The following is a 57219-nucleotide window of genomic DNA, read 5'->3' on the forward strand; positions in this document are numbered from 1 at the left end:
GCTGGTCGATGTCTGGCGGCCGGGCGGCCGCATGGATGGCGAGCGGCCGCCGCGCCGCGACTTCCGCCGTGGCGGCGAGCGCCAGGGCGAGGCAGGCCAGCGCCGCGATTTCAGGCCGCGCCAGGGCCAGGGTCAGGGCCGCAGCGACCAGCCGCGCAATGGCGAGGCTGGCGGCGAGAAGCGCGAGGGCGGCCAGAACCGTCGTCCGTTCCCGCCGCGCGACGGCGAGCAGGCCGCCGGCGGCCGTCCGCCACGCCGCGACTTCTCCAAGTTCAAGGACATGCCGCGCAAGGGTGGGGATGGCGACCGGCGCGACCGGCCGCAGCGCGAGGACCGCGCCGACTATCGCGGCATTCGTCCCGAGCAGGTGTCGCGCAAGGAGCGCGAGCCGGATCCGAACTCGCCCTTCGCCAAGCTCCTGGCCTTGAAAGAGGCCATGCAGAAGAAGAACTGATACCGGAGTTGCCAGCGCTTGAGCGAAACCGACAAGCTGCGCATCGACAAATGGCTGTGGTTCGCCCGCGTCGTGAAGACGCGGACCGCCGCGGCCGGTCTGTGCGAGGACGGTTCGGTCCGGCTCAACGGCCAGCGTGTCGAGCAGGCGCACAAATCCGTGCGCATCGGCGATGTCCTGACCGTCGGCCTGAACGGCCGGGTCAAGGTGCTGAAGGTCCTGGCGCTCGCCGAGCGGCGCGGTCCCTATAGCGTCGCGCAGCATCTCTACGAGGATCAGTCACCCGAGCCGCCGCGCGTCGAGCTGCCTTCGCCGGTCGCCGAGCGCGACGAGGGGGCTGGGCGGCCGACAAAGGCGGAGCGGCGCGCGATCGACCGGTTCAGGGACGGCGAGGGCTAAGCCGAAGGACGTGTCTGGCGTTCCCGTGCGATGGTTGCTATTGTTCGGAATAACGAACGAAATGACCGTCGTTCGGAACGCTAGCCGCCATCCGAGAATCGATCGCCCGCCATGGCCCGTGCCGCCCTGCGCTTTCCTTCCGACATTCTGGCGCGCCGTCAGGCCAACGAACCGGCAGGGCTCGTTGCCCTGTTCGGGTCGGACGAGCCGCTGCGCCTCGATTCGGGCCTCACTCTCAGCCCGTTCCAGATCGGCTACCAGACCTATGGCACGCTGAATGCCGAGCGCTCGAACGCCATCCTGGTCTGTCACGCCCTGACCGCCGACCAGCACGTGGCCAGCGAAAGCCCGGTGACCGGCAAGCCGGGCTGGTGGGACATCATGGTCGGTCCGGGCCTGCCGATCGACACCGACCGCTATTTCGTCATCTGCTCGAACGTGCTCGGCGGCTGCATGGGCACGACCGGCCCCGCCTCGACCAATCCGGCGACGGGCGCGCCCTATGGGCTCGACCTGCCGCTGATCACCATTCCGGACATGGTGCGCGCGCAGGCCATGCTGGTCGAAAGGCTCGGTATCGACAGCCTGTTCTGCGTGATCGGCGGCTCGATGGGCGGCATGCAGGTGCTGCAATGGGCGGCCGCCTACAAGGACCGGGTGTTCGCGGCCATGCCGATCGCGACGGCCGCCAAGCACTCGGCGCAGAACATCGCCTTCCACGAGGTGGGCCGGCAGGCGATCATGGCCGATCCGGAATGGCGCGGCGGCCATTATCTCGCCGCCGGCACGCGGCCCTCTTCAGGCCTCGCGGTGGCCCGCATGGCCGCTCACATCACCTATCTCTCCGACGCGGCGCTGCACCGCAAGTTCGGCCGCCGCCTGCAGGATCGCGCCGCGCCGACCTTCTCGTTCGACGCCGACTTCCAGGTCGAGAGCTACCTGCGCTACCAGGGCGAGGCCTTCGTCGAACGGTTCGATGCCAACAGCTATCTCTATGTCACCCGCGCGATGGACTATTTCGACATTGCCGGCGACCATGGCGGCTCGCTGGCCAAGGCCTTCGCCGGCACCAGGACGCGGTTCTGCGTGGTGTCCTTCACCTCCGACTGGCTGTTTCCGACAGCGGATTCGCGCCAGGTCGTGCATGCGCTGAACGCCGCCGGCGCATCGGTGTCCTTCGCCGAGATCGTCACCGACAAGGGGCACGACGCCTTTCTGCTCGACGAACCCGAGCTCTTCGCCATCACGCGCGGGTTCCTCGAGGCGGCCGCTCGCGCCCGCGGGCTCGCGGGGCGGCGCGCGGAATGAAGACCGACCTGACCATGACCGTGGCGTCCGGCGGCGTCCGGCCGGACTATCTGCATGTCGCAGGGATGATCGAGCCCGGCTCGAAGGTGCTCGATGTCGGCTGCGGCGACGGCGAGCTCCTGAAGCTGCTGCGCGACGAGAAGGGCGTCGACGGCCGCGGCATCGAATTGTCGCGCGAGGGTGTCAACGATTGCGTTGCGGCGGGCCTTGCGGTCATCCAGGGCGACGCCGACACCGACCTTGCCTTCTATCCCGACGATTCCTTCGACGTGGTGATCCTGTCACAGACGATCCAGGCGACGCGGGCGCCGCGCGTGGTGCTGGAACACATGCTGCGCATTGGCAGGCGCGCCATCGTCTCGTTCCCGAATTTCGGCCATTGGCGACTGCGCATGCAGCTGCTGACCCGCGGCCGCATGCCGGCGAGCGAGAACCTGCCCTATCGCTGGTACGACACGCCCAACATCCACTTCTGCACGATCCGCGATTTCGTCGACCTGGTGCGCGAGGTGGATGCGGTGATCGAGCGCTCGACCGCGCTGGATCTCGGCGGCCGCGAGGTCCGGGTCAACGCGCCCTGGTGGTTCTGGAACCTGTTCGGCGAACAGGGGGTGTTCAAGCTCAGCCGCAAGGGGCGAGCCGGCGGCGCGGAGGGCTCTTTCGGGTGAAGCGGACGCCGTTCGCGTCAAGAAAACGCGCAGGAACGGGTCCCTAAAGCGACCGGCAGAAGCTGATGAGCCGGTCGACCTCCTCGTCGGTGTTGTAATAGTGCGGCGAGGCGCGGACGAGCGGCGGCAGATGGCGCGCCTCGGCGTCGAGGCGGGTGCTCGACGGGGTGGAGGCGCCAATGGTGATGCCGGCCGCCTCGGCGGCGCGAACCACATCGGCCGCGTCCCGGCCATCGACGGTGAAGCTGACGATCGCCGAGGGATGGCGGCCGAGATCGCGCACGGTGACGCCGGCAATGGCGTCGAGGCCGGCGCGCAGCCGGCCGGCCAGCATGCGGCTGCGCGCCGCAATCCGGTCGAGGCCCAGCTCCAGCGCATAGTCGACGGCGACGCCGAGGCCCATGCGCGCCGCGTAGTTGTTTTCCCAGCTTTCGAAGCGGCGCGCGTCGGCGCGCAGCTCGTAGCGGTCGCGGGCCACCCAGACGGCGCCGAAATGGTCGATCATCGGCGGCTCGAGCCGGGTCAGCAGCGGCCGGCGCACATAGAGAAAGCCGGTGCCGCGCGGCCCGCGCAGGAACTTGCGGCCGGTGGCGGCCAGCATGTCGCAGCCGATCGCCTCGACGTCGACAGGCATCTGGCCGACGGCCTGGCAGGCGTCCAGCAGATAGGGAATGCCATGCGCCCGGGCGATGCGCCCGACTGCCGCGGCGGGATTGGTCAGGCCGCCATTGGTCGGCACCCAGGTGATGGCGATCAGCTTGACGCGCTTGTCGATCATCCGTTCGAGCGCGGCAATGTCGAGCTCGCCGGTCGGATCGCTCGGCACGACGTCGATGACGGCGCCGGTGCGGCGGGCGACCTGGAGATAGGCGACATAGTTGGCGCCATATTCGGCCTCGGCCGTCAGGATCCGGTCGCCCGGCCCGAATTGCTGCGCGTAGAAGGCCATCTGCCAGGCGATGGTGGCGTTCTCCATCAGCGCGATCTCGTCGGGTGCGGCATTGAGCAGCCGCGCGACCGAGCCGTAGACGCCGTCCAGCCTCGGCGCCTCCCGCTCGGCGGCGGCATAGCCGCCGATCTCGGCCTCGAGATCGAGATGCCGCTTCTGGGCCTCCAGCACGGCCCGCGGCATCAGCCCGGCGCCGGCATTGTGCAGATAGGTGCGGCCGGCGGCCGCGCCCGGCGTCGCGGCGCGGATGCGATCGATATCCAGCGGCGGCTTGTCCGAGGGTCGGTCTGACATGGGCGCCTCCGGTCCGTAAGTCTGTCAGTAGGTGCCGGGATATTGCCCGCCGTCGACGAGCAGGCTCTGGCCGGTGATGAAACCGGCCTGGGCGGAGCAGAGGAAGGCGATGGTGGCGCCGATCTCGGCAGCCTCGCCGAAGCGGCCGGCAGGATTCTGCGCGGCGCGCTCGGCCCAGATCTCGTCGAACGGCCGGCCGCTCATGTCGGCCAGCTTCTCGACGTGGTGGCGCTGGGCATCGGTCGCGACGATGCCGGGCAGGACATTGTTGATGGTGACGCCGCGCCTCACCGTCTGGCGGGCGAGGCCGGCCACGAAACCGACGAGACCGGAGCGCGCGCCGTTGGAGAGGCCCATTTCGAGCTGCGGGATCTTGACCGAACGCGAGACAATATTGACGATCCGGCCGAAGCTGCGGTCCATCATGCCGTCGACGGTCGCCCGCATCAGCGCGATCGGCGCGAGCATCATCGCATCGAGAGCCGCTATCCAGTCGGCGCGCGACCAGTCGCGGAAATCGCCCGGCGGCATGCCGTCGGCATTGTTGATGAGAATGTCGGGCGCCGGGCAGGCCTCGAGCAGCGCGGCCCGGCCGGCCTCGGTCGTCACGTCGCCCGAAACGGCGGCGACGGCGACGCCGAACCGGTCGCGGATGGCCGCCGCCGCCGCTTCCAGCCGCACCGGATCACGCGCCAGAATGGTCAGCGCCACGCCTTCGGCGGCGAGGCATTCCGCCGCCGCGCGGCCCATGCCGCGGCTGCCGCCGCAGACGATCGCCGATTTGCCATGCAATCCAAGGTCCATGGCCTGAAGTCATAAGGCCATGGCGCGCACTTGTCTCGTTCCGCGGGCGCGGATCAGGCCGGCTCCGCCGTTGCGCACGGCGCCGCGCCGATCAGCCGCCGGAGCTCCGGCCGGCAGGAGCCGCAATTGGTGCCGGCCTTGAGCGCCCGTCCGACCGCCTCGACGTCGGCGGCGCCGGCGGCGATCGCCGCCTTGATGGTTTCGAGGCCGACCGCAAAACAGGCGCAGATGACCGGCCCCCCATGCGCCGCGGCACCCGCCGGCCTGCCGGCCAGCAGCATCCTGCGCGCCGCGGGCGACAGAACCGCGGCGCCGAACTGGGTCTCGAGCCAATGCCATGACGGCCGGCCGGAGCCGGAGGCGAACATCACCGCGTCCAGCCGGGGCCCGTCGAAGATCGCCGCCCGGTAGAGCCCGCGGCCGGCGTCGATCACCTCGCTGATCGTGCCGCCGGGCGGCTTCAGGCCTTGCATAAAGACGGCGGCATCGAATGCGCCCTGTGCCGCGAAGACCGTGCCGACGCCGCCCGCTATCGCCGCGCGCGCCCAGCTCAGGCCGGCCGGCAGTCCGACCGGTCGGCGGGAGAGGATGAAGCCCTCCAGCCCCTGCGCCACGCGCCGGATCGCCGCCGGCGTCGACTTCAGCTCGGGCTGGCCCGAATGCGGGTCGGTCGCCGGCTGAACGAGCGCGCCGATGCGCGCCGTGCCCGCGGTCTCGCCGCTCCAGTGGATCGGCGCGAACAGCAGGCCTGGCGGCTGGCCCGCGTCGATCGCGACGCGCAGGGTCGCCCGGCCGTGCGCCGTCGCGATCTCGGCATAGTCGCCATCGGCGAGGCCCTCGACGGCGGCATCCGCGGGTGCCATGGCGACGACGGGTTCGACGGCATGGCGGCCGAGGGTCGGCGCCTTGGCCGTGCGCGTCATGCTGTGCCAGTGGTCGCGCAGTCGGCCGGTATTGAGCCGGTAGGGATGATCGCTGTCGGTCGCGGCGGCGAGAGCTGCCGGTTCGATCGCGACGAAACGGGCCCGTCCGTCCGGCGTGAAGAAGCCGCCCCGGGCGAAGAAGCGCTTGTCGGCATCATCGCCGACGGTCCGTACCGGCCATTGCACCGGCGTGAGCGCGGCATAACCGGCGGCCGAAACGGTGCTCAGCCCGCCGAGATCGAAATCGCGCGTACCGGCGTTCTCGAAGGCCGACAGGGCGGCATGCTCGCGGAACACCGCGGCCGCGTCCGGCCAGGAAAAGGCGGGCGCAAAGCCGAGGCGCTTGCCGACCTCGGCGACAATCCACCAGTCCGGCCGCGCCTCGCCCGGCAGGTCCAGAAAGGCGCGCTGGCGCGAGATGCGGCGTTCGGAATTGGTGACGGTGCCGTCCTTCTCGCCCCAGGCTGCGGCGGGCAGAAGGATCTTCGCGCCGGATCGGATCGTGTCGTTGGAGAGGACGTTGTCCGAGACGACGAAATGATCGAGGCCGCCGAGCGCCTGCCGGACGGCATCGGCGCGCGGCAGGCTGACCGCCGGATTGGTCGCCATCACCCACAGGGCCCTGACCTTGTGCGCCGCGATGGCGTCGAACAGCGCCACTGCCTTGAGGCCCTCGCGCCGGGCCATGCGCGGCGCCTGCCAGAACCGGCCGACACGGTCGACCTCGTCCGGCCCGAAGCCCATATGGGCGGCGAGCATGTTGGCGAGGCCGCCGACCTCGCGTCCGCCCATGGCGTTGGGCTGGCCGGTCAGCGAGAAGGGGCCCATGCCGGGCCGGCCGATGCGGCCGGTCGCGAGATGGCAGTTGACGATGGCATTGACCTTGTCGGTACCCTGCGCCGACTGGTTGACGCCCTGGCTGTAGAGCGTGACCGTCCGCTCGGTCGTGGCGAACCAGGAAAACAGCCGGTTGACGCCGTCGATCGGCAGGCCGCAGGCCGCGGCGGTCGCGGCAGCGTCGGGCGCGATCTGCCGCGCACGTTCGAGCGCAGCGCCGAAGCCGGCCGTATGGGCTTCGATATAGGCCCGGTCGAGCCCGCCGGCATCGGCGAGATGCACGAACAGGCCGGCAAAAAGAACCGAATCCATACCGGGGCGGATCGGCAGGGCAAGATCGGCTTCGCTCGCCGTTGCCGTCATCCGGGGGTCGACGACGACGATGCGCGCGCCGCGCCGCTCGCGGTTGGCGACCATCCGCTGCCAGAGGATCGGATGGCACCAGGCGGCATTGGAGCCGGTGAGCACCAGGAGATCGGCCTCGTCGAGATCGGCATAGCTGCCCGGCACGGTATCGGTGCCGAAGGCGCGCCGGTGGCCGGCGACCGACGAGGCCATGCAGAGCCGCGAATTGGTGTCGACATTGGCGCTGCCGAGAAAGCCCTTCATCAGCTTGTTGGCGACGTAATAGTCCTCGGTCAGGAGCTGTCCGGAAAGATAGAAGGCGATGGCGTCCGGGCCATTCTCGGCGAGCACGCGCGCGAAACCCTCGGCCACGGCATCGACCGCGGTCGGCCAGCCGACACGTGCGAAGGCGCCCGAGCGGCCGCGGATCATCGGATGCAGCAGGCGATCCTCGGTCGACAGCGTCTCGCCGAGGGCCGAGCCCTTGACGCAGAGCCGGCCCCGGTTGGCGGGATGGTCGGGGTCGCCCGCAATCTCGGTCCGGTCGCGACCAGGCGTCGCCAGGATGCCGCAGCCGACGCCGCAATAGGGGCAGGTCGTGGCGACCGGCCTTGCAGGGGACGAAGCGAGGCCCATCAGGCGGCCTCGGCGAGGTGCCGGCCGAAGATGCAGGTCTCGCGCCGGGGCCCAAGCCTTTCGCCGCGCCGGATCAGCTCGTGATACCAGAGGCCGTCGCTGGTCTCGCCGAACAGGACGGCGCCGGTCAGCACGTCGTCCTTGAGCACCAGCTTGCGATAGTGCGCGAGGCCCGGGTCGCGCCAGACGACGACCTCGCTGCCCCCGGCGCCGTCGATGTCGCCCGTGGAGAAGACGGGAATGCCCGAGACCTTGAGATTGGTGGCGGTGACCGTGCCCGAATAGGCGTCCGGCCGGCCGGCCAGGTGGCGCGCCAGCGTGCGGGCCTGCTCGTAGGCCGGCTCGACCAGGCCGTAGCAGAGACCGCGATGTTCGGCACATTCGCCGATGGCGTGGATATCGGGATCGGAGGTCGTCAGCCGGTCGTCGACCACGATGCCGCGGCCGGTCGCGAGGCCCGCGGCCTTTGCCAGCGCGACATTGGGCGTGATGCCGACCGCGGCGACGACGAGGTCGGCGACGAGGCGCCGGCCGTCGGCGAGCCGCACGGCCCTGACGGCCTGCTCGCCCTCGACCGCCTGGGTATCGGCGCCGAGCAGCACCGCGATGCCCCGCGCGCGCAGGGCTTCGGCCAGCAGGCCTGCCGCCTCGGCGTCGAGCTGGCGCTCCATCAGCCGGTCCATCAGATGGACCAGGGTGACTCTGGCGCCGGCGCTGGCGAGGCCGTGAGCGGCCTCGATGCCGAGAAGGCCGCCGCCGATCACCACGACCCGCGCCGCGGCGGTGACCGACGCCAGCATGGCGGCGACATCGCCGCGGTCGCGGAAGGTGAGCACGCCCGGAAGATCCATGCCGGGCTTCGGCAGGCGGATCGGCGCGGAGCCGGTCGCCAGCACCAGCTTGGCAAAAGGCACCGAGTCGCCGCCGGCCATCGCGACGCGCCGCCGGGCGACATCGATTGCCAGGGCCTGCCGGCCATAGACCAGCGTGACTCCCTGCGCCTGCCACCAGGCGCGCGGCTTCAGCTCGATGTCGTCGGGGCCGACCTCGCCGGCGAGCAGCGAGGAGAGCAGCACCCGGTTATAGGCGAGCACCGGTTCGGCGCCGATGACCAGCACCGAATAGCGTCCGAGGGCGTGGCGGCCGAGCTCCTCGACGAAGCGGGCGGCGGCCATGCCATTGCCGATCACCACCAGCGGTTCGGACATGACGGCGGCCTCACGCGGCGTCGATGAAGGCGTGGCGCTCGTAGAGGAACTTGAGCACCGCCTCGCGCGCCCGGATATAGGCGGGGTCGGCGACCAGCTCGAGGCGCCGCCTGGGCCGCGCCAGCGGCACGGCGAGGATCTCGCCGATGGTGGCGGACGGGCCGTTCGTCATCATCACGATCCGGTCGGAGAGCAGCACCGCCTCGTCGACGTCATGGGTGATCATGATCATGGTGTTGCCGAGCGCGGCATGGATCTGCATGACCTGATCCTGCAGATGCGCGCGGGTGAGCGCGTCGAGCGCGCCGAACGGCTCGTCGAGCAGCAGGATCTTCGGCTCCATGGCGAGCGCCCGGGCGATGCCGACGCGCTGTTTCATGCCCCCCGAAATCTCGGCCGGCCGGCGGTCGCGGGCATGCGCCATGTGCACGAGCTCCAGCACGTGCAGCGTCCAGTCGTGCCGCTCGCCGCGCGATTTGCGCGCCGCGAAGACCTTGTCCACGGCGAGGCGGACATTGTCGTAGACAGTGAGCCAGGGCAGCAGCGAGTGGTTCTGGAAGACCACGGCGCGCTCGGGGCCGGGGGCATTGACCTCGCGGTCCTCGAGCAGCACGGCACCGGTCGTCGCCGGGGTCAGGCCGGCGATGATGTTGAGCAGGGTCGATTTCCCGCAGCCGGAATGGCCGATGATCGAGACATATTCGCCCTTGTCGATGGAGAGCGAGACGTCGCGCAGCACATTGTTGCCGGCGCCGCCGCGGGCAAAGGTCTTGTCGACCGCTTCGATCGACAGATAGGGGAGCTGTCGCGCCATGACCTCGTCCTCAATTGGCGGCGGTGCCGCGGGTGACGATGGTGGCGAGGCCGGCGATCAGGCGGTCGAGGACGAAACCCACGAGGCCGATATAGACCAGCGCCACGATGATGTCGGGCAGGCGCGAGGAGTTCCAGGCGTCCCAGATGAAGAAGCCGATGCCGACGCCGCCGGTCAGCATTTCCGCGGCGACGATGGCGAGCCAGGCGAGGCCGACGCCGATCCGCAGGCCGGTGAAGATGTAGGGCGCCGCCGAGGGCAGCATGATCTTCCAGAAGAATTCGAGATGATTGAGCCGGAGCACGGCGGCGACGTTCCGATAGTCCTGCGGGATGTTGCGGATGCCGACGGCGGTGTTGATCAGCACCGGCCAGATGGCGGTGATGAAGATCACGAAGATCGCGCTCGGATTGGCGTCGCGGAAGGCGGCGAGCGAGATCGGCAGCCAGGCGAGCGGCGGCACCGTGCGCAGCACCTGGAAGATCGGATCGAGCCCGCGCATGGCCCAGGTGGACTGGCCGATGATGGCGCCGATGACGATGCCGGCCGCTGCGGCGAGGCCGAAGCCGATCGCCACCCGCTGCAGCGAGGTCAGCACCCGCCAGCCGAGGCCGATATCCTGGCTGCCGTTGACGAAGAACGGATCGAGGATCAGTTCACCGGCTTCCTTCCAGACCTGCGAGGGCGGCGGCAAGGTGGCGCCGCGCCCCGAGCAGAGGATCTCCCAGACGAGCAGGATGACGAGGAGGGTGACCAGCGGCGGCACGACGGTGGCGAGCAGGGCCGTCATTTTCGGCTTCAGCCGCGCGGCGAGGCTCGGACGGGCGGCGGCGGGCAGGGCGATGACGGTTGCACGCGTCGGCGCGGCAGCTGGCGTGATGGCTGGCGGCATGACCGGGATCTCGACGGCTTTCAGGGCGGCACGCGGCATGGAGGGCATCTCCGGAACGGCCGCCGGCAGGGCGGCGGCATGAGGGACGGGCCGCTCAGACCTGGGCGCGCTTGATCTTCAGGGCGCGCAGGTAGTCCGCGGGATTGGCCGGATCGAAGCGCATGCCGTCGAAGAAGGTCTCGACGCCGCGGGAATCGGTGGCCGGCGCATTGGCGATGCCGAGCGTCTTCGCCGCCTCGCGCCAGAGATCGGCCCGATTGGTGCGGTCGACCAGGGCCCGGATATCGAGGCCGGGCTCGAAGCGGCCCCACCGGATGTTCTCGGTGACGAACCAGGCGTCGAGGCTTTTCCAGGGATAGGAGACCTCGCCGGCCTCGCCCCAGAACTTCATGCGCAGGTTGGAGCCGGTGACGGTGCGGCCGCGGCCGTAGTTGATGTCGCCGCGCAGCCGGCCGTTGATGTCGTTGACCGGCACGTTGAACCACTGGCGACGGCCGACGATCTCGGCGAGCTCCTGCTTGTTGTCGAGCCGATCGCACCAGATCTGGGCCTCCATCACCGCCATCATGATGGCCTGCGTGGCCTTGGGATTGGCGTCGACCCAGTCGGCGCGCATGCCGAGGATCTTCTCGGGGTGCCTGAACCAGAGCTCGCCGGTGGTGAGCGCGCTGTAGCCGATATTCTGGTTGACCAGCTGCTCGTTCCACGGCTCGCCGACGCAGAAGCAATCCATGGTGCCGACCTTCATGTTCGCCACCATCTGGGGCGGCGGCACGGTGATCACCTTGATCTCGTTGTCGGGGTCGATGCCGCCGGCCGCCAGCCAGTAGCGGATCCACAGGTCGTGGGTGCCGCCCGGAAAGGTCATGGCGGCGGTCAGCTCCTTGCCCTGGGCCTTCTTGCGCTCGAAGGCGGCTTTCAGGGGCGAGGCGTCCTGGCCGACGGGTAGGTCGCGATATTCGTTCGAGACCGATATCGCCTGACCGTCCTCGTTGAGATTGATCAGCGTGTACATCGGCAGGGGCTGGCCGTTCTGCATCACCTTGCCGGTCGTGTAGAGATGCGTCTTCGGCCGCAGGATGTGCCCGCCGTCGATGCCGTTGGCCTTGGTGCCGAGTGCCATGTTGTCGCGCGTCGCGCCCCAGGATGCCTGCTTGGCAATCTCCATGTCCGGCACGCCGTGCTTGGCGTAGAAGCCCTTTTCCTTGGCGATGATCAGCGGCGCGGCGTCGGTCAGCGCGATATAGCCGAGCCGCGTGCCCTTGACCTCGGGTCCGGCGCCGGAGGCGAAGGCGCCGGCGGGCAGGGCCGCCTTTGCCGCGGCCAGAAGCGCGGCGGTCGCGGTGCCGCGCTGCAGGAAGGCGCGCCGGTCGAGCCCTTTGCTCGTGCCCGCTCTTTCGTGTCTTCCGGTCATTGCTGCTCGTCTCTCGGCTCGACTTCGGGTCCCGGGCATGAAAAAACCGCCGACCTCCGTCCGATGCCGCCGGCGGCGCCGAAGCGCCCAGGGCAAGGAAACGTCTGTCAGCGGCGTTGCTGTCGTGCCCGGCTTTGGGCGGCGCCCGTCCGGCGTCGGCCGGGCAAGGCCAGACGATACAAGGACCGTGCCAGCCCCGCAGCCCGTGGATTCGCCGGTTGATTCCAGGGCCTTGGCGGTGCCGTGTCGGCGCAAGACGTGCCAGGCGGGCTGGAAACGCGCTGCCTGAGGCTTTCGCAGCATGCCGATTCATTGTGCAGTGCAAAGTGCCGATGGCACCGAGCCTCGGCCTGAAGATCAGCCGCGGGATCCGATGGACCGCTCAGCCGAGCATGTCGAGGCCGGTGACGACGGCGGCCGCGATTTCGCCGATCTTGCGCTTTTCGTTCATGGCGCGGCGGCGCAACTGGGCATAGGCCTCCTCCTCGGAGATGCCCTTGTGCTTCATCAGCAGGCCCTTGGCCCGGTCGACCAGCTTGCGGGCCTCGAGCGCCGCGCGCGCCTCGGCGAGCTCGGCTTCCAGCCGTTGCTGAGCCTCGAAGCGGGCCATGGCGAGATCGAGGACCGGCCGGATGCGCTCCTTCCCCAGGCCATCGACCACATAGGCGGCGATGCCGGCGGCCACGGCCCTTTCGGTCATGCCGGGCGGCGACCGGTCGACGAACAGGACGACCGGCCGGCGGATCAGCTTCGCGACCTCGAAAAGCTGTTCCAGCAGGTCGCGCGCAGGATTGTCGAGCGCGATGACGACCCTGTCCGGGCGGATCTCGCGGAGCCGGGCGAAGAGGTTGGTGAACGTCTCGAGCCGCACGATCCGATTGTGGCCGGCCTCGCCGAGACCGGCCGCGATGGTCGCCGCATGCGTGCTGCTCTCGCTGACGATGGCGGTGGTGAGGATGTGGTCTGCCAGGGACGCCTCCCGCACGGCCGGCGGTGGTCGCAGCGCCGGTCGAGGCCGTCCCAAGCAGGTTTCGGGCCAGGCGGTCCGGCAGGCTCAGTAGACCGCGCGCCCGCCGGATATGTCGAACACCGCGCCGGTCGAGAAGGCGCAATCCTCCGAGGCGAGCCAGGCGATCATGGCCGCCGCCTCCTCGACCGCCAGGAAGCGGTTCATCGGGATCTTCGACAGCATGAAATCGATATGCTGCTGGCTCATCTGGTCGAAGATCTCGGTCTTGGCCGCCGCCGGGGTGATGCAATTGACCAGGATGCCCGCGGTCGCCAGCTCCTTGGCGAGCGATTTGGTGAGCCCGATCAGGCCGGCCTTGGAGGCCGAATAATGCGAGGCGTTCGGATTGCCCTCCTTGCCGGCGATGGAGGCGATGTTGACGATGCGGCCATAACCCTTGGCCAGCATCAGCGGCACGATCGCGCGGCAGGTGAGATAGGGTCCGATCAGGTTGACGTCGACGACGCGGCGCCAGGTGTCGGGGGCAAGCTCCCAGAGCTTGCCGTTGCCGCCGGTAATGCCGGCATTGTTGACGAGAATGTCGATGCCGCCATGGCGGGCGCGCGTCGCCTCGGTCGCCGCGGCGACCGAGGCTTCGTCGGTCAGCTCCACGGTATGGACGGAAAGGCCCGCGCCGGCCTTGGCGCCGAGCGCGGAGGCGGCCTCGTCGAGCCTTGCGGCATCGATGTCCCAGAGCGCCACCGCCGCGCCGGAGGCCAGCATGCGTTCGGCGCTGGCATAGCCGATGCCGCGCGCGCCGCCGGTGATGACCGCGGTGCGGCCGGCAAGATCGATGCGATTCATGGATGTTTCCTCGTGAAGGACCGGGCCCTCTCAGTGGGGCGCGGGCAGAGCTTGAGGCCAGGACCTCAGCGGGTCGCGACGATGAAGAGGCGCGGGAAGGCCAGAAGCACCTTGCCGTCGCTGGCCGGCGGATAGTGGGGGGTGATCGCCGTCCGGTAGGCGGCGAGATAGGCCTCGCGCTCGGCGGTCTCGAGCAGGGCCAGGAACGGCCTCAGTCCCGAGCCCTTGAACCATTCGACGATGCCGTCGACGCCGTCGAGCGGGTGGTGATAGACCGTGCGCCAGACGTCGACGCGCGCCACATGCGGCTTCAGCACGCTGTAGTACCAGGATGGCGAGCCGATCGGCGTGCGGCTCGCCTCGGCAGCGGCGAGCTTGGCCGCCCAGGACCCGGAACGGGCGACCTCGCGCATGGCGACGTGGCTCGGCTCCTCGAGATTGTCGGGCATCTGGATGGCGAAGCTGCCGCCTGCGGGCAGGAGATCGGCCAGCCGCGGCAGAATTGTTGCGTGGCCGCCGATCCATTGGAACACCGCATTGGAATAGATGATGTCGACGGGCGCTGCGGGATTGGGCCGCCATGTCGTGAGGTCGGCCACCTCGAAGCTGATATTGCGCAGTCGCGCGCGGGCATTGGTGACCATGTCGGGCGAGGAATCGATGCCGACGATCTCCGCCTTCGGGAAGCGCTGCAGCAGCAGCTCGGTGGTATTGCCCGGGCCGCAGCCGAGATCGACCACCCGGCGCGGGTCGTGGGTCGGCACCGCGGCCAGCAGGTCGCGCGCCGGCCGGGTGCGTTCGTCCTCGAATTTCACATATTGCTTGGCTGACCAGTCCATGGCGGGCCTCCTGGCCGGCAGTCGAGCACCGGCCGGTCGCTTTGCCAAGCCCGCAGGCCGTCCTCCGTCACGGGGCACGCATGCGCTGGCGCTGCGGCCGCGCTGCCGGTCAGGCCTTCAGTCCGGCGGCGGCGGCGAGGATAGCCGCGACGATCCGGTCGAGATGGCGCTCCGTCGCCGCGGCGACCTCGGTCGCGAAGGTCCAGGGCGGGCTCTCCAGCATGTAGGCGGACTGGGCGAGCTCCATCTGCACCGCGTGCACGCCCCGTTCCGGCGCGCCGTAGTGGCGGGTGATCCAGCCGCCCTTGAACCGGCCATTGGCGACGAAGCTGAGCCCGGAGGTCTTGGCCGCGCTCACTGCGGCGTCGGTGATCGCCGGATCGCAGGCGCGGCCGTCATTGGTGCCGATGTTGAACACCGGCAAGGTGCCGGGAAACAGGTTCGGCACGACCGAGCGGATCGAGTGGCAGTCGTAGAGCACGCAATAGCCGTGGCGGATGCGCGTCGCTTCGATGGCCGCCGCCATGGCGGCGTGGAACGGCTCGAAATAGACCCGGCGGCGACGGGCGATCTCGGCGGCATCCGGCTCGGCGCCGTGGCGGTAGATCGGCTCGGCGTCGAAGGTCGTGGTCGGGCAGAGCGTCGTGGTGTTCTGGCCCGGATAAAGCGAAACCCCCGAGGGATCCCGGTTCACGTCGATGACGAAACGCGAAATGTCCTGGCGCACGATGGTCGCGCCGGTGCGCTGCGCGATGCCGGCATAGAGCTCGCCGATCCACCAGTCGGTGTCGGGCACCGAGCGGCCGAGATCGTTGAGCGCGACCGAGACCTCGGGCGGAATCATGGTGCCGACATGCGGCTGGCCGAGGACGAGCGGGCCGTCGCCGGCAATGACGGTGACCGGGTTCATGGGTTGCGTATCTCCCGCTAATCGCGCCTCGGCCTTCGCCTTGAAACGCCCTGCAGACAAGCCGGCTGGATCGGCATCGTCAATGGAGCGGGTCACCCCGTGATCCGCAGACACCGTGCCGTGGGACCGGTGGTAGTTCTTTGCCAGCGTCGGGGCAACCCCGTCGGTTTCGAACGCGATCGCGGCTTCGCCACATCTTGGCGACGGTCGCTCGTGGTCTTGGAAATCCGCGCCTTCTGCGTGTCCGCTTCCGCACTGACCGATGCGACGATTCAGGCCGCGCGGGGGTTCGGCGGCTTCGGTCGTGTCTGGTCGTTTCGGCCTGCCTGACAGGAGACCCTCGATCGAGATGTCCTCGTCGAGATCGTCCCAATGAAGGCCTCGTGTGCCGATTCGGACGGCGTCGCGCTGCTGCGAGCTCGCATTCAGAAGACGGGGAAACCAGGCCAAAGCACTCCGAGGCGCCGGCCATCGGAGAGGTCGATCCACATGCTGTCGGCGTCGAATGCGACGCGTTCAGCCTTCACCAAAGGAATTCATTCCGGGCCTCCGCTATCGCATCGCGGCGCTGTTCGACAACGCCCAGCAGGCTTCGGAGCGTCTTGGCATTGAAGCCGTCATTGTAGGCGAGCTGGACCTCCGGCCATAGCCAGAATTTCGCTTCCACGCCGTCCCCGTCGACATGAATATGCATCGGTCCGCGCGGATTGCCTTCGTTCGAATAGAAGAAAAAGCGAATCGCGCTCAGCGCAAAACAACGGGCATATGTGCTTCCGCGTGCCGGCGCGGCTCACCGGCAACGATCTCGCATGATCAGCCGCTCAGTCGATCTGTTCGTTCGGATAGACGCCCCAGAGCCGGTTCTGCTCGATCCAGCCGTCGAAACCCTCGCCATAGAAGCGGCACCAGGTGCGGTTGCAGGAGCGCACCTGGCCCTGGACATTGGCCTCGAGCCGCGCGACGACACGGCTGCCGCCCGCGCGGTCCATCAGCGGCACCAGCTCCGTCTCATGGCCGCGCTGCGCCTGCACGATGCCGGTACGCTTGCCCGACAGCATCGAGTGGAACACCCAGGTCTCCGTGCCGTCGCGATCGCGAATGCGCCGCCAGTTCTCGAATTCGGCGGTCACCTCCACCGGCAGGCCGGCACGCTGGTAGATCCAGACGACCTCGTGGTCGCGCGTCGGGCCCATGCGGGCATTGACCCGCTCCGACTTCAGGCTGACGAAGCGCGGCACCGGCAGACGGGTCTGCGAACCCAGCGAACCCGTGATCTCCGCCGCTTCGAGGCGGGACGGTCCGGCGAACAGGCTCAGGGCGAGGGCGACGAGGGCCCAACCGGCAAAGGCATGACGCATACGCAACTCACACAAGCTATGCGCGACCGGCCCCGTCCAAAAGACAGGCCAACGGCACGGATCCGACCGCTTTGTCTCGGCCGGGCCTTCTGATAGAGAGAGCCCGACGGACCCCAAGTCTCGCCCAACAGGGTTAAAACTGATTTGACGCGGCGGCCGGAACAGGTGAATCGAGGACTTAAAGGATGGCGATCCGCAAGAAGCCGCTCGTCGTCGTGACGCGCAAGCTGCCGGAAACGGTCGAGGCGCGCATGCGCGAGCTCTTCGAGACCCGGTTGAATGTCGACGACTCCGCCATGAGCCAGGACGACCTGGCCACCGCGGTCAAGGTTGCCGACGTCATCGTACCGACCGTCACCGACCGGATCGACGCCGCCCTCCTGTCGCAGGCCGGTCCGCAGCTCCGGCTGATCGCCCAGTTTGGCAACGGCGTCGACAATATCGACGTGGCGACCGCCGTTCAGCGCGGCATCACGGTCACCAACACGCCGGGCGTCCTGACCGAGGACACCGCCGACATGACCATGGCGCTGATCCTCGCCGTGCCGCGCCGGCTTGCCGAGGGCCTGGAAGTGCTCGAGCACGGCGAGTGGCACGGCTGGTCGCCGACCTGGATGCTCGGCAAGCGCATCCATGGCAAGCGCCTGGGCATTATCGGCATGGGCCGCATCGGCCGGGCGCTTGCCAAGCGCGCCAGCGCCTTCGGCATGCAGATCCACTATCACAACCGTCGGCGTCTGCCGGAAAAGATCGAGCAGGAGCTGTCGGCGACCTATTGGGAGAGCCTCGACCAGATGCTCGCCCGCATGGACATCGTCTCGGTCAACTGCCCGCACACGCCGGCGACCTACCATCTCCTGTCGGCGCGGCGGCTGAAGCTGCTCAGCAAGGATGCCTTCATCGTCAACACCGCCCGCGGCGAGATCATCGACGAGGTGGCTTTGACGCGCATGATCGAGGCCGGCGATCTCGCCGGCGCCGGGCTCGACGTGTTCGAGCACGAGCCGGCGGTCAATCCGCGCCTGATCAAGCTTGCCAAGGCGGGCAAGGTGGTGCTGCTGCCGCATATGGGCTCGGCCACCGTCGAGGGCCGCATCGACATGGGCGAGAAGGTGATCGTCAACATCAAGGCCTTCATGGATGGCCACAAGCCGCCGGACCGCGTGCTGCCGAGCATGCTCTGACGCGGCCGTTTCGCGTCTTTGGCTCTGTGTGGACGGGCCCGGCATGCAAGTCGGCCGTGGTTCGAGGCTCGCTGCGCTCGCACCTCACCATGAGGTAGGCAGAGAACGGCAGAACACTTGCTCCGGCACGCAAAGGGCGGAGTTTTCGAACAAAGGACGCTGATACAATCCCCTCGGCGCGCGGGCCTCGAAGGACGGCCGACCTCCATGGAGGAGGCATGACCTGAGCCGCTCGAACACCAAGGTCGAGCGGCAACCGATCCGCGCGATGCATCACGCTGGCGCTTCGGCTTTTGCGCCGCTCAGCGGATTGTCGGGATCCCAGCGGTAGCGGATGGTCTCGAAGCGCATGTCGCGCATGTCGATCATCATCAGCCGGCCGACAAGGCCCTGGCCGAAGCCGACGATCTCGCGGATGACCTCCAGCGCCATCATCGCGCCGACCACGCCGGCGAGCGCGCCGATGACGCCGACTTCCGAGCAGGTCGGCACCATGCCGGGCGGCGGCGCATCGGGAAACAGGCAGCGATAGGTCGGATTGGGCGTACCGTCGGCACCCTTTTCATGGCCGCGGATGGTGGTGAGCGTCGCGTCGAACGTGCCGATGGCCGCCGTGATCAGCGGCTTGCCTTCGTGGAAGCAGGCGTCGGACACGGCATAACGCGTCGAGAAATTGTCCGAGCCGTCGGCGACGAGATCGTAGCCGCGCACCAGTTCGCGGGCATTGGCCGCGGTCAGCCGGGCGATATGGGCAACCACCTCGACGTGCGGATTGAGCCGGCGGATGGCACCGGCCGCGCTTTCCGTCTTGAGCAGGCCGAGGTCGGGGGTGGCGTGGATCACCTGGCGCTGCAGATTGGACAGCGACACCGCATCGTCGTCGACGATGCCGATCGTGCCGACCCCGGCCGCTGCGAGATAAAGCAGGAGCGGCGCGCCGAGGCCGCCGGCGCCGATGACCAGAACGCGGGCCCGGCCGAGCTTCTGCTGGCCCGGGCCGCCGATCTCGCGCAGCACGATGTGGCGGGCGTAGCGTTCCAGTTCCTGAGGCGACAGCATCAGCCGATCGGCAATCCCAGGGCCTGCCGCACCCTGACCCTGATGGCATGGCCGTCCCGCGTCGGCAGCACGCGTTCCGTCTCGGCTCGGTCGATCGCGACGACCGCGACCATGGGGCCTTCGCCGATGGCGCCGATGCGGCCGGCGAGCCGCCCGACCTCCTCCATATCGGTGATGCGCCGCGTATCGGCAATGCCGCAGGCCTGGGCGACCGCGGCAAGATCGGTGCGGACGGTATGGCTCGCCTGGCCGCCGGTTTCGCCGTAGAGGCCGTTGTCGAGCACGACGATGCTCAGGTTCTTCGGCTGCTGCAGCGCGATGGTGGCGAAGGAGCCCATGCCCATGAGCATTTCGCCGTCGCCGGTCACGGCAACCACCGGCGTCTTCGGGCGCGCCAGGGCGAGGCCCAGCGCCATGGCCGCCGTGCCTCCCATGGCGCCCCAGAGATAGACGTTGCGCGGGTGGTCGCCGGCGGCTGCGACGTCGTAGGTCGGCGACCCGAGGCCGGTTACGACCAGGAGATCGTCGCGATCGGCGAGCAGCCGGGCGACGACGGCGCGCCGGTCGAGCCGGCTCGAAGGGACTGCATCGCTCATTTCACGAAGACCTTGGCGCCGATCAGTTGCTGGGCGAGGAGGACGGCTACCGCATTGCCGCCCTCGAAGGCCATGCGCGCGGCGGCCGCGGCGGTCGGGCCGACCTCGGCCGGCGTTGCGGCGCGCAGGACGTGCACGCCCATCAGGCGGAAGGCGTCCGCTGTCGCCGTGCCCATCGGCACCTGCCAGGGATTGAACTCGCCCCATTCGCCGCGCATCGTCACGAAGGTGAGGAACGGCCCGCCCATATTGCGGACGAGCGAGAACATGTTGACGCAGTTGCCGACGCCGGAGGACTGCATCAGGAGGCAGGCGCGGTCACCGCCGAGCCAGGCGCCCGTCACCAGCGCGACGCCCTCTTCCTCAGTCGTCAGCGCTATGCCCGTCATGGCCGGGTCGGCATGGACGGCACGGATCAGCTCGGCATGGCCGCCGTCGGGCACATAGGCGACCTGCCTGACATCGGCCGCCTTCAGCGCGGCGAAGAGATCGGCGGGCCAGCCGTCGGGCGAGACATGCGCAGGCTGGGGATGCGGGGCGTTCATCGGCTCGTTAGGCTCTCTTGAGGCAAGGCTCGGGACAGCCACGATGGCGCCCGGCGCGACCCGAAACAAGAGTGGCAGCGGGAGGACAGGCATGACCGTCGGATTCATCGGGCTCGGACGCATGGGACGGGGCATGGCCTCGAACCTCCAGACCAAGGGCTTTCAGCTCGTCGTGCACGATGTCGCGGAAACGCCGATCGTCGCGCTCGAGGCGCTCGGCGCCCGGCGCGGCACACCGGCCGCGATCGCCGCGGAAGCCGATATCGTGGTCACCATGCTGCCGACCGGCCGCGAGGTCGGCGAGGTGGTGCTGGCGCCGGGCGGCGTCCTGGACCATGCTCGCCCGGGCACGCTGATCCTGGACATGTCGACCATCGATCCGGACACCACCGACCGGCTGCACGCCGAAACCCGCCGGCGCGGCATGACCGCCGTCGACGCCCCGGTCGGTCGCCTCGCCTGGCATGCCGACCGCGGCGAGAGCCTGTTCATGGTCGGCGCGGATGAGGCCGACTACCAGCGCGTTCTGCCGCTGCTGAAGGCCATGGGCACCACCATCCACCATTCCGGCGGCCCAGGCGCGGGCACGCGCATGAAGCTCGTCAACAACTATCTCGCGATCATCCTCTGCCAGCTCAATGCCGAGGCGCTGTCGCTGTCCCAGCGGTTCGGGCTCGACCTCGCCCGGACGCTGGACGTGCTCTACGGCACGACCGCGACCAATGGCCAGCTCAAGGTCAACTGGCCGAACAAGGTGCTGGCCGGCGACACCGAACCCGGCTTCACGATCGATCTCGCCCACAAGGATCTGTCGCTGATCGTGCAGGCGGCCAATGCGGCGCGGGTCCCGGTGCCGGTCGCGGCCGCCGCGCGCGAGGCCTTCTCCACGGCACGGGCGCGGGGCTACGGCCAGAACGACTTCTCCGCCATGGTCGACGTGCTCTGCGACATGGCGCAGATCGAGCGGGCGCGGCTGCCGGACGGTTACAAGCCGCCGGCCTGACGGGGGCTTGCGGGCGCGGCGGCAAGACGGCACGACTGGGACATGCCGACCCGTCCGCACGTCCTGACGATTCCCGCCTCCCGGCCGCACCTGAAGAGCCTCGCCGCAGCGATCCTCGATGGCCGGGTGGTGGCCGGCTGGCCCGATCCGGCCGATCCCCTGTCGCTCGCCGCGGGTACGGTGCTGCTGCCCAACCGGCGTGCCTGCCGGGCCATGCACGAGGCCTTCCTTGCCGTCGCCGGCGGCACGGCCATGCTCCTGCCGCGCATCGCGCCGATCGGCGACATCGACGAGGACGAGTGGGATTTCGCCGATCCCGACCCCCTGGAGACGCTCGGCATCGAAGCGATCGGCCCGGCCATGGGCGCGCTCGACCGGCGCCTGACGCTGGCCGGCCTGGTGCGCGCCTGGGCGGCGAGCGTCGACCGCGCGGTCCTGAAGCTCTCCGCCGCCGATCCGCTCATCGTCTCGGCCTCGACCGCCGACGCCCTGGCGCTCGCCGCCGACCTGATGCGCCTGATGGACCAGGTCGCGACCGAGCGTGTGCCCTGGTCCAATCTCGACCGGATCGTCGAGACCGGGCTCGACACGTTCTGGAGCATGACGCGCAGCTTCCTGGCCATCGCGACCGAGGCGTGGCCAGCGCATCTGGCCGCCAACGGCCTCGAGGAGCCGGCGGTCCGGCGCGACCGGCTGATCGCGGCAGAGACGGTCCGGCTCGCGGCCGCTCCCGGCCCGATCGTCGCCGCCGGCTCGACCGGCTCGATCCTTGCCACACGCGACCTCCTGAAGGCGATCGCCCATCATCCGCGCGGCGCGCTGGTCCTGCCGGGCCTTGATCAGACGCTCGATGCCGCCTCCTGGGAGGCGATCGGCGGCAGCGCCGGCCCGGTCGCGCACGGCCATCCGCAGTTCGGCCTCAAGCGGCTGATCGATCATGTCGGCATCGCGCGGGACGAGGTCGTGCCGCTGCTGCCACCCGATCGCCACGGCCGCGAAAGCCTGATGTCGGAAGTCATGCGGCCGGCGGTCACCACCGAATTGTGGGGCGAGAGCGATCTCCGCGCGACCGCCGACATGCTCGACGGGCTGACCGTGATCGACGCGGCCAACGAACGCGACGAGGCGCTCGCCATCGCGCTGACCTTGCGCGAGATCGCGGAGGACCCGAAGGCGAGCGCGGCCGTCGTGACGCCCGACCGGGCGCTCGCCCGCCGCGTGCTGGCCGAGCTGGCCCGCTGGAACGTGACCGTCGACGATTCCGGCGGCCAGCCGCTGGCCGGCTCGGCGGTGGCCACTGTCGCGCGGCTCGCCGCGGCGCTGGCCTTCGGCGACCCCGCTCCGGCGACGCTGCTCGCGCTGATCGGCCATCCCGCGCTCGATCACGATCTCGATCCGCCGCGCCGCGCCGCGGCCATCGCGGCGATCGAACTCCGCGCGCTCAGGGGCCTGCGGCCGTCAGGCGGTCTTGCCGGCTATGCCGCGCGCCTCGCCGCGGCCAAGCCTTCGGCCTCGCCGGCGGCGGCCGATGCGCCGAGCCGGGTCGGCGCGCAGGCGCTTGCCGACGGCCGCGCGCTGCTGGCACGCGTGATCGTCGCGCTCGCGCCGCTTGCTGCCCTGGCGGAACGGAGCGAAGCGCCCCTGGCGGAGTTTGCGGCGGCCCATGCCGCGAGCCTCGACGCCCTCGGCCTCGCGGCGGAGGCCGGCGGCGGCGAGGAGATCGCTGCCCTGCTCGCCAAGGCGAGCGGCGGCACGGCCGAAGGTTTCGCCATCGCGCCGCGCGACTATGGTGCCGCGTTCGATGCGCTCATCGCCACCGAGACGATCCGGATGCCGGCCCGGCCCGGCGCGCGCATCCGCGTGCTCGGCCTGCCGGAAGCGCGCCTGCTCGAGGCCGATACCGTCATCCTGTCCGGTCTGGTGGAGGGGTCCTGGCCGGGCGAGGCCAAGCTCGACCCGTGGCTCAACCGGGCGATGCGCGGCGCCTTCGGCATCGACCCGCCGGAGCGGCGCATCGGCCTCGCCGCGCACGACTTCTGCCAGCTCATCGGCAACCGCCGCGTCGTCATGACCCGCGCGGCCAAGAGCGGCGGCGTGCCGACGGTCAGGTCGCGCTGGCTGCAGCGCTTCGCCGCCGTCATCGGCGCCGAGGCCTGGCAGACGCTCGTCGGCCGGGGCGCGGCGGTGCTGGCGCTCGCCCAGCGGCTCGATCAGCCGGCGGCGATCCGCCCGATCGGCCGGCCGGCGCCGGCGCCGCCCCTGGAGCTGAGGCCGGCGCAGCTTTCGGTCACGGCGATCGAGACCTGGCTGCGCGATCCCTATGCCATCTATGCCCAGCACGTCCTGAAGCTCCGCGCGCTGGCCGCCCTCGACGAGGCGCCGGGGGCGGCGGAACGCGGCACGGTCATTCACGGGGTGCTGGCCGCCTATACCCAGGAGGTGGAGCGCGGCGCGCTCGTCGGCGATCCGGTGGCGCGGCTCGTCGCGCTCGGCCGCGCGCATTTCGCGCCCTATTGGGACGATCCGAGCGTCAGGGCGGTGTGGTGGCCGCGATTCCTGCGCATCGCCGCCTGGTTCGCCGCCGAGGACGCGGCCCGGCGCGCCGACCTCCAGGCGGTGCACGCCGAAATCAAGGGCCATGCCGAGTGGGAGACGCCGGCCGGCCGGCGCTTCCGGCTGACCACATCGGCCGACCGCATCGACATCCGCAAGGACGGCATGGCCGAGATCGTCGACTACAAGACCGGCCTGCCGCCGAGCGCCGCCCAGGTCCAGTCGGGCCTCGCGCCGCAGCTCGCGCTGGAGGCGGCGATCATGAAGGCCGGAGGCTTCCCTGGCATTCCGCCGGACCTGCCGGTCGGCGCGCTCGTCTATGCCCGGCTCGGCGGCCGTGACCCAGCCGGCGAATTCCTGCCCGTCAGGATCACCGAGCTGAGCCCGGACGAGCTCGTCGCCGAGACCATGGCGCGGCTGAAGGCGCTGGTCGCGGCCTTCGAAAATCCGCGCCAGGGCTATCTCTCCTGGGCCATCCCGCAATTCGTCGGCGGTCGCTCCAACGACTATGCCCATCTCGCGCGGGTCAAGGAATGGTCGGCCGCCTCCGGGGAGGCAGGCGAATGAGCCGCGTCGTCGTCGCCCCGCCGGACGCCTCCGCTGCCCAGCGCAAGGCGTCCGACCCGTCCCTTTCGGCCTGGGTCGCCGCCAATGCCGGATCGGGCAAGACCTATGTCCTCGCCCGGCGCGTGGTCCGGCTGATGCTCGAGGGAACGCCGCCCGGCGCGATCCTGTGCCTGACCTTCACCAAGGCGGCCGCGGCGACCATGGCGAACCGCGTCTTCGCCATGCTGGGCGAATGGACCGGCTTCGACGATACCCGGCTCGGCGCGGCGCTGGCCGAGCTGGACGGGCGGCGTCCCAGCCCGCAGCGGCTCGTCCGCGCGCGCCGGCTTTTCGCCGAAGCCCTGGAGACGCCCGGCGGCCTCAAGGTGCAGACCATTCACGCCTTCTGCGAACGGGTGCTGCACCAGTTCCCGTTCGAGGCGAACGTCGCTTCGCAGTTCACCGTCATGGACGACCGGGCCAAGGCCGACATGGTCGAACGGGCGAAGCTCGCGACCCTGCTGAAGGCGGCGGCCGAGCCGGAGGGGCGGCTCGGCCGGGCGCTGGCGCTCCTGTCGGTGGCCGCTGCCGACCAGACGGTCGGCGAGCTCCTGACCGAGGCTGTGGCGGCGCGCGACGGCGGGCTCGAGGCGCTCACCGATGATGTCGCGCTCGACCGGGCGATCGCGGCGCTGAGCGCGACGCTCGGCATCGGACCCGACGAGACGGAAGACAGCCTCCGGCGCCAGTTGACGGGTGCCGCGCTGCTGCCGCCCTCCGAATGGCCGTCGGTGGCCGCCCAGCTCGAAGCCGTATCGACCAAGGCGACCGAGCGCGACCTCGCCCAGCGCCTGCGGCTGGCCGCGCGGGACCCGGACCTGTTCTTCGACCATTACAAGGCGATCTTCTTCACCGAGGCCGGGACCCCGCGAAAGACCATCCTGACCAAGGCAGTCCGCGATGCGGAGCCGGCCCTGGCGGCCCGGCTCGATGCCGAGCAGCAGCGGCTGGGCGCGCTGATCGAGCGGCGCAAGGCGGCCGCCCTGCGCGATCGGACAGCGGCGCTGATGACGCTCGCCGGCGCGGTGCTGGCACGGGTCGATGCGGAAAAGGCCGCCCGCGGCGCGCTCGATTTCGACGACCTCGTGGGCAAGACACGAGCCCTGTTCGCGCGGGTCGACGCGCGCTGGATCCTCTACAAGCTGGACCAGGGCATCGACCATATCCTGGTCGACGAGGCGCAGGACACCAGCCCCGGCCAGTGGGAGCTGATCAGCGCACTGGTCGCCGAATTCACCGCCGGCGAAGGCGCGCGCGACAGCGGCGGCCGCACCCTGTTCGTGGTCGGCGACGAGAAGCAGTCGATCTATTCGTTCCAGGGCGCCGATCCCGCCTGGTTCACCGACATGCGGCTGAAATTTTCCGCCGCGTTCAACAATGCCGGCAAGCCCTTCGAGCAGGTGCGCCTCAACTTCTCGTTCCGCTCGACGCCGGCCGTCCTGTCGGCGGTGGACAAGGTTTTCGACGACCCGTTGGCGCGGCGCGGACTATCGGCCGACACAGGTCCTTTGCCGGCGCATGAAGCCGCTCGCCATCTCGCACCGGGGATCGTGGAGCTCTGGCCGGCGGTCGAAAAGCAGGATGCGGAAGAGCGCTCACCCTGGACCGCGCCGCTCGACGCGGTCGAGATCCACGATCCGGTGGCCCGGCTCGCCGGCCGGATCGCCGGCCATATCCGGCTGTGGCTGGACCGGCGCGACCGCCTGCCTGACAAGGACCGGCCGATCGCGCCGGGCGACATCCTGATCCTGGTCCGGCGGCGCGGCGCGCTGTTCGACCAGGTGATCCGCGCGCTGAAGAACCAGAACATCCCGGTGGCTGGAGCGGACCGGCTGGTGCTGGGCGAACATATCGCCGTCATGGACCTGATGGCGCTGGCCGATTGCCTGCTGACGCCGGACGACGACCTGGCGCTCGCGGCCGTGCTGAAGAGCCCGCTGATCGGCATCGGCGAGGACGAGCTGCTGGCGCTCGCGGCGCGCCGGTCCGGCTCGCTCTGGCGTGCGGTCGAAGCTTCGGGCAAGCCCTATGCCGATCAACTCGCGCGCTGGCGCACCGAAGCGCTGGCGCTGACGCCGGCAAGCTTCTACGCCCAGGTCCTGGCGCGCGACGGCGGCCGGCTGCGCCTGCTCTCGCGGCTCGGCTTCGAGGCGGCCGACGCGGTCGACGAATTCCTGTCGCTGGCGCTCGCCTTCGAGGCCTCCGAGATCCCGACCCTGCGCGGCTTCCTCACCGCCATGCGGGCGAGCGTCATCGAGGTGAAGCGCGACATGGATCTCGGCCGCGACGAGGTGCGGGTGATGACCGTGCACGGCGCGAAGGGCCTGGAAGCCGACATCGTCTTCCTCGCCGACACGATGAGCAAGCCGGGCGGCCAGTTCGATCCGAAGCTGTTCCGCATCGTGCCGGAGGGCGCGCCTGCCGGCACGCCGCCGCAGATCGTCTGGTCACCGTCGAAAAAGACCGACACCGCCGCCATCGCCGCGGCGCGCGAGCACCATCGCGACCGCCAGGCGGAGGAATACAGGCGGCTGCTCTATGTCGCGATGACGCGCGCCGCCGACAAGCTGATCGTCTGCGGCGCGCGGCCGACGCGTGGCGCGAGCGATGTCTGGTACGACCTGATCGCCGGAGCGCTCAGCGAGGCCGCCATCGATGCGCCGGCCGATGACGGCGAGGGCGTGGTCAAGCGCTGGCTGCATGGCGCAGCGGAGCCGATCGAGGCGCCGGCCGCGGCCGGCGTGCCGCCGGCGCCGCCGGTGGAACCGGAATGGCTCAGAAGGCCGGCGCCGGCCGTGCTGCCGCCGCCGCGGCCGGTGACGCCGTCCAGCCTTGGCGAAGCCAGGCACCAGCCCTTCGCCGCGGCTGCGGTCACCGCCCGGGAAGCCGCCCGGGCGCGCGGCACGCTCACCCACAGGCTGCTGCAGTCGCTGCCCGACGTCGCGCCGGACAAGCGCGCCGAGGCCGCAGCGCGCTTTCTTGCCCGGCAGGCTTCGCTCGATGCGGCCGACCGCGGGGCGATCGCCGAGCGGGTCGCCGCGATCCTCGCCGATCCACGCTTTCAGCCGCTGTTCGCCGCCACGAGCCGTGCCGAGGTGCCGATCGCCGGCCGCCTCGCGGGCCGGCCGGTCTCCGGCCAGATCGACCGGCTGGTGATCGAACGCGAGCGCATCGTCATAGCCGATTTCAAGACCAACGACCCCGCGCCGCAGACCCTCGGCGAAGTGCCGGAGGCCTATATCGCGCAGCTCGCGCTCTATCGGGCCTTGCTGGCCGAGATCCATCCCGACCGGCCGATCGAGGCCTGGCTCGTCTGGACCGCGATGCCCGGGATCATGCCCGTGCCGCCGGCGGCGCTCGATGCGGCTCTGGCGCGTGCGGGATTTGCCTGAGCCTCAGAGCGAGGCGAGCGGCGGCAGGCTGTCGTCCTTGCCGGTGAGCGCGGCCGCATGCAGGCTGCGCACCCGCGCCTCCAGATATTGGGCGATCGCCTTGCGGTCGGCATTGGGATCGAACGGCACGGGATTGCCGAAGATGACGTCGATGTCGACCGCACCATCCTTCAGCAGCCCCCAGGCATGGGGCACCATGGCGATATCGCCGACCCAGGACATGCGCGGGCGGTGCTGGCGGCCGGCGGGCAGGCCGTTGATGCGCCGGTAGGCGAGGGCGATCGGCTGGATCCAGACGTTCTCGCCGGTGGCGCGGGCCAGCGTTTCGGCCGCGCCGATGAGGGCACCGCGGAATTTCAGGATGCGGTTGCCGTCGGAAGACGTGCCTTCGGCGAAGAGCACCACCGGCTCGCCCTCGCGCATGCGCTCGACCATTTCGTCGGCGGTCTTCGAGGTCGTGTGCCGGCGCTCGCGGTCGACGAAGATGGAGCGCTGCAATTTGGCGAGATAGCCGAAGACCGGCCAGCCGGCGACTTCCGACTTGGCGACGAAGGATACAGGGGCCATCGAGCCGAGCACCATGATGTCGAGCCAGGAGACATGGTTCGGCACATAGAGCACCGGCCGGTGGGTGGTCGGTTCACCACGCACCGTCACCTTGGCGCCGACCGCATGCAGCACCACGCGGTGGAACAGCATGGGAATGGTCTGACGCGCCGGCAGCTTGAGGGCGTGGGCGAGCATCTGAAGCGGCAGCAGCACCGCGGCCGCGGCGACGACGATGCCGAGCCAGATGACCGCCCGCACGGTATCGAAGGGGCTCGACCCGTCCCGGCCGAACTTGTCGACCGGTGGCGGCACGGACGACAGGTCAGTGCTCGTCATCGAGAGGCACGCAATAGAGCTCGAGGCGATGGTCGACCAGCTTGTAGCCGAGCTTGCGCGCAATCTCGGATTGCAGGCGCTCGATCTCCTCGGACTGGAACTCGACGACCCGGCCGGTCCTGAGGTCGATCAGGTGATCGTGATGCTCCTCGGGAATGGTCTCGTAGCGCGCCCGGCCGTCGCCGAAGGCGTGGCGCGTGATGATGCCGGAATCTTCGAAAAGCTTGACCGTGCGATAGACCGTCGACAGCGAAATATTGGTGTCGATGGCGTTCGCCCGCCGGTGCAGTTCCTCCACGTCGGGATGGTCGGCGGCCGAGGCGATGACGCGTGCGATCACCCGCCGCTGGTCGGTCATCCGCATGCCCTTGGCAATGCAGGCCTCCTCGATCGCGGTCGGTGATTGATCAGTCTTCGCCAGTGCCACGGAGGCCCTCCTTCCTCAAGGCCCGAAGCTATAGCGCCGCCGGGTGGTCACGTCACCCCCGCGAGGCGAAGCTGCGGCTTTCGGCCGGCCCCGGATCCTGTTCCTCGCCATAGTCCGCCTGCATCGCGAGGGCTCGCCGGCGATCGGCGAGCGCTGCGTTCAGCCGGTCCAGCGCCAGCGTCAGCGTGGCGAATCGGCCCTCGTCGAAGTCCGGCTCCTTGGACCGCTCGATGGCCTCGACGAAGATGTCGTCGGCCCGCTGCGCGATGGCGTCGAGCTCGTCGGGATCGTCGGTGGCGCGGACGCCGCGCAGGAGATGCAGCACTTCGGGCAGCCGGCCGGGATCCGGCTCGCGGCGGCCGAAGCCGAAATAGCTGGCGAGCGCTGCCATGGCCGAGCCGCCGAGCGAGACGACGAAGATGGCGAGATAGAGCACCTCGCTGTAGCGTTCCAGGAAGGTCTTCTGCTCGCCGGTGAGATAGCCGAGCGCACCGGGATGGACCTGCACGGACGAGCCCTTGTCGGTCTCGGGCACCTCGATGCGGTAGGCGACCGGATGCTGGGTCGCGAGCGCCGGCCGCAAGGTGAAGAGCTGCTGGGTGAATTCGGCGACGATGGCGTCGGGCAGGCCGCGCCGGGCGACGAGATAGTGGACGACGCCGAGGGTCGGATAGCTTTCCGGCGGACGTGGCGGATTCGATCCGAACGAGCCGGCGACGACGTCGATCGATTCGAGGAAGAACACCCGTTCGGCCATGGCCTCGGCCTCGCGGATCGGCACCAGCGTCACCTGGCCGCCGGGGGCTTCGCGAAACAGGCCGGCCATCGCATCGGCTACCGGCTTGGCGGCGGCCGGCCCGACCGTCACGAGGGCCTGGATCCGCTGCTTCTTGAAGGCTTCGCCGGCCTCCCAAGGCTGGATGTCGACGAGGCGGACGCTGGCGATCTGGATGCCGTGCTCGCGCAGGATCGTCTCGACGAGGCGGATATTGGCGCCGGTGCCGCGCCCGACGACGCCGACGCTCCGGCCGGGCAGATCGGTCCAGCGTTCGATGCCGGAGCTGGACGGCGCCGCGAGAACGACGGGATTGCGCTGCCAGACGGCGACCGTCAGCGCCGAAGGCGGGAAGGCGATGTCGGCGCGGACGATGGCGAAATCGGCCTCCTCACGGTCGATCCGCGCCGCGCTGTCGCTCGGCGAGTCCGAAGGGGCGAGTTTCAGGCGAACGCTGGAGCGCTCGCGCTGCAGGGCAAGGCGCAGGGCATCGACCAGCCGCGCGGCCTCGGAGCCGGCCGGACCGACGGCAAAGGTCACCGTGGTCGGCCGGTTCAGCCAGTAGGTCGTGAGCGCGGTGCACGCGATCAGGGCGCTGGCAATGCCGAGAATGATGAGGCGCGTTCGTGTCATGCGGATCTCGCAAGTCCCGCATGCATGATGACTGGTTTACGACACGACAACCATCCCCGGCCGGGATCAACCTTTCGTTCGCGCCGCCAGCGGCTTAGCCGACGGGCCGGGAGATGACCCGGCAGCGCGAGCGGCGATCCTCGACGATGATGCCGTAATTCTCGCCGGGCGGATCGCAGACGCGGCATTCCTGCCGGCGCACGACCTCGCCGCGCTGGCGCCGCTCGACGACGCGGCAATCGCCGCGATCCTCGTCCGTCTGGCGGGGCGGCGGGCCGGGCGGGGGCTGGACGACGCGCGGGCCCTGGACCGGCTGCATCGCCGGCGGCGGGCGGACCATGCGCTCGCGCTGCTGCAATTGCTGGCTGCGCCGCCAGCGCTCGAGATCCTGGGTCTGCTGACGCTGGATCTGCTGCTGCTGTTGGAACTGCCGGTCGCGCTCGCGCTGCTGCTGCTGGAGCTGCAATTGCTGCTGCTGGATCTGCTGCTGCGGATCGCCGCTGCCCAGCGGCAGGCCGAGCGGGCCGCCGGGCGAGGCGGGGTCGCCGGGAATGCGCACCTGGGCGGCGGCGGGGCGGGGCGCCCCGGCGAGGGCCGCGAGGCCGATGCCCAGCGCCGATGCCAGCAGCAGAACCCGTGGGAAACGACAGGCGGACATGTCCTTCTCCTCAGCCTGCCCGCCGCAACGGGCAAGATTTCCTTGGAACGTCAACCGGCAAGGACGCCAGGCCGTTCCGGGCCTGGCGCCTCAATCAATCGTGACGACCACCCGGCCGCGCACGCGCCCCGAGAGGATCGCCTCGCCGGCCTCGATCACAGCTTCCAGCGGAATGGTGGTGGTCATGGCGGCCAGCTTGTCACGGTCGAGGTCGCGCGCGAGCTGCGCCCAGGCATCGAGCCGCAGCGCCTTCGGCGCCATGACAGAATCGATGCCGAGCAGCGAGACGCCGCGCAGGATGAAGGGCGCGACCGTGGTCGGCAGGTCCATGCCCTGGGCGAGCCCGCAGGCGGCCACGGCGCCGCCATAGCGGGTCATGGAGAGGACATTTGCGAGGGTGTGCGAGCCGACCGAATCGACGCCGCCGGCCCAGCGCTCCTTGGCGAGCGGCTTGGCCGGGCCGGACAGCTCGTCGCGGCTGATGATCTCGACGGCGCCGAGGCCTTTCAGATAGTCGGCCTCCTGGGACCGGCCGGTCGAGGCGATCACCTGGTAGCCGCGCTTGGCGAGCAGGGCGGTGGCCACCGAGCCGACGCCGCCGGACGCGCCGGTCACCACGACCGGGCCGCGCTCCGGACCGATGCCATGGCGCTGCAGCGCCATCACGCAGAGCATGGCGGTATAGCCGGCCGTGCCGATCGCCATGGCCTCGGCGGCGGACAGGCCGGCCGGCAGGGGCACCAGCCAATCGCCCTTGACCCGGGTGCGCTCGGCATAGGCGCCGAGATGAGTCTCGCCGGTGCCCCAGCCATTGAGCAGGACGGCGTCGCCCGGCTTGAAATCGCTGTGGCTCGACGTCTCGACGATGCCGGCGAAATCGATGCCGGGGATCATTGGAAAGCGCCTGACCACTGGCGCCTTGCCGGTCAGCGCCAGCCCGTCCTTGTAGTTCAGCGTGGAATGGGAGACGCGCACGGTCACGTCGCCGTCCATGAGATCGGCATCGTCGAAGGTCGACAGCGCGGCCGTCGTGCCGGCTTCGCCCTTGGTCACCACCACCGCCTTGAACGTCGCCATCGGCCGTCTCCTTCGCATTGCCGTGGCCAGGGTCGTCCGCCTGCGGCCGGAGAGCAAGGGCGTCTTTCGAGGCAGGGCGCATGCCGATGCGACAATTGGCCGTTGGCCGTTCGCGCGGCAGCGGGCGCCGGGGCCGGTATGATCGTGGCATCGGCAGCCATGGGAGACCTGATCATGGCCAAGGTGACCGGCATTGGCGGGCTGTTCTTCAGGGCCCGCGATCCGAAGGCGCTGGCGCAGTGGTACGAGACCCATCTCGGCATCGACGATATCGCCCGAAGCGCCTGGCATCAGGCCGCCGGACCCACCGTCTTCGCACCATTCGCCGTCGACACAGCCTATTTCGGCCGGGACAGCCAGCAGTGGATGGTCAATTTCCGGGTCGATGATCTCGACGCGATGATGGCCAGGCTCGCCGCCGCGGGCATCGCCGTGGAGACGCGGGCCGAATGGGATTCGGAGGTTGGCCGGTTCTGCCGCATCCACGACCCGGAGGGCAATCCGATCGAATTGTGGGAGCCCGTCCCGGGCCTCCCGGACACGGTCGGCTGAACATCCCCGTCGGTCCGGCCTGCAGTGGTTCGCCATTTTTGTTCCCAAATTTGGGAACATGACATGTCTGCTCCCAATAGCGGGAACAAGATAGCCGCCGGAATCCCGATGCGCCCTTTGCCGCGTTACGCCCTCCTGGCCGCCGTCTTCGGCGCGCTGGTCTATGCCAATAATACGAGCCTCCTTGCAGGCCGGGAGCCCGGCCGGCCCGTGCTGCTCGCCCATCGCGGCATCGCGCAGCGCTTTGCGCCGGAAGGCGTCGGGCGCGACACCTGCACGGCCCGGCGCATCTTCACGCCGACGCACGGATATCTCGAAAACACCATCGCCTCGCTGCGCGCCTCGTTCGATGCCGGCGCCGACATCAACGAGCTCGACATTCATCCGACCACGGATGGCGCCTTCGTCGTATTCCATGACTGGACACTCGATTGCCGCACCAATGGGCAAGGCGTGACGCGCGACCATTCGCTGGCCGAGCTGAAGGCGCTGGATATCGGCTACGGCTATACTGCCGACGGCGGGCGCAGCTTTCCCTTCCGCGGCAAGGCCGTCGGTCAGATGCCGAGCCTCGACGAGGTGCTCCAGGCCTTTCCGGACCGGCGCTTCCTGATCAACATCAAGAGCCGGGATGCCGGGGAGGGCAAGCAGCTGGCCGCCGTTCTGGGCCGGCTGCCGCCGGAGCGGCGCGACCTTCTGATGGTCTACGGCGACGGCGCGGTGATGGATGTCATCAAGCGGCTTTCGCCGACGACGCGCGTCATGTCCGAGCGCGACCTGCGGCAATGCCTGTTCCGTTACGTCGCCTATGGCTGGAGCGGACTGATGCCGCAGGCCTGCCGCGACACGATCGTGCTCGTCCCGATCAATGTAGCGCCCTGGCTCTGGGGCTGGCCGAACCGTTTTCTCAACCGGTTCGAGCGGGCCGGCAGCCAGGTCTACGTGCTGGGGCCGTTCCATGGTCGCGGTCATGGCGCCGCGGCCGGCCTCGACCTGCCTGAGGATGTGGAGCGCCTGCCGCGCGGCTATGGCGGCGGCATCTGGACCAATGAGATCGAGGCGGTGGCGCGCCGGGTCGGTGTTCGTCCCTGATCCGCCCCGGCCGCGGCTACCATCCGTATTCGCCCGGAACCGCCGGCGCGCGCCGACATCCCTACGATCGCCGTCGTTTCCGACGTCAGGGCCGCCATGATTCACCTGAACGATCCGCGCCACCGGCTGCTCGAGACGGCGACGCCGCTGCAGCGGCTGAACCGCCTGGAAGCCCGGACCGGGCGGGCCGGGCTCTATCTGAAGCGCGACGACCAGATGGACATGGCGCTCGGTGGCAACAAGCTGCGCAGCCTGGAATTCTGGCTCGGCGCAGCGTTCGCCGAGGGCGCCGACATGCTGCTGGTCGCCGGCGGCGCCATGTCCAATCTCTGCCGCCTGACGGCGGCGGTGGCGGCCATGGTCGGGCTCGACTGCGTGGTCTTCCACAACGCGCCGGCCGACGCGGCGAGCCGCGACCGGGCATTCCTCAACCGGCTGTTCGGCGCCGAGCTGCGTTTTCTCGGCCCGGTCGGCGAGGACGAGCGCGGCGCAGCGATGCGGCGGGCGGCGCAGGAGCTCAAGGCGGCCGGTCGCCGGCCCTATCTGGTCGGCGACGCCGTGGTCGGCGCGCTCGGCTATGTCCTTGCCGCCGAGGAGCTGTGGAACCAGACCCATGCCGCCGGCCTCGCCTTGCGGCACGTCTTTCTCGCCGGCTCGATGGGGCCGACCGAAGCGGGGTTCATCTTCGGCAATGCCCTGCTCGGCAATCCCTTCGCCGTGCATCTCGTCAGCGTCGAATACGAGGAGGCCGAGCTCGTCGCCCGCACGCAGTTGATCTATGACGGGCTCGCCCGCCACACCGGCTTCGCCGTGCCGGCCTTCGCGACGCTCGGCGTCACCTGTCACATGGACTGGCTGGGCGCGGGCTACGGCGAGCCGACCGCCGAAGCCGAGCGGGCGATCCTGACGCTCGCACGCACCGAGGGCATCCTGCTCGAGCATACCTACACGGCCAAGACCTTCGCCGCCTTTCTCGCGCTCTCGACCCAGGGCGCCCTGCCGGCCGGCGAAGCGGCCGCGATGATCCATACCGGCGGCCTCGCCGCGCTGTTCTCGCAGTTCGACCTGTTCCGCTCGCTCGGGCCCGGCGGTCAGGATCCGGCGAGCTGCGCCGCATTCCCGTGATGATCCGGCGGGTTCAAACGCACCGTGACCTGTTCGGGCCGGCCGTCGAGCCGCGGCGGCTCCAGCAGTTCCTCTTGCTCAAGGTTCCGTCTTTCATCATTGCGGAAAATTCCAACCCCCTGATCAATCCGCTCCATCCAGAGGCCGCCCAAATCTCGATCGTCCAGAAGCGGCCTTTCACATTCGACGAGCGCCTCTGGCAGCCGTACGGCGCGCTGCCCGAGGCACAAGCGGCGTGGTGCGGCGCTGTCGCGCTATCGCCAGCCACGGTGCCAAAAGCGGTCATCAGGGTGCTGGTCACGGGCCGGTGGCCGATGGCCGAGCGCCGCGGCCGGTCCCGCCGTCACGTCACATCACGGCTCCGGCCAGCTCCGCAGCCAGCCATTCCCGGAACGCCTTGATCTTGGGGATATGCGCCTTCGACCTGAGGAAGAGAAGGTGGTGGCAGACGAGACGCGGCCCCATCATGCCGAAGGGCAGGACGAGCCGCCCCGTCTCCAGCTCCCGCTGGATGAGCAGGCGGCTCTCCAGCCCGACGCCGATGCCGTCGACGGCGGCGCTGATCGCCATGAACGAGCGATCGAAGCGGGGCCCGCGATCGGTCGCGATGCCGCGCACCCCCATCCGATCCAGCCAGTCGCGCCAGGACACGAGGTTCACCTCGGAAAAGATCAATGTGTGGTCGCGCAGATCTTCCGGCACGCGGAGCGGCTTCTCGCCGCCCGCCAGCCCCGGCGCGCACAGCACCACGATCGTTTCTTCCGGAAAGGGGATCACCTCGACCCCCGATGCCGGAAAGACCGTGCCGTAGCGGATGGCGAAATCGGCTTCGCCGGCGGCGAGATCGACACGGTCCACCGATGCGTTCAGGCGCACGTCGACATCGGGGTGGAGCGCGCTGTAGCGCGACAGGCGCGGCATCAGCCATTGCGTCGCGAAGCTCGGCACCGAATGGATGGTCAGGATGTCGGCCTTGCCGGTACGGTCGATGCTGTGCGTCGCCGCCTCGATGATTCCGAAGGCTTCGGCCACCTGCTCGGCATAGCGGCGCCCGGCATCGGTCAGCACGATCGAGCGGTGGATGCGGTGGAACAGCGGCAGACCAACCTCCCGCTCCAGCGCGCGGATCTGATGACTCACGGCCGATGGCGTCACCAGCAGTTCCTCGGCCGCCGCCGCAAAGGAGCCGAGACGGGAGGCCGCCTCGAAACATTGGATCGACTTCAGCGCGGGCAGCCTTCGCATCGCAATTCTAGTCAGGTGAGCACAACTCATCGATAGGGCTCTTTTATTCGTTTGAGCTCTCGCTCTCAATGGATCAGCTTCCTGCCACCAGAGATCGCGCAAGCCACGGCGAAGCGGGACAGGGAGGAACGACCATGTTGCTCGAAGGCAAGATCTGCCTGATCACCGGCGCTGCGTCGGAGCGCGGACTTGGCCGCGCCACCGCCGGGCTTTTTGCCGAGCACGGCGCGAAGGTCGCGATCCTCGACCTCGACGAAGGCGCGGCCGCTGCCGCCGCGGCGGCCATTGGCCCCTGCCATCGGGGCTATGGCTGCAACGTCACCGACAAGACCGCATGCGAAGAGGCGGTCGAACGGGCGCTGGCGGATTTCGGCCGTATCGACGTCCTGGTGAACAATGCCGGCATTACCCAGCCGATCAAGACGCTCGACATCACCGCCGGCGACTACGAAGCCGTCACGGATGTCAGCCTGCGCGGGACGCTCTACATGAGCCAGGCCACCATCCCCGCCATGAAGGCGGGCGGCGGCGGCTCGATCATCTGCATGTCGTCGGTCTCGGCACAGCGCGGCGGCGGCGTCTTCGGCGGTCCGCACTACAGCGCGGCGAAGGCGGGCGTGCTCGGCCTTGCCCGTGCCATGGCACGCGAACTCGGACCCTTCGGCATTCGCGTGAATTCGATCGCGCCAGGCCTGATCCAGACGGACATCACCGCCGGCAAGCTCTCCGACGAGATGAAGCAGGACATCCTCAAGGGCATTCCGCTGAACCGCCTCGGCGATGCCCGGGATGTCGCGGGCATCGGCCTGTTCCTGGCTTCGGGCCTCTCGGCCTACGTCACCGGCGCGACCATCGATGTGAATGGCGGGATGCTGATCCATTGAGTCCTGCCGGGCGCTTCCCCTTCCGAGGGCGAGCGCTCCTCCAAGACGCCGGCCAACAGCGGCCGGTTCCGGCGGCGCCGCAGACCACGTGCGGTCCCACCGGCGGCATAGGCTGCCTCCGGCCCGACCGTGTGCCGGGGCGGCCAGCCGGTCGCAGCGCGATCCGCATCCGATCTGAGCAAGGGAGACTGAGACATGACCGACATCGGTCACAATGTGACCTTGGCCGAGCGGGCGCGGCGCATCCGGCGCCATGCCCTGCGCATGGGCGAGGTCCAGGGCCAGGGCTACATCGCGCAGGCGCTCGGTGTCGCCGACATCCTCGCGGTGTCGTATTTCCACGCCACCAGCTACCGGCCCGAAGACCCCGAATGGGAGGGGCGCGACCGCTTCCTGCTCTCGATCGGTCACTATGCCATCGCGCTCTACGCGGCGCTGATCGAGGCAAAGATCCTGCCCGAGGACGAGCTCGAGACCTACGGCGGCGACGACAGCCGCCTGCCAATGTCCGGCATGGCCGCCTATACGCCCGGGATGGAGATCACCGGCGGCTCGCTCGGCCACGGGCTCGGCATCGCGGTTGGGATGTGCCTCGCGCTGAAGCGCAAGAGCTCGCAAGCCTTCGTCTACACTCTCTTCTCGGACGGCGAACTCGACGAAGGCTCGACCTGGGAAGCGGCAATGTCGGCCGGCTCCCACAAGCTCGACAACCTGATCGGCATTGTCGACGTCAACCAGATGCAGGCGGACGGGCCTTCGACGGGCGTCATGAATTTCGAGCCGCTGGTGCCGAAATTCGAGGCCTTCGGCTGGTTCGCGCAGCGCGTCGACGGCAACGACATCGACGCCCTGGTCCGCGCTTTCGACGCGGCGCGGAATCACCGGGCCGCGCAGCCCCGGATCATCATCTGCGACACCAGGATGGCGAAGGGCGTCCCCTTCCTCGAGGCCCGCGAACGGAACCACTTCCTGCGCGTGGAGCCGGACGAGTGGGCCGAGGCCATCACCATCATCGACGCGGGAGTGGCACAATGAGGCGCTCGAAATATATCCGGCCGGCTCATCTTGGCGCCGGCGGCAGCGACAAGCCGCGGCTGACGACCTCGGCCATGATCGCGTCCATCGCCGGGGCCGGCCAGAAGACGAAGCCGGCGCCCTTCGGCCACGCGCTGGCGAAACTCGCGGAGACGAACAACCGCATCGTCGGGCTCTCGGCGGATCTCGCCAAATATACCGACCTGCACATCTTCCGCGATGCCCATCCGGATCGGTTCTACCAGATGGGCATGGCCGAGCAGCTGCTCATGATGGCCGCGGCCGGCATGGCGCGCGAGGGCTTCCAGGCCTGGGCGACGACCTATGCCGTCTTCGCCTCGCGCCGCGCCTACGATTTCATCTGCCTCGCGATCGCCGAGGAGATGCTGGACGTGAAGATCGTCTGCGCGCTGCCCGGGCTGACCACCGGCTACGGCCCGAGCCACCAGGCGACCGAGGACATCGCGATGTTCCGGGGCATGCCCAACCTGACCATCATCGATCCCTGCGACGCGCATGAGATCGAGCAGGCGGTGCCGGCCATGTCGGCGCACAAGGGGCCGGTCTACATGCGGCTTCTGCGCGGCAACGTGCCGTGCGTGCTCGACGACTACGGCTACAGGTTCGAGCTCGGCAAGGCAAAGCTCATCCGCGACGGGCGCGACACGCTGATCATCGCCTCCGGCCTGATGACCATGCGGGCGCTGGAGGCGGCCGAGGCACTCAGAAAGGACGGCGTCGAAGCCGCCGTGCTGCATGTCCCGACCATCAAGCCGCTGGATGAGGCGACGATCCTGGCCGAATGCGGCAAGGGCGGGCGGCTCGTCGTGGTCGCCGAGAACCACACGGTGATCGGCGGCCTGGGCGAAGCCGTGGCCGCCACGCTGATGCGCTCCAACGTCCGGCCGGCCGCCTTCCGCCAGATCGGCCTTCCCGACCAATTCCTCGAAGCCGGGGCGCTTCCGACGCTGCACGACCAGTACGGCCTCTCCACCGCGGCCGTGACGAGAGCGATCAAGGGCTGGCTCTAGGCGCCGCTGCCCGACCGGGACGAACTGCAATGAAAAACATCGCCTTCGTCGGGCTCGGCGCCATGGGGCGGCCGATGGCCCGAAACCTTGTCAAAGCCGGCCTGACGGTCCGGGGGTTCGATCTGAACCCGGCCGGCCTCGCCGACCTCGAGGCCGCAGGCGGCACGCCCTGCGGCTCCGTTCAGGACGCCTTCCGCGGCGCCGATGCCATCGTTCTGATGGTCGTCAACGCCCAGCAGGCCGAGGCCGTTCTCTTCGACGAAAACGCCATCGCGGCTGCGCCGCCGGAGGCGATCGTCTGCCTGATGGCGACCTGTCCGCCGAAACGGGTCCAGACGATCGCCGAGCGGGTCGCCCGGACCGGCAGGCGCTTCGTCGATTCCCCCGTCTCCGGCGGCGTCGTCGGAGCGATGGTGGGTTCGCTCACCGTCATGGCCGCGGCTCCGGCCGAAACCTTTGCGGCCGTGCGGCCGGTCCTCGAGGCCATGGGCAGCCGGACCCTGCAGGTCGGCGACAGGCCGGGGCAGGGCGCGACCGTCAAGACGGTCAACCAGCTGCTGTGCGGCGTGCATATCGCCGCCGCGGCCGAGGCGCTCGCCCTCGCCGAGCGCGTCGGCGTCGACACGAGGACGATGCTCGACATCCTGACCGGCACCGCGGCCGGCAGCTGGATGCTGAGGGATCGCGGCCCGCGCATGCTCGAGCCCGAGCCGGAGGTGACGAGCGCCGTCGACATCTTCGTCAAGGATCTCGACATCGTGCTCGAAGCGGGCCGCGAGACCAAGGCCGCGCTGCCCCTGGCCGCGCTTGCGCACCAGCTCTTCACCTCGACGTCGGGCCGCGGCGACGGGGCTGCCGACGACAGCCAGGTGATCCGCGCCTACCGCGCCCTCAACGGCACCGCCTGAGCCCTTTCCGGCGCAACACACTCAAGGAGGACATCGTGACAAGGATCCGCTTCGCTCCGACCCGCCGCAGCCTCGTGGCCGGCGCCGCCGCCGTCCCGCTCGTGACGATCCTGAAATGGCCGGCCGGCGCCGCGGAGTTCGAGCTCAAATATGCGACGGGCCAGGATCCGACCCATCCGGTCAACATCCGGGCCCAGGAGGCGCTGAACCGGATCCGCGAGGCCACGGCAGGCCGGGTCGAGATCAAGCTGTTCCCCGCGAACCAGCTCGGCTCCGACACCGATCTTCTGACTCAGGTCCGCAACGGCTCGGTCGATTTCTTCAATCTCTCGTCCCTGATCCTGGCGACCTTCGTGCCGCTGTCCGGGATCACCAGCCTCGGCTTCGCCTTCAAGAACTACGAGCAGGTCTGGGCAGCGATGGACGGCGAGCTCGGCGCGCATATCCGCGAGCAGATCGCCAAGACGCCGATCTTCACCGTCTCGCGCATCTGGGACAACGGCTTCCGGCACATCACCTCCTCGACCCGCGAGATCAAGGGTCCGGCGGACCTCAACGGCTTCAAGCTGCGCGTGCCGCCGGCGCCCGCCCTGACCTCGCTCTTCAAGGCGCTCGACGCCGCGCCTTCCCCGATCAACTTCAACGAACTCTATTCCTCGCTCCAGACCAAGGTCGTCGAGGGCCAGGAGAACCCGCTCGCCATCATCGCGACGACGCGGCTCTACGAGGTCCAGAAGACCTGCAGCCTCACCGGCCATGTCTGGGACGGCTATTGGGTGCTCGGCAACAAGCGGGCCTTCGCCAGGCTGCCCGGCGATCTCCAGGCCGTCATCACCCGCGAGCTCGACCGGTCCGCGCTCGACCAGCGTGCCGACATCGCCAGCCTCAGCGACAGCCTGAAGAGCGATCTGCAGGGCAAGGGCATCGCCTTCGTCGACGTTCAGCAGGACGCGTTCCGCAGGGCGCTCGCCGGCACCAGCTTCTACGCGGGGTGGAAGCAGAAATACGGCGCCCAGGCCTGGGACCTGCTCGAGAAGGTGTCCGGCAAGCTCGGCTGAGCCGCCGCTCCGGCCGATCGTCTGGGCGCGGCCGCCCCGCCCAGCAACCAGCATGTCCGAACCGTACCGCGAAAGGACGACAACCGGCCGGGCCGCTCCGGCCGGAAAGCAAAAACCGACAGGAGAGGAAATCCGGATGGCAAACGATCCGACAGCAGCCGGCGCCGCCCATGGTGCCGGTTCATTGCGTATTCCGCATCCAGGCTGGCCGGCGAAGCTCGACCGTAGCGTCGGCCTGCTCGTGGAGATACCGGCTGCGTTGCTCGTCCTCGCCGAGGTCGTCGTCCTGTTCATGGGCGTCGTCTGGCGCTACGTCCTGCACGAGCCGCTGATCTGGTCGGACGAACTCGCCTCGATCCTGTTCCTGTGGCTTGCCATGCTGGGGTCGGTGGTGGCGCTGCGGCGCGGCGAGCACATGCGCATGACCGCCGTCGTCGGCAAGCTGTCGCCCGGGATGCGCGGCGTCCTCGACCTCGTCGCCATCGCGGCGGCGGTCGCCTTCCTGGCGCTCGTCCTCCACCCGGCCATCGAATTTGCCGCCGACGAGGTCTACGTCACGACGCCCGCCCTCGAGATCGCCAATTCCTGGCGGGCAGCCGCCCTGCCGGTCGGAATCGGACTGATGCTGCTCGTCGCTCTCGTCCAGCTCTGCCGCGTCGGAGACCTGCGCGACGCCGGGCTCGCCGTCGGCATGACGGGCGTGGTCATCGCGCTGACGGCGTTGATCGGCCCCTCTCTCGGCGGGCTCGGCAACTGGAACCTGCTCGTCTTCTTCGTCGGCGGCGTCGGTGCGATGGTGCTGCTCGGGGTGCCGATCGCGTTCGCGTTCGGCCTCGCCACCTTCGCCTACCTCGCGCTCACCACGTCGACCCCGACGGTCGTGATCATCGGCCGGATGGACGAAGGCATGAGCCATCTGATCCTGCTCGCGGTGCCGCTGTTCGTCTTCCTCGGCCTGCTCATCGAGATGACGGGCATGGCGCGCGCCATGGTCGGTTTCCTCGCAAGCCTGCTCGGCCATGTTCGCGGCGGCCTCTCCTACGTGCTGATCGGCGCCATGTATCTCGTCTCGGGCATTTCGGGCTCGAAGGCGGCCGACATGGCGGCGGTCGCCCCCGTGCTCTTTCCCGAGATGAAGCAGCGGGGCGCCAAGCCCGGCGACCTCGTCGCCCTGCTGTCGGCGACCGGCGCTCAGACCGAGACGATCCCGCCTTCGCTGGTGCTCATCACGATCGGTTCGGTGACTGGTGTCTCGATCGCGGCGCTCTTCACCGGCGGCCTCCTGCCCGGTCTCGTGCTTGGCCTGACGCTCGCGGCGCTCGTCTGGTGGCGCTACCGTAACGAGGACCTCTCCGCGGTCCGCCGTGCGTCGGGCGCGGAGATCGGCAAGGCCTTCCTGATCGCGCTTCCAGCCATCGCCTTGCCCTTCATCATCCGGGCTGCGGTCATCGAGGGCGTCGCGACCGCGACCGAGGTCTCGACCATCGGCATCGCCTATGCCGCGATCGCAGGTCTCCTGGTCTATCGCCAGTTCGACTGGAAGCGGCTCTATCCGATGCTGCTCGACACGGCCTCGCTCTCCGGCGCGATCCTGCTGATCATCGGGGCCGCCACCGGCATGGCCTGGGCGCTGACGCAGTCCGGCTTCTCCACCGCCCTGGCCGAGATCATGAAGAGCCTGCCCGGCGGCGTGCCGACATTCCTCGCCGTCTCGATCATTGCCTTCATCGTGCTCGGCTCGGTTCTGGAGGGCATCCCGGCGATCGTGCTCTTCGGCCCTCTGCTGTTCCCGATCGCCCGGCAGGTCGGCGTCCACGAGGTGCACTATGCGATGGTCGTCATCCTGGCGATGGGCGTCGGCCTCTTCGCGCCGCCCTTCGGTGTCGGCTACTACGCGGCCTGCGCGATCAGCCGCATCCACCCCGACGAGGGCATGCGGCCGATCGTCGGCTACATGATCGCGCTCCTGGTCGGCCTCGTCATCGTGGCGGCCGTGCCGTGGATCTCGATCGGTTTCCTCTGAGAGCCGCAGTCGCAACATGCCTCCCGCCCTGTCGGTTGGGCGGGGGAATCGCGATGGCGCAGAGGCGCCTGCTGTGCGGCGGAAACGATGCATCGCGATCGTCACGGACGCTGCGGACCGTCGCTATTTCGTGGCAACGGCGCCGGGGCCTGACGCCTCCCGATCTTGCTCGAAAGCGCGACGGGCGCGCCGCCTCATCCGTATTCCACCGGAACCTGCATGCGCGGCGATGTCGATTAGCGTCGGTTTCGGAGAGCCGCGCGCCGATGACCGACAAGACCGTTTCGGGCCTGACCGAAGCCGCCGAGCCGCCGCATTATCACGGCCACCGCGAAAGGCTGCGCCAGCGCTTCCGGGAGGCGGGGGCGGAGGCGCTCGCCGACTACGAACTCATCGAACTCGTGCTGTTCCGCGCCATTCCCCGGCGCGACGTCAAGCCGCTGGCCAAGGATCTGCTGAAACGTTTCGGCTCCTTCGCCGAGGTGGTTGCGGCGCCGGCGGCCCGGCTCGCCGAGGTCGAGGGCATGACGCCCGCGGCGATCGTCGAGGTGAAGGTGGTCCAGGCGGCCGCGGTGCGCTTCGGGCGCGGCCGCATCGCGCGCCGGCCGGTGCTGTCGTCCTGGTCCGCCGTGCTCGATTATTGCCGCACGGCCATGGCCTTCGCCGAACGCGAGCAGTTCCGCGTCCTCTATCTCGACAAGAAGAATGCGCTGATTGCCGACGAGCTGCAGGGCGAGGGCACGGTCGACCACACGCCGGTCTATCCGCGCGAGGTGGTGAAGCGGGCGCTGGAACTCTCCTCCACCGCCCTCGTGCTCGTGCACAACCATCCGTCCGGCGATCCCACGCCGTCGCGCGCCGATATCGAGATGACGAAAGCGATCGCGGACATCGCGCGCCCGCTCGGCGTCGCCGTGCACGACCACATCATCGTCGGCCGCGACGGCCATGTCAGCTTCAAGGGTCTCAAGCTGATCTGACGCGGTCGGAATCCAGCTGGTCGTGCGCGCTGCAGCCAGAGGCTGCCGCGCGACCGAGCCGGTCCAGCGCCGCCGCTCAGGGCGAGGCCTGCGCCTGGCGGGTCGCGCGCAGCACCTCGGGCGGCAGCACGCCGGTCTGGCGCTCGACCATGCGGTGCACGACCGGCGGCTCGGGCCCGATATGCAGATCCCTGACCCGGTCGCCGATCTCGGCGTCGGCCTGGGTGACGCGCTGGGCCTGGCGGACATATTCGACCCAGGTCGGGCTGTCGTAGCGCTCGATCCAGAGCTCGGCATCGGTCAGGTCGCGCAGCAGCGCCCAGTGGCGCGCGCCGTCGCGGCGGCGGATGCGCCGGCGCTCCTCCATCGCCTTGAGGAACTCGACCACGTCCTCCTGCCGGATGCGCCATTCGATGGTGACGAAGACCGGGCCGCTGCGCGGCTCGATATCGACCGCGACCTCGGGCTCCCGCCACCGGCTGAGCGGATCGAGATTGAGCGCCTCGAGCGGCGGCAGCCGATAGCGCAGCCCGGCGGCGGCGCCGCAGACGAGGGCGACCGCCGCTGCCCACAGGCCGCCGGCCGGGCCGGAATGGAGCGTGACCCAGCCCCAGGCCCAGCTGCCCGCGGCCATGCCGCCGAAGGCCGCCATCTGGTAGAGCGCAAGCGCGCGCCCCACCACCCAGCGCGGCGCCGACAGCTGCACCGTCGAATTGAAGGTCGAGAGCGCCAGCACCCAGCAGGCACCGCCGACGCCAAGAGCCGGCATGGTGAGCCATAGAGTCGGGCTCAGCCCTACCACCAGGGCCGCGGCCGCATAGGCCAGGAAGGTCAGGCGCACGAGGGTCTCGGTGCTGAAGCGGCGGCGCAGCCTGGCGCTGACGAACGCTCCGGCAACCGCGCCAGCGCCGAAGGCTCCCAGCAGGATGCCGAATGTCAGCGGGCCGCCGCGCACGAGGTCGCGCGCGACCAGCGGCATCAGGGCGAGGCCGACAATGCCGCCGAAGCCGAAGAGGAAGGCACGCAGCAGGACGGCGCGGATATTGGGCGACATCGCGACATAGCGGAGACCCGCGCTCATCGCGAGCCAGAACGTCTCGCGCGGCAGCACGCGCTCGACATGCGGGGGCTGCCAGCGCGCGAGCACGGCAAGCAGGCCGATATAGCTGAAGGCATTGACGACGAAGGCAGCGACCGCGCCGAAGGCGGCGACGATGGCGCCGCCGATCGCCGGGCCGACGCTGCGGGCGATGTTGAAGGCGACGCTGTTCAGCGTCACCGCCGCCGGCAGCTCGGGCCGCGGCACCATGTCGCCGACCGAGGACTGCCAGGCCGGGTTGTTGAGCGCGTTGCCGCAGCCGATCAGGAAGGTGAAACCGAGCAGCAGCCAAGGCGAGAGCAGTCCGAACCAGGCGAAGACCGCCAGCATGGTCGAAACGACGAGCATGAAGCCCTGCGCCGTCAGCAGGATGCGGCGGCGGTCGTAATTGTCCGCGATCGCGCCGGCGGCCAGCGAGAACATCATCACCGGCAGCGTGGTCGAGGCCTGGACCAGCGCGACCATGTGCGGCGAATCGGAGAGCGAGGTCATCAGCCAGGCGGCGCCGACCATCTGGACGAGACCGCCGAAGTTCGAGGCAAGGCTGGCGATCCAGACCGCACGGAAGATCGGCTGGCGCAATGGCGCAAAGGCGGAATAGCGGCCGTCGTGAGGTTTCAGGCCCGCGGCGGCAAGGTCGGCTTCGGCGGTCTCGGCCGTGGTCTGTGTGGCAGGCTCGTGCGGCATATGACAGTTAGAGCATGCCGGCGGCCAATGGGAAGCCGCGCCTTGCGGCCTTCAACGCCGTCTTTTGATCCGCCTGCCGCTGATCGCTCCCCTTCGGAAGGGGAAGGCCGGGCTCGCCAACGGCTTCGCAGTTCAAGGCGGGCGGTGCGGGCAGGGCCCGGCAGCGATCCTCCCCGGGGGCAACACCGAAGATCACATCATCGTTGGCGCGACGGCCATGCCAGCTTCGAGGCTCTCAAGCTGATATGAGATCCGGCCTGACCCGCAACGCGTGGAGGGATTTGCCATGGCCCGCATCTTCGTCACCGGCAGCACGGAAGGCCTTGGTCGCGCGGCCGCGCAGACCCTTCTGCGCGAGGGCCATGAGGTCGTGCTGCATGCCCGCTCGGCTGCGCGTGCCGCGGCGCTCGCCGAACTCGCGCCGCGAGCGCTCGGCACCGTCGTCGGCGATCTTGCCAGCGCCGCCGAGACCCGCACCATCGCCGACCAGGTCAATGCCTTGGGCCGGATGGACGCCGTCATCCACAATGCCGGCCTCTATGCGACACCCGACCGGCAGCCGACCCCGGAAGGCCATGCCGGCATTGTCGCGGTCAACACGTTGGCGCCGTTCATGCTGACCGCGCTGATCGAGCGGCCCGGACGCCTCGTTTATCTCAGCAGCGGCATGCACCGGGGCGGCTCGCGGGCGCTCCACGATATCGACTGGCGGGAGCGGCGCTGGGATGCGACGCGCGCCTATTCGGACAGCAAGCTCCATGTCGCCACACTCGCCTTCGCGGTCGCCCGGCACTGGCCCGATGTGCTCAGCAACGCCGTCGATCCGGGCTGGGTGCCGACGCGCATGGGCGGGCCGGGCGCGCCCGATGATCTGGAAAAGGGCCACCTCACGCAGACCTGGCTCGCCGTGAGCGAGGATCCCGCCGCCAAGGTCAGCGGGCGCTATTGGCACCATCGCCGGCAGCAGGCTCCTGCGCCTGACGTATCCGATGCCGATTTTCAGGACGCGCTGGTGGAGCGGCTCACGCAGCTGACAGGCGTCTCACTCTTCTGAGCGCCCCGCAGCCGTCTCGCGGTTTCGCCTCAGGCCTCGGCGATGGCCGTGCCGCGCATCGCGCGCGCCACGGCGATGGTGAGGACGGCAAGGAGCGGCACGATGACGGCCGGAGCAGACCAGCCATAGGTTTCGATCGCCGCGCCGATGGCGATGGGGGCGAGAACCTGGCCGAGGCCGTTGCCCTGGGTGACGAGGCCGACCGCGATCGCGACGAGCGCGGCGGACGGCACGACCTTCGGCGTCGACGAGAGGATCGTCGCCGGGATCATGCCGCCGATGCCGGCGAACAGGACGCAGAGCGCGAAGGCCGCGGCTCCCGGCAGGGAGAAGGCGAAGATGCCGACGGCCGCAAGCCCCATCACCGTGCTGGCGATGCCGATGAGCGCCGGCCGGCTCGCGCCGCGGCCGAGCAGATGGCCGGCCCCGAGATTGCCGCCGACATTGGCGATCGACGCAACCGCGCTGAGGACGCCGGCAAGGCCGACGCCGGCGCCCATACGGTTCATCAGCAGAATCGGCAGAAAACTGAAGACCGCGAAAAACATCGCGCTGTAGAGCATCATCGCGCTTGCCAGCAGCACGGCGGCGCGCGACGTCACGATGAGCCTGGTGTCCGCCAGCAGGTTGCCGGACCGCGCATCGTCTCGCCCGCTGCCGGCTGGAATGAGAGCGAGCCCGCATGCGAGCGCGAGCAGCGTCGCAAGGGCGCTGGCCAGCCACATCTGCTGCCACGACGCGAAGAGCGGGCCGGAGAGCAGGGCGAGCGCCATGCCGGTCGGCATGAAGCAGCTCCAGAGGGCGAAGACGAAATTCTGGCGCGGCGCGGGCACGATCTGCCTGAGGATGGCGGGCGCCGCGACGGTGGTCATGAGAAAGCCAAGGCCTTCGAGGACGCGCGAGAACAGCAGGACCTGGTAGCTCGGCGCCTGGCTGCCGAGCCCGGCGCCGGCGAGTGTCGCGACCAGGCCGGCAAGCAGGATGCGCCGGTCGCCCCACCGGGCGGACAGCGCGCCCGCGGCAATGCCGCCGACGAGCCCCAGAATGGCGAAGACCGAGATGACCCATCCGACCATGGCAAGGTCGATCCGGAAGGCCGATTGGAGCAGCGGCGCGGCGATCGCGCCCTTGCCGACCTGCAGCGCGGAGACGAGGCCGGCGCCGACCGTCGCGAGCACCGCCCCCCAGGGCACGGCCGAATGCTCGACCGTCGGTGTTTCGGTGCTCAGGATGGCGGCCATGCTGCAGGGTCCCCGATGCCGGCGAGGCGATTCTTTTCGGGCTTTTTATTGATCTATGGCAGTGATAAAATATCCATCAGACTGTTCAAAATAATCGATCATGCTCGATGCGCTGACCCTCGACCAGATGCGCGCTCTGGTGGCGATTGCCGATACCGGCAGCTTTCGCATGGCGGCGCAACGGCTGTCGCGGGTGCAGTCGGCGGTGAGCCATGCCATCGCCAATCTGGAAGCCGAGCTCGGCGTCGTCCTGTTCGACCGCTCCGGGCACAGGCCCGTCCTCACGCCGGAAGGCAAGGCCCTGCTCGCCAATGCCCGGGACATTCTGCTGCGCGTGGACGCCATGCGGGCGCGGGCGAGGGGGCTCGGCCATGGTGTGGAGCTGGAACTCTCGGTCACCGTCGATACGCTGTTTCCGATGGGCCAGATCGGCGCGGCCTTGACCGCGCTGCGGCAGACCTATCCATCCGTCGCCCTGCGCGTGGCGGTCGAGCCGATGGGCGGCCCGCCGGCCGCGCTGCTCGAAGACCGGAGCCTGCTCGCCGTCATGGTCGGCGAGGATTTCCGCCATCCCCGCATCGCGCTCGAAGCCATCACGGCGGTGACGCAGGTGGCGGTCGCAGCGGCCGGCCACCCGCTCGCCCGGCGATCGGCCGAGGCGCCGGTCGAGATCGCCGAGCTCGCCGACCACCTGCAGATCGTGCTGTCCGATCCGACGCCCCTGTCGGAAGGCCGCGAGTTCAACGTGCTGTCGCCGCGCACCTGCCGGGTCAACACGCAGGACACCAAATATCGGCTCATTGCCGCCGGTCTCGGCTGGGGGCGGCTGCCCTCCTGGCTGATCCGGGACGATATCGCCGCGGGACGGCTCGTCCGGATCGCCACCACGTCGCTCGGCCGCGATGCGCAATATCCGCAGGAGGTCTATCTCGCGCATCGCCTGGACAAGCCGCTCGGTCCGGCGGCGCGGGCATTCCGCGAGCACCTGAAGGCGATCATCGCGCGCGGCGAATGAGGCCGGCGCCACGGGCTCTCAGAAGCCCCGGGCGACGCGCAGGCTGAGCCGCCAGCCCTCGGGCCGATCCCGCGCCAGCGTTTCCCAATAGGCCGCCGCGACCAGCGCGGTCCGGCCCGCCTGCCATTTGACCACGGGCCCGATGCCCAGCACCTGCTCGCGGCCGCCGACGCGGACTGCGTCGATGCGGTCGTCGCTGATCTGGCGCAGATAGTAGCCGGAGAGACCGATGCGCAGATTGTCGCCGAACGCCCGCGAGACGGAGGCATTGAGGTGGACGGCCTGGCCGGCCTGGATCCGCCGTGCCTTCAGCGCGGCGGGCGGATCGGCATTGGCGCTGGACCAGAGGTAGTGCAGGCGGCCGCTCACCTCCCAGTCGTCGGAGACCTCGTAGGTGAAGGCATAGTGCGGGTTGAGCACCCAGGCATTGGTGCCGATATTGAGCGGCGCGAGATTGTCATAGGCGCCGGTCGGCAGGGTGACGTTCAGATTGAGCCTCTGCCAGAAGGGCCGCCCCAACAGCATGGTCTTCGGCCATTGCAACATGAGCGGGCTGACGAAGATGTCTCCGATCGCGGTATCGTTTCGCGCCATGCCGCCGCCCTGCCGGAGCGCCGCATGGGCGACGGGGATGATGATCTCCGCGCCCCAATAGGCGCCGAAGAGCCTGTGCTCGGAGACGTAGATGAGCTGCGTGAGAACCGAGGCGGCGGTCAGCCCGGCCGGCCGGCCGGCCAGGCCGCCGCGGGCATCGCGAAAGCGTGCCGCGCGGTTGAAGCCGATGGTCTCCTGCATGGCGAAGCCGGGGCCGGCGATCGCGTCCTGGATGCTGCTGTCGCCAAGATTCATCGGCGGCAGGGAGACCTGCGCCACCGCAAGGCCCGGCGCCACGAGCGAAGCGGCGAGGGCGAGCAGCGCGCGGCCGGCGATGCCGCCCCGCAGGCCGGCGGCCGCCCCGCCGGTCGAGGCATTGTCCCTCTCGTGTCCTGGCATCGCGCTCCTCCGGCTCGCCCGAGCCGCCAGCAATGCGCGGACCCGTGTGCCGGGGGAACTGCGATAATTCTCATCGGATCGATCGGCCGAACCGATCAGACCTGTCCGCCGGCCGGCCGGGCCCGCGGGCCCGGGATCGCGATGCGGCGCGTCGGATCAGTTGACCGGCGACGAGGTCGGCTTGGGATAGGTATGGGTGACCTCCACCGCGGAGACGCGGTCGTCGAAGCCGAATTCGCTGAGATTGTAGAGGCCCGTGGAGCCGAAATATCTGCCGGCGCCCTCAGCGAAGCGCGGATCGCCGAAGTCGTGCGCGTGAAGTTTCACCGTGAGGGTGCCCGGCCGCTTGCGCGGGACATAGACGCTGCTGACCGTATCGTTGGCGACGCCGATTTGGGCGGTGCCGAAACGATAGACGTCCTGCACCATGCGCTTGAGCTGGCCCGGCCGGCCGGGAGTGCCGGTGAATGACAGGAACTCCCGGCGCGAAAAGCGGTTTTCGCCGGTGAGCTTGAGCGCCGCCTTGCGGCCGAGGCCGAGCCAATGCTCGAACACCATGACCTCGTCGCCCCAGGGGTAGGGATAGTTCGCGTCGTCGATGATCCGAGGCGGGCCGGGCTCGACGATCTCGTCCGTGTCGACATAGTCCAGCCAGTTGATCCTGAACGACGCCTCGACATTGAGATCGGTGTTGCGTGGATCGGCCGCGATGATCCGCCAGGTCGAAACCGGCGGGTCCTTGTCCATGTCGATGAAGAACTCGCCCTTGGCCCGGTCGTCCGGGTCGAGCCATTGCGGCCCGTCGCGCTCGATCGCGACCAGGCGCACCTCGAAACGATTGCCGACCACAAGCGGATAGATCGTCGGCCTGGTTTCGAGCCGGCCCGTGCGCGTGTCCCTGAAGGCTCCCGGCAGGGGAACGAGGTCGCTCGGGCCGCGGTCGAACAGGCTGTAGGCGAGGCGTCCCTCGAACCACAGATACCATTCCAGCTCATGATCGTGGTCGCGGCTCTCGGAATAGTCGTTCGGCTTCCATTCGGTCAATTGGACGTGAAGGCGCTTGGCCAGCATGGCGTTTTTCCTCGGTCTGGCGGCTTTCGGAATGCAGCCCCACCTCTTCGCTGCTGCGCGCCCACGATAGGCGGCACGCCCGCATGCGTTAGCCGGCATATGCCGGGTGGCGGCGCAATTTCTTCCGGAAGCCGCGGCGGCCGATGGCTGCGCCCGCGGACAAGAAGAAGGCCGCGACCCCTCGGGGTCGCGGCCTCCCATGTCGATCAGCGAGGGAGGTTCAGGCGGCCTTGGCGGCCGTCGCCTCGGGGATCTGGGCGCGGGCGACGACGCCGGCGCGCCAGGGCTTCAGCACCGCGATGGCGAGAACCGAAGCCAGGATGTTGGCGCCGGCGGCGATCAGGAACACGCCGTCCCAACTGCCGTGCGACTGCTGCAGGTAGTTCGCGAAGGGCACGAGCAGCGCCGCCGTGCCCTTGGCGGTGTAGAGAAGGCCCGCATTGGTCGCCGCGAACTTGGCGCCGAACGTGTCGGTGCAGGTCGAGGGGAACAGCGAGTAGATCTCACCCCAGGCGAAGAACACGAAGCCGGAGAGCAGCACGAACCAGACGGGGTCATGACCCCAGAGGTAGAGCATGTAGATGCCGATGCCTTCCATCGCGAAGGCGATGAACATGGTGTTCTCGCGGCCGATATTGTCCGAAACCCAGCCGAAGAACGGGCGCGTCAGGCCGTTCAGCACGCGGTCGATGGTGGCCGCGAAGGTGACCACCGTCATGGTCACGCCCATCAGCGTCACCGGCACGTTGTCGATCTTGAAGTCGGCGGCGATCGGCTTGAGGTTGGCGGTGATCATCAGGCCGCCGGCGCCGACGATGACGAACATGAAATACATCAGCCAGAAGATCGGCTGGCGCAGCACTTCCGTCGGTTTGTAGTTGCGACGGGTCTGGATGATGTTGGCATTGGCCACCACCGCCGGGACCTGGCCGGCCAACGGCGCCGCCAGGAAGAAGGCCATGATCACGATGATGATGCCCTGGCCGATGCCGAAATTGATGAAGGCCGCCTGGAAGCCCGAATTCTGGATCATCGCCTGGATCGGCGCGACCGTCAGCGCCGAGCCCGCGCCGAAGCCGGCGGCGGTGATGCCGGCGGCAAGGCCGCGCTTGTCCGGAAACCATTTCAGGGCGTTGCCGACGCAGGTGCCGTAGACGGCGCCGGCGCCGATGCCCGCGATCACCTGGCCGAGATAGAAGCCGCTGAGCGTATCGGCATAGCCGTTGATGACCCAGCCGACGGCGCACAGGACGCCGCCGAAGATGATGACGACACGCGGTCCGTACTTGTCGACGAACCAGCCTTCGATCGGCACGAGCCAGGTTTCGAAGAGCACGAACAGGGTAAAGGCCCACTGGATCGCAGCGCGATCCCAGCCGAACTTCTTCTGGATGTCCGGGACGAAGAACGTCCAGCCATATTGCAGGTTGGCGATCATCACCATGCAGATGACGCCAATGACGAGCTGCGTCCAACGATAGCGATCGCTGACGCGCGGAGCTGACGCTCCTCCTTGCGCAGTATCAGTCATTTCCTACCCCTGATTTTAGTTTGTCAATGCGACCTACTGTCACTCACTTGTGGGTAGTCTGGTATATGTTATGCCAGTACGCAAGGAGAAAGAGCGCTGAAAAATGTGGCCGGGCCGTGATCGGGCCAAACAAAAGGAGAGGGCGCGAGCCCCAATGCGGTTCACTGCAGGGGTTTGACGGTACGCGTTTTCGTATCGGTGAGGTGGCCTTTTGACGAGACGGGCGGCTTGCCCGCCCCTGGTTTCGAGGGAGCAGGAGATCGGCGAGCCGATTGCGCAGGCGGATCAGGCGCGCGGAAAGTTGCCTCGGCGCCTCCATCGCCATCCATCCCCACGCGTGGCGCAGATAGGGGAGCGCGGCAGTGAAGCCGTGCTGGCCTCGCAGGCGTTCTCGGTCATTTCGAGCCGACCAGAGGACAGCAAGGCCGCCAGATCTCCTGATGGACGGTTTCCGCTGTGCCGGAGCGCAAGGTCGGTTCGCGGCCGGGCATGTCCCGCTTGATCTGGCGATAGTTCGTTTCGATGCGCCGGCGCTTCTCAAATTGCTGCCGGATCTCGCGGGCCGGATAGGCCATGGCAGCGATCAGCGCGGCCAGGAGAATGCGCATCTTGCCGTGACGGCTGGAGGTCTCGATCGCCCGCGCCCCTGGGAGGCGGGCAAGGTGGATCGGCCCGGGCGCGCCTGCGGGGAGACCTTCATCCGAACCAGAGAGCGGTCGGCAGCTGGATCAGGGCGCCCGCAGATCAGAGATGGCTCGGCTGGGATCGGCCAATGACGCCGTCGGCCCTCGCGTCGAGGCTGCGGGAGCGGCCTGGTCACAGCGGCAAGCGGGTCCTCGGGCAGAGCATCGCGTTCTGGCCATGGACCCCGAACGCTGCGTCCCAAACCAGATGGTTCGCCACGACCGTCAAGGTCAGAAGCCGAGCCTGCCGATAGCTCGCCACCACGCCATCGGGGCAAGCCTCGGCGCCGAACCGGGGACGGTTCGCCACACTGGCGCGGGTGCGCTGCGTGCGGCCCTCCACGGCATGGCGGGCAAGACCCGTGTCAATCTCGCCTGCCTGATTGCGTTCGCCCCGGCAACGGGCGCTCATCGCGAACAGCCGTGGGAGGAGCGCCCGGCCAGGAGCCTGACGCGCCTGGGTCAGCTAACGACCAGTGTTCCCGGCCATCGCAAAAACCAAGCAGTGGTGGGAAACTGGTCCCGCCCTGCCGGACAAGTCCCGCTTTCGCGCACAGTTCACCTGAAGTGAACCGTACCGGGGCGGGCGCTCTCTGCCGCCGATATGAAAAGCCTGGTCGTAGGACTGACTGCGCGGTTCAGAGGCCGAACGGGCCGACTGCGCCGCGACGGGCATTGATCTCGCCGACGTGGTCGAGGAAAGCGGCGATCGGGGCCCAGAGGCGCTCGGCAAGGCCCTGGCGGCGGCGATACTGAGTGAGAAGCTGGGTGGTCATGTCCGTCTCCGGTTCGTCTGATGAGCGCTATCTGGCATGCCAGACGCCAGTGCGGCAGAGCCTGTGCTGCAATGCAGCTAAGATGATATTGCATTGCAAAAAAGCGTGCGCCTGCGGAGACACGGCCGTCGAAACTCTAGCGCCGAGATTGCCGGGGCGGGCGGAGCCGGAATATGTCCTGCGCCTTGGGCCGCGCGACCGTCGGCGAAATCGTGATGATAGAGCGTCGGCGTGACATTGTCCGGCGCCATCGCCGGCACGCCGCTGGTCGCATCGTTGGGCAGACCGTCGCGACCGGCCGCTCCACCTGTCCTCCGCCGCACCCGGCAGGTCGTATTGTTGCTGCTGAGAGAATAGGCGGCTCTCGTCCGGCGGACAACTGGCGCTCAATTAGAATAGCCTGGACTAAATCCTGCTACAATTTTCGATATATACGATATATAAGCTTTGATATGTTCCCGTTAATGCTCTAAATAATGAAAATTATTACACAAATTACATTCACGCAGCAAGCTGCGGCGATCTGACGCGGGATGTATACGAATCAATCATAAATCTTCCACGTCGAAGTATAGGGCCGGGCTTTTTGGAAAACGCCTCCAATATCTCGCGCTGCAATATCGAGAGCCTGCAGGCATACTTTCTGCTTAGATTTAACAGCTTGTGACCAAGCATCTCCTGAAAAGCAAGTCTGTCTCATAGTTAAAACGAAATTGTATCGTCACTTTATTGCGGCATGCGAAACTCAGTTCTGATGAATTGAGCAGATTCACGGTCATGCGCAAGTCTTCCCATAGCCGTTGGCCGGAATAATCGATGCATGAAGCCGGAGTTTCTTCTTTACGATCCCCGTTTGGCATGCCAGATTTAGGCATGCCAGATATGTGCCTGCCTCAGGACTACAGCCCGAGGCAGGTGTCGCGGGGGATCTAGCGCCTCCTCTCCCGCCGACCGTCACATCGAGACCAATGGCTAGGGGCCGTAAAGACAGCGCCGCCTAAGCGGCCGGATTAGGAGGAAATGAAATGAGCCTAACCGCTGTACCAACGAAACAATCTGTCTCGGAAAAGACGCGCTGGACCCAAATTATCGTCGGCGTCATCTGCATGGTTGCTGCCGCGAATATTCAGTATGCCTGGACTCTGTTCGTTCCGGAAATTCGGCAAACCTTTGGCTGGGATCGCGCCTCGATCCAAGTCGCCTTCACAATCTTCGTCCTGGTTCAAACCTGGCTCACCCCGATCGAGGGCTATTTCATCGACAAGTACGGTCCGCGCTTCATGGTCGCGATCGGCGCGGTCGGTATCGGGCTTGCCTGGGTCATCAATTCGCAGTCGACGTCGCTATGGGGCTTCTATCTCGGCGCAGCGGTGGGCGGCATCGGCGTCGGCTGCATCTATGCGACCTGCATCAACAACGCCTTGAAGTGGTTCCCGGATCGCCGCGGTCTCGCCGTCGGCCTGACCGCCGGCGGCTACGGCGCCGGCTCGGCGGCGACGATCCTGCCCATTGCCGCGATGATCGAATCGAGCGGCTTCCAATCGGCCTTCCTGTTCTTCGGCATTCTGCAGGGCACGATCGCATTTATCGCCGCGTGGTTCCTGCGCGCGCCGGAAAAGTCGGAAGTCAAGGTGTCCGACAAGGTGTTCCAGACACGGCGCGACTACACGCTGACCGAGGCCATGAACACCAAGCTGTTCTGGCTGATGTTCTTCATGTTCATCTGCGTGGTCACCGGCGGCATGATGGCCGTCGCGCAGCTGGGCGTCATCGCGCAGGATCTCGGCGTCAAGAATTACAACGTCAATCTGTATTTCTTCACCATGGCGGCGCTGCCGCTCGCCCTGATGCTGGACCGCATCATGAACGGCATCTCCCGTCCCCTGTTCGGCTGGATCTCCGACAATATCGGGCGTGAGAAGACGATGCTCGTCGCCTTCACCATCGAAGGCCTGGGCATCATCGCGCTCGGCTACTTCGGCCATAACCCCTATGCCTTCCTGATCCTGTCGGGCGTCGTGTTCCTGGCCTGGGGCGAGGTCTATTCACTGTTCTCCGCGCTTGCCGGTGACGCTTTCGGGACCAAACATATCGGCAAGATCTATGGCGTGCTCTACTGCGCCAAGGGTATCGGCGCGCTGTTCGTCCCTGTCGGCAACCTTCTGATGGAGGCGACAGGCACCTGGGCGAGTGTGCTCTATACCGTCGCCGCCATGGACCTGTTGGCCGCCTTCCTGGCGATCGTGGCCCTGCGTCCGGTGCTCGCCGCCCACGTCCAGCGTTCCACCATCGCGCCGCCGGCATCGCCGCAGCCGGCGGCAGGCGTTCTCACCAGCGCTTGATCTTTCTCCCCCGCAAACTCCGGCGGCCGGCCCCTTGGGACTGGCCGCCTTTTTCATCCCGGCCGATGAGGCGTCCCGGCATCGCGGCCGCCGAGACGGCCGAGCCTCGCCGCCGCCACCGCAAGGGCGATGGCAGGCGCTTTCGCCACGCCCGCCATCCTCAAGACGGCGTGCGGCAACGGGCACCGGCGGCGATCGGGCCGGTGGAACGAACTGTCCGCTGCGATGCCATTGACAGGTCGCTCTCTGGCATGCCAGATGTCTGGCATACTTCGCACCAACCCAATCGCCGACTGCGAGGCACCGTGAAGGCACCAGCCAATCGAGCCCAGAATCAGGCGAACCCGGGCGCATCCGCGCGGGGCGGCGCGCCTCTGGTGATCGAGGCGCTCAAGCCTGAACAGACGTTCAAGCATCGGGTCTATGTCGACCTGAAGCGGGCAATCACGGAAATGGATCTCTACGGCGACAAGGAGACGATCTGGCTCGACGAACGCCAGCTCTCCGAACGACTCGGGGTCAGCCGCACGCCGGTG

At 68.8% G+C, this 57219-nt stretch carries 50 protein-coding genes and 2 pseudogenes (1 of these 52 only partly in view); 22 read left to right on the plus strand and 30 right to left on the minus strand.

The window, feature by feature from the left end; genetic code table 11:
* From OZ671_RS24415 to metW, 4 genes and pseudogenes are all read left to right on the plus strand, one after another.
* A pseudogene (locus OZ671_RS24415) lies at positions 1-454 on the plus strand (helicase-related protein); the annotation flags it as partial.
* An 18-nt stretch (positions 455-472) separates the two neighbouring features.
* Positions 473-853: an RNA-binding S4 domain-containing protein gene (locus OZ671_RS24420; protein WP_268863135.1), complete on the plus strand. Its 381-nt coding sequence runs from the start codon at positions 473-475 to the stop codon at positions 851-853.
* A gap of 111 nt (positions 854-964) precedes the next feature.
* Positions 965-2161 (plus strand): homoserine O-acetyltransferase MetX, encoded by a 1197-nt coding sequence (gene metX, locus OZ671_RS24425; RefSeq protein ID WP_268863136.1) that lies wholly within the window; start codon positions 965-967, stop codon positions 2159-2161.
* Positions 2158-2829, plus strand: coding sequence for a methionine biosynthesis protein MetW (metW, locus tag OZ671_RS24430; RefSeq protein WP_268863137.1), 672 nt, complete (start codon positions 2158-2160; stop codon positions 2827-2829). The genes metX and metW overlap by 4 nt, the downstream gene beginning before the upstream one ends.
* 43 nt (positions 2830-2872) lie before the next feature.
* On the opposite strand, the gene OZ671_RS24435 is transcribed toward metW, so the two are convergent.
* The 14 genes and pseudogenes from OZ671_RS24435 to OZ671_RS24500 all read right to left on the minus strand — a co-directional run bounded on the left by OZ671_RS24435 (position 2873) and on the right by OZ671_RS24500 (position 16865).
* Entirely contained in the window at positions 2873-4072 is a 1200-nt protein-coding gene (locus OZ671_RS24435) for an aminotransferase class V-fold PLP-dependent enzyme (protein ID WP_268863138.1), read from the minus strand.
* A gap of 24 nt (positions 4073-4096) precedes the next feature.
* Entirely contained in the window at positions 4097-4876 is a 780-nt protein-coding gene (locus OZ671_RS24440) for an SDR family oxidoreductase (protein WP_268863139.1), read from the minus strand.
* A gap of 53 nt (positions 4877-4929) precedes the next feature.
* Positions 4930-7617, minus strand: coding sequence for a nitrate reductase (locus OZ671_RS24445; RefSeq protein ID WP_268863140.1), 2688 nt, complete (start codon positions 7615-7617; stop codon positions 4930-4932).
* Positions 7617-8825, minus strand: a complete 1209-nt coding sequence (locus OZ671_RS24450) for an NAD(P)/FAD-dependent oxidoreductase (protein WP_268863141.1) — start codon at positions 8823-8825, stop codon at positions 7617-7619. The genes OZ671_RS24445 and OZ671_RS24450 overlap by 1 nt, the downstream gene beginning before the upstream one ends.
* Positions 8826-8835: 10 nt before the next feature.
* Complete coding sequence (locus tag OZ671_RS24455) at positions 8836-9639, minus strand: ABC transporter ATP-binding protein (protein WP_268863142.1); 804 nt, start codon at positions 9637-9639, stop codon at positions 8836-8838.
* Positions 9640-9649: 10 nt separating this feature from the next.
* On the minus strand, positions 9650-10531 hold the full coding sequence (gene ntrB / locus OZ671_RS24460) for a nitrate ABC transporter permease (RefSeq protein ID WP_442957122.1): 882 nt from the start codon (positions 10529-10531) through the stop codon (positions 9650-9652).
* A 94-nt stretch (positions 10532-10625) separates the two neighbouring features.
* A complete protein-coding gene (locus OZ671_RS24465) occupies positions 10626-11945 on the minus strand; it encodes a CmpA/NrtA family ABC transporter substrate-binding protein (RefSeq protein WP_268863144.1) in 1320 nt (439 codons plus the stop codon).
* 382 nt (positions 11946-12327) lie between these two features.
* Complete coding sequence (locus OZ671_RS24470; protein WP_268863145.1) at positions 12328-12930, minus strand: ANTAR domain-containing response regulator; 603 nt, start codon at positions 12928-12930, stop codon at positions 12328-12330.
* A gap of 69 nt (positions 12931-12999) precedes the next feature.
* A complete protein-coding gene (locus OZ671_RS24475) occupies positions 13000-13758 on the minus strand; it encodes an SDR family NAD(P)-dependent oxidoreductase (protein WP_268863146.1) in 759 nt (252 codons plus the stop codon).
* A 65-nt stretch (positions 13759-13823) separates the two neighbouring features.
* Positions 13824-14597, minus strand: coding sequence for a trans-aconitate 2-methyltransferase (gene tam, locus OZ671_RS24480; protein WP_268863147.1), 774 nt, complete (start codon positions 14595-14597; stop codon positions 13824-13826).
* Positions 14598-14706: 109 nt separating this feature from the next.
* On the minus strand, positions 14707-15507 hold the full coding sequence (gene hutG, locus OZ671_RS24485) for an N-formylglutamate deformylase (RefSeq protein ID WP_268863183.1): 801 nt from the start codon (positions 15505-15507) through the stop codon (positions 14707-14709).
* A gap of 378 nt (positions 15508-15885) precedes the next feature.
* A pseudogene (locus OZ671_RS24490) lies at positions 15886-15996 on the minus strand (hypothetical protein); the annotation flags it as partial.
* Positions 15997-16030: 34 nt separating this feature from the next.
* Positions 16031-16255 (minus strand): DUF4160 domain-containing protein, encoded by a 225-nt coding sequence (locus OZ671_RS24495; RefSeq protein WP_328286399.1) that lies wholly within the window; start codon positions 16253-16255, stop codon positions 16031-16033.
* 73 nt (positions 16256-16328) lie between these two features.
* Positions 16329-16865 (minus strand): SH3 domain-containing protein, encoded by a 537-nt coding sequence (locus OZ671_RS24500; RefSeq protein ID WP_103169725.1) that lies wholly within the window; start codon positions 16863-16865, stop codon positions 16329-16331.
* Positions 16866-17050: 185 nt separating this feature from the next.
* On the opposite strand from OZ671_RS24500, the gene OZ671_RS24505 reads away from it, so the two are divergent.
* On the plus strand, positions 17051-18049 hold the full coding sequence (locus OZ671_RS24505) for a 2-hydroxyacid dehydrogenase (protein WP_038302511.1): 999 nt from the start codon (positions 17051-17053) through the stop codon (positions 18047-18049).
* 273 nt (positions 18050-18322) lie between these two features.
* On the opposite strand, the gene OZ671_RS24510 is transcribed toward OZ671_RS24505, so the two are convergent.
* The 3 genes from OZ671_RS24510 to OZ671_RS24520 are packed head-to-tail and all read right to left on the minus strand — an operon-like array spanning position 18323 to position 20249.
* Positions 18323-19111, minus strand: a complete 789-nt coding sequence (locus tag OZ671_RS24510; RefSeq protein ID WP_442957123.1) for a HesA/MoeB/ThiF family protein — start codon at positions 19109-19111, stop codon at positions 18323-18325.
* On the minus strand, positions 19108-19704 hold the full coding sequence (locus tag OZ671_RS24515) for a thiamine pyrophosphate-dependent enzyme (protein WP_268863149.1): 597 nt from the start codon (positions 19702-19704) through the stop codon (positions 19108-19110). Before OZ671_RS24515 ends, OZ671_RS24510 begins: the two co-directional genes overlap by 4 nt.
* The gene (locus OZ671_RS24520) at positions 19701-20249 is read right to left on the minus strand and encodes a phosphonopyruvate decarboxylase (protein WP_268863150.1); all 549 of its coding nucleotides are present in this window, start codon (positions 20247-20249) and stop codon (positions 19701-19703) included. Before OZ671_RS24520 ends, OZ671_RS24515 begins: the two co-directional genes overlap by 4 nt.
* 43 nt (positions 20250-20292) lie before the next feature.
* On the opposite strand from OZ671_RS24520, the gene OZ671_RS24525 reads away from it, so the two are divergent.
* The 3 genes from OZ671_RS24525 to addA are packed head-to-tail and all read left to right on the plus strand — an operon-like array spanning position 20293 to position 27803.
* On the plus strand, positions 20293-21252 hold the full coding sequence (locus tag OZ671_RS24525) for an NAD(P)-dependent oxidoreductase (RefSeq protein ID WP_268863151.1): 960 nt from the start codon (positions 20293-20295) through the stop codon (positions 21250-21252).
* 42 nt (positions 21253-21294) lie between these two features.
* Entirely contained in the window at positions 21295-24372 is a 3078-nt protein-coding gene (addB, locus tag OZ671_RS24530; RefSeq protein WP_268863152.1) for a double-strand break repair protein AddB, read from the plus strand.
* Positions 24369-27803, plus strand: a complete 3435-nt coding sequence (gene addA / locus OZ671_RS24535) for a double-strand break repair helicase AddA (RefSeq protein ID WP_268863153.1) — start codon at positions 24369-24371, stop codon at positions 27801-27803. The genes addB and addA overlap by 4 nt, the downstream gene beginning before the upstream one ends.
* Before the next feature lie 3 nt (positions 27804-27806).
* Here addA and OZ671_RS24540 read toward each other — a convergent pair whose 3' ends face one another.
* The 5 genes from OZ671_RS24540 to acuI form a co-directional block, all read right to left on the minus strand.
* Positions 27807-28688 (minus strand): lysophospholipid acyltransferase family protein, encoded by an 882-nt coding sequence (locus OZ671_RS24540; protein ID WP_268863154.1) that lies wholly within the window; start codon positions 28686-28688, stop codon positions 27807-27809.
* Positions 28675-29052, minus strand: a complete 378-nt coding sequence (locus OZ671_RS24545; RefSeq protein ID WP_268863185.1) for a Fur family transcriptional regulator — start codon at positions 29050-29052, stop codon at positions 28675-28677. Before OZ671_RS24545 ends, OZ671_RS24540 begins: the two co-directional genes overlap by 14 nt.
* 115 nt (positions 29053-29167) lie before the next feature.
* On the minus strand, positions 29168-30523 hold the full coding sequence (locus OZ671_RS24550) for a TAXI family TRAP transporter solute-binding subunit (RefSeq protein ID WP_268863155.1): 1356 nt from the start codon (positions 30521-30523) through the stop codon (positions 29168-29170).
* A 94-nt stretch (positions 30524-30617) separates the two neighbouring features.
* Positions 30618-31181: a hypothetical protein gene (locus OZ671_RS24555; protein WP_268863156.1), complete on the minus strand. Its 564-nt coding sequence runs from the start codon at positions 31179-31181 to the stop codon at positions 30618-30620.
* 90 nt (positions 31182-31271) lie between these two features.
* The gene (acuI, locus tag OZ671_RS24560) at positions 31272-32258 is read right to left on the minus strand and encodes an acrylyl-CoA reductase (NADPH) (protein ID WP_268863157.1); all 987 of its coding nucleotides are present in this window, start codon (positions 32256-32258) and stop codon (positions 31272-31274) included.
* 174 nt (positions 32259-32432) lie between these two features.
* On the opposite strand from acuI, the gene OZ671_RS24565 reads away from it, so the two are divergent.
* From OZ671_RS24565 to OZ671_RS24575, 3 genes are all read left to right on the plus strand, one after another.
* Positions 32433-32810, plus strand: a complete 378-nt coding sequence (locus OZ671_RS24565) for a VOC family protein (RefSeq protein WP_268863158.1) — start codon at positions 32433-32435, stop codon at positions 32808-32810.
* Positions 32811-32918: 108 nt separating this feature from the next.
* A complete protein-coding gene (locus tag OZ671_RS24570; protein ID WP_268863159.1) occupies positions 32919-33902 on the plus strand; it encodes a glycerophosphodiester phosphodiesterase family protein in 984 nt (327 codons plus the stop codon).
* Positions 33903-33998: 96 nt separating this feature from the next.
* A complete protein-coding gene (locus OZ671_RS24575) occupies positions 33999-35027 on the plus strand; it encodes a pyridoxal-phosphate dependent enzyme (RefSeq protein ID WP_268863160.1) in 1029 nt (342 codons plus the stop codon).
* A gap of 348 nt (positions 35028-35375) precedes the next feature.
* Here the strand turns inward: OZ671_RS24575 and gcvA are convergent, their stop codons facing one another.
* On the minus strand, positions 35376-36272 hold the full coding sequence (gene gcvA, locus OZ671_RS24580; RefSeq protein WP_268863161.1) for a transcriptional regulator GcvA: 897 nt from the start codon (positions 36270-36272) through the stop codon (positions 35376-35378).
* Positions 36273-36406: 134 nt separating this feature from the next.
* Between gcvA and OZ671_RS24585 the strand changes: the two genes are divergently transcribed.
* The 7 genes from OZ671_RS24585 (at position 36407) to radC (ending at position 44191) form a co-directional block, all read left to right on the plus strand.
* On the plus strand, positions 36407-37156 hold the full coding sequence (locus OZ671_RS24585) for an SDR family NAD(P)-dependent oxidoreductase (RefSeq protein ID WP_268863162.1): 750 nt from the start codon (positions 36407-36409) through the stop codon (positions 37154-37156).
* A 195-nt stretch (positions 37157-37351) separates the two neighbouring features.
* The gene (locus OZ671_RS24590; protein ID WP_268863163.1) at positions 37352-38191 is read left to right on the plus strand and encodes a transketolase; all 840 of its coding nucleotides are present in this window, start codon (positions 37352-37354) and stop codon (positions 38189-38191) included.
* Positions 38188-39222, plus strand: coding sequence for a transketolase family protein (locus OZ671_RS24595; protein ID WP_268863164.1), 1035 nt, complete (start codon positions 38188-38190; stop codon positions 39220-39222). Before OZ671_RS24590 ends, OZ671_RS24595 begins: the two co-directional genes overlap by 4 nt.
* Entirely contained in the window at positions 39213-40130 is a 918-nt protein-coding gene (locus OZ671_RS24600) for an NAD(P)-dependent oxidoreductase (protein ID WP_268863186.1), read from the plus strand. Before OZ671_RS24595 ends, OZ671_RS24600 begins: the two co-directional genes overlap by 10 nt.
* Positions 40131-40165: 35 nt before the next feature.
* Entirely contained in the window at positions 40166-41188 is a 1023-nt protein-coding gene (locus OZ671_RS24605) for a TRAP transporter substrate-binding protein (protein WP_268863165.1), read from the plus strand.
* 136 nt (positions 41189-41324) lie between these two features.
* Complete coding sequence (locus OZ671_RS24610; protein WP_268863166.1) at positions 41325-43211, plus strand: TRAP transporter large permease; 1887 nt, start codon at positions 41325-41327, stop codon at positions 43209-43211.
* A 266-nt stretch (positions 43212-43477) separates the two neighbouring features.
* On the plus strand, positions 43478-44191 hold the full coding sequence (gene radC, locus OZ671_RS24615) for a RadC family protein (RefSeq protein WP_268863167.1): 714 nt from the start codon (positions 43478-43480) through the stop codon (positions 44189-44191).
* Positions 44192-44267: 76 nt separating this feature from the next.
* Here the strand turns inward: radC and OZ671_RS24620 are convergent, their stop codons facing one another.
* Positions 44268-45977 carry an MFS transporter gene (locus tag OZ671_RS24620; protein WP_268863168.1) on the minus strand — a complete coding sequence of 570 codons (1710 nt, stop codon included), beginning with the start codon at positions 45975-45977 and terminating at the stop codon, positions 44268-44270.
* Between the two features lie 286 nt (positions 45978-46263).
* On the opposite strand from OZ671_RS24620, the gene OZ671_RS24625 reads away from it, so the two are divergent.
* Positions 46264-47031, plus strand: a complete 768-nt coding sequence (locus OZ671_RS24625) for an SDR family NAD(P)-dependent oxidoreductase (RefSeq protein WP_268863169.1) — start codon at positions 46264-46266, stop codon at positions 47029-47031.
* Positions 47032-47060: 29 nt separating this feature from the next.
* On the opposite strand, the gene OZ671_RS24630 is transcribed toward OZ671_RS24625, so the two are convergent.
* The gene (locus OZ671_RS24630; protein WP_268863170.1) at positions 47061-48272 is read right to left on the minus strand and encodes an MFS transporter; all 1212 of its coding nucleotides are present in this window, start codon (positions 48270-48272) and stop codon (positions 47061-47063) included.
* Between the two features lie 100 nt (positions 48273-48372).
* Here OZ671_RS24630 and OZ671_RS24635 point away from each other — a divergent pair, with 100 nt between their 5' ends.
* Complete coding sequence (locus tag OZ671_RS24635) at positions 48373-49287, plus strand: LysR family transcriptional regulator (protein WP_268863171.1); 915 nt, start codon at positions 48373-48375, stop codon at positions 49285-49287.
* Between the two features lie 18 nt (positions 49288-49305).
* Here the strand turns inward: OZ671_RS24635 and OZ671_RS24640 are convergent, their stop codons facing one another.
* The 5 genes from OZ671_RS24640 to OZ671_RS24660 all read right to left on the minus strand — a co-directional run bounded on the left by OZ671_RS24640 (position 49306) and on the right by OZ671_RS24660 (position 54341).
* On the minus strand, positions 49306-50280 hold the full coding sequence (locus tag OZ671_RS24640; protein WP_268863172.1) for a SphA family protein: 975 nt from the start codon (positions 50278-50280) through the stop codon (positions 49306-49308).
* Positions 50281-50436: 156 nt separating this feature from the next.
* The gene (locus OZ671_RS24645) at positions 50437-51351 is read right to left on the minus strand and encodes a hypothetical protein (RefSeq protein ID WP_268863173.1); all 915 of its coding nucleotides are present in this window, start codon (positions 51349-51351) and stop codon (positions 50437-50439) included.
* 220 nt (positions 51352-51571) lie between these two features.
* A complete protein-coding gene (oxlT, locus tag OZ671_RS24650; RefSeq protein WP_268863174.1) occupies positions 51572-52882 on the minus strand; it encodes an oxalate/formate MFS antiporter in 1311 nt (436 codons plus the stop codon).
* A 395-nt stretch (positions 52883-53277) separates the two neighbouring features.
* Positions 53278-53490, minus strand: coding sequence for a hypothetical protein (locus tag OZ671_RS24655; protein ID WP_268863175.1), 213 nt, complete (start codon positions 53488-53490; stop codon positions 53278-53280).
* A 713-nt stretch (positions 53491-54203) separates the two neighbouring features.
* On the minus strand, positions 54204-54341 hold the full coding sequence (locus OZ671_RS24660; protein ID WP_268863176.1) for a hypothetical protein: 138 nt from the start codon (positions 54339-54341) through the stop codon (positions 54204-54206).
* A 1025-nt stretch (positions 54342-55366) separates the two neighbouring features.
* Here OZ671_RS24660 and oxlT (OZ671_RS24665) point away from each other — a divergent pair.
* Positions 55367-56683, plus strand: coding sequence for an oxalate/formate MFS antiporter (gene oxlT, locus OZ671_RS24665; RefSeq protein WP_268863177.1), 1317 nt, complete (start codon positions 55367-55369; stop codon positions 56681-56683).
* Between the two features lie 377 nt (positions 56684-57060).
* Positions 57061-57219: the 5' portion of a GntR family transcriptional regulator gene (locus tag OZ671_RS24670; protein ID WP_268863178.1), read on the plus strand. 519 nt of this gene lie beyond the right edge of the window; only the first 159 of its 678 coding nucleotides appear in the window; its start codon is at positions 57061-57063; its stop codon lies beyond the right edge, outside the window.

Origin of the sequence: Phreatobacter sp. AB_2022a (genome assembly GCF_026847585.1) — a bacterium.
Taxonomy (GTDB): Bacteria; Pseudomonadota; Alphaproteobacteria; order Rhizobiales; family Phreatobacteraceae; genus Phreatobacter.

Bases quoted from the DNA above. Each gene is read 5' to 3' on its own strand.
- oxlT (WP_268863174.1), bottom strand. From the start codon at position 52,882: ATGACTGATACTGCGCAAGGAGGAGCGTCAGCTCCGCGCGTCAGCGAT.
- OZ671_RS24475 (WP_268863146.1), bottom strand. From the start codon at position 13,758: ATGAATCGCATCGATCTTGCCGGCCGCACCGCGGTCATCACCGGCGGC.
- ntrB (WP_442957122.1), bottom strand. From the start codon at position 10,531: ATGCCGCCAGCCATCACGCCAGCTGCCGCGCCGACGCGTGCAACCGTC.
- OZ671_RS24520 (WP_268863150.1), bottom strand. From the start codon at position 20,249: ATGAACGCCCCGCATCCCCAGCCTGCGCATGTCTCGCCCGACGGCTGG.
- OZ671_RS24565 (WP_268863158.1), top strand. From the start codon at position 32,433: ATGGCCAAGGTGACCGGCATTGGCGGGCTGTTCTTCAGGGCCCGCGAT.
- OZ671_RS24550 (WP_268863155.1), bottom strand. From the start codon at position 30,523: ATGACACGAACGCGCCTCATCATTCTCGGCATTGCCAGCGCCCTGATC.
- OZ671_RS24455 (WP_268863142.1), bottom strand. From the start codon at position 9,639: ATGGCGCGACAGCTCCCCTATCTGTCGATCGAAGCGGTCGACAAGACC.
- OZ671_RS24630 (WP_268863170.1), bottom strand. From the start codon at position 48,272: ATGGCCGCCATCCTGAGCACCGAAACACCGACGGTCGAGCATTCGGCC.
- OZ671_RS24525 (WP_268863151.1), top strand. From the start codon at position 20,293: ATGGCGCCCGGCGCGACCCGAAACAAGAGTGGCAGCGGGAGGACAGGC.
- OZ671_RS24635 (WP_268863171.1), top strand. From the start codon at position 48,373: ATGCTCGATGCGCTGACCCTCGACCAGATGCGCGCTCTGGTGGCGATT.
- OZ671_RS24570 (WP_268863159.1), top strand. From the start codon at position 32,919: ATGCGCCCTTTGCCGCGTTACGCCCTCCTGGCCGCCGTCTTCGGCGCG.
- OZ671_RS24445 (WP_268863140.1), bottom strand. From the start codon at position 7,617: ATGGGCCTCGCTTCGTCCCCTGCAAGGCCGGTCGCCACGACCTGCCCC.
- OZ671_RS24625 (WP_268863169.1), top strand. From the start codon at position 46,264: ATGGCCCGCATCTTCGTCACCGGCAGCACGGAAGGCCTTGGTCGCGCG.
- OZ671_RS24435 (WP_268863138.1), bottom strand. From the start codon at position 4,072: ATGTCAGACCGACCCTCGGACAAGCCGCCGCTGGATATCGATCGCATC.
- OZ671_RS24640 (WP_268863172.1), bottom strand. From the start codon at position 50,280: ATGCCAGGACACGAGAGGGACAATGCCTCGACCGGCGGGGCGGCCGCC.
- acuI (WP_268863157.1), bottom strand. From the start codon at position 32,258: ATGGCGACGTTCAAGGCGGTGGTGGTGACCAAGGGCGAAGCCGGCACG.
- OZ671_RS24515 (WP_268863149.1), bottom strand. From the start codon at position 19,704: ATGAGCGATGCAGTCCCTTCGAGCCGGCTCGACCGGCGCGCCGTCGTC.
- addB (WP_268863152.1), top strand. From the start codon at position 21,295: ATGCCGACCCGTCCGCACGTCCTGACGATTCCCGCCTCCCGGCCGCAC.
- metW (WP_268863137.1), top strand. From the start codon at position 2,158: ATGAAGACCGACCTGACCATGACCGTGGCGTCCGGCGGCGTCCGGCCG.
- OZ671_RS24505 (WP_038302511.1), top strand. From the start codon at position 17,051: ATGGCGATCCGCAAGAAGCCGCTCGTCGTCGTGACGCGCAAGCTGCCG.
- OZ671_RS24645 (WP_268863173.1), bottom strand. From the start codon at position 51,351: ATGCTGGCCAAGCGCCTTCACGTCCAATTGACCGAATGGAAGCCGAAC.
- OZ671_RS24575 (WP_268863160.1), top strand. From the start codon at position 33,999: ATGATTCACCTGAACGATCCGCGCCACCGGCTGCTCGAGACGGCGACG.
- tam (WP_268863147.1), bottom strand. From the start codon at position 14,597: ATGGACTGGTCAGCCAAGCAATATGTGAAATTCGAGGACGAACGCACC.
- OZ671_RS24610 (WP_268863166.1), top strand. From the start codon at position 41,325: ATGGCAAACGATCCGACAGCAGCCGGCGCCGCCCATGGTGCCGGTTCA.
- OZ671_RS24660 (WP_268863176.1), bottom strand. From the start codon at position 54,341: ATGACCACCCAGCTTCTCACTCAGTATCGCCGCCGCCAGGGCCTTGCC.
- OZ671_RS24590 (WP_268863163.1), top strand. From the start codon at position 37,352: ATGACCGACATCGGTCACAATGTGACCTTGGCCGAGCGGGCGCGGCGC.
- radC (WP_268863167.1), top strand. From the start codon at position 43,478: ATGACCGACAAGACCGTTTCGGGCCTGACCGAAGCCGCCGAGCCGCCG.
- OZ671_RS24545 (WP_268863185.1), bottom strand. From the start codon at position 29,052: ATGCGGATGACCGACCAGCGGCGGGTGATCGCACGCGTCATCGCCTCG.
- OZ671_RS24555 (WP_268863156.1), bottom strand. From the start codon at position 31,181: ATGTCCGCCTGTCGTTTCCCACGGGTTCTGCTGCTGGCATCGGCGCTG.
- oxlT (WP_268863177.1), top strand. From the start codon at position 55,367: ATGAGCCTAACCGCTGTACCAACGAAACAATCTGTCTCGGAAAAGACG.
- OZ671_RS24540 (WP_268863154.1), bottom strand. From the start codon at position 28,688: ATGACGAGCACTGACCTGTCGTCCGTGCCGCCACCGGTCGACAAGTTC.
- hutG (WP_268863183.1), bottom strand. From the start codon at position 15,507: ATGAACCCGGTCACCGTCATTGCCGGCGACGGCCCGCTCGTCCTCGGC.
- addA (WP_268863153.1), top strand. From the start codon at position 24,369: ATGAGCCGCGTCGTCGTCGCCCCGCCGGACGCCTCCGCTGCCCAGCGC.
- OZ671_RS24465 (WP_268863144.1), bottom strand. From the start codon at position 11,945: ATGACCGGAAGACACGAAAGAGCGGGCACGAGCAAAGGGCTCGACCGG.
- gcvA (WP_268863161.1), bottom strand. From the start codon at position 36,272: ATGCGAAGGCTGCCCGCGCTGAAGTCGATCCAATGTTTCGAGGCGGCC.
- OZ671_RS24620 (WP_268863168.1), bottom strand. From the start codon at position 45,977: ATGCCGCACGAGCCTGCCACACAGACCACGGCCGAGACCGCCGAAGCC.
- OZ671_RS24440 (WP_268863139.1), bottom strand. From the start codon at position 4,876: ATGGACCTTGGATTGCATGGCAAATCGGCGATCGTCTGCGGCGGCAGC.
- OZ671_RS24500 (WP_103169725.1), bottom strand. From the start codon at position 16,865: ATGCGTCATGCCTTTGCCGGTTGGGCCCTCGTCGCCCTCGCCCTGAGC.
- OZ671_RS24655 (WP_268863175.1), bottom strand. From the start codon at position 53,490: ATGCGCATTCTCCTGGCCGCGCTGATCGCTGCCATGGCCTATCCGGCC.
- metX (WP_268863136.1), top strand. From the start codon at position 965: ATGGCCCGTGCCGCCCTGCGCTTTCCTTCCGACATTCTGGCGCGCCGT.
- OZ671_RS24585 (WP_268863162.1), top strand. From the start codon at position 36,407: ATGTTGCTCGAAGGCAAGATCTGCCTGATCACCGGCGCTGCGTCGGAG.
- OZ671_RS24595 (WP_268863164.1), top strand. From the start codon at position 38,188: ATGAGGCGCTCGAAATATATCCGGCCGGCTCATCTTGGCGCCGGCGGC.
- OZ671_RS24450 (WP_268863141.1), bottom strand. From the start codon at position 8,825: ATGTCCGAACCGCTGGTGGTGATCGGCAATGGCATGGCCGCCGCCCGC.